The 57,671-nt window shown below is 73.9% G+C and carries 45 protein-coding genes and 1 pseudogene (1 of these 46 running past the window's edge); 28 read left to right on the top strand and 18 right to left on the bottom strand.

Annotated elements, in window-relative coordinates; all coding sequences use genetic code 11:
* Positions 1-75 carry the 5' portion of a PaaX family transcriptional regulator C-terminal domain-containing protein gene (locus AB0G52_RS21285; protein ID WP_361338087.1) on the bottom strand. The gene continues 681 nt to the left of window position 1, outside the view, so only the first 75 of its 756 coding nucleotides appear in the window; its start codon is at positions 73-75; its stop codon lies beyond the left edge, outside the window.
* A 72-nt stretch (positions 76-147) separates the two neighbouring features.
* On the opposite strand from AB0G52_RS21285, the gene AB0G52_RS21280 reads away from it, so the two are divergent.
* Positions 148-1,821: an acyl-CoA dehydrogenase family protein gene (locus tag AB0G52_RS21280; protein ID WP_361338085.1), complete on the top strand. Its 1,674-nt coding sequence runs from the start codon at positions 148-150 to the stop codon at positions 1,819-1,821.
* A 127-nt stretch (positions 1,822-1,948) separates the two neighbouring features.
* Entirely contained in the window at positions 1,949-3,925 is a 1,977-nt protein-coding gene (locus tag AB0G52_RS21275; protein ID WP_132887422.1) for a HEAT repeat domain-containing protein, read from the top strand.
* 25 nt (positions 3,926-3,950) lie between these two features.
* Here AB0G52_RS21275 and AB0G52_RS21270 read toward each other — a convergent pair whose 3' ends face one another.
* Complete coding sequence (locus tag AB0G52_RS21270) at positions 3,951-4,586, bottom strand: hypothetical protein (RefSeq protein ID WP_361337877.1); 636 nt, start codon at positions 4,584-4,586, stop codon at positions 3,951-3,953.
* Positions 4,587-4,868: 282 nt separating this feature from the next.
* Here AB0G52_RS21270 and AB0G52_RS21265 point away from each other — a divergent pair, with 282 nt between their 5' ends.
* Both AB0G52_RS21265 and AB0G52_RS21260 read left to right on the top strand, forming a co-directional pair.
* On the top strand, positions 4,869-5,954 hold the full coding sequence (locus AB0G52_RS21265; RefSeq protein ID WP_361337875.1) for a sialidase family protein: 1,086 nt from the start codon (positions 4,869-4,871) through the stop codon (positions 5,952-5,954).
* Positions 5,955-6,043: 89 nt separating this feature from the next.
* On the top strand, positions 6,044-6,793 hold the full coding sequence (locus AB0G52_RS21260; RefSeq protein ID WP_361337873.1) for an IclR family transcriptional regulator C-terminal domain-containing protein: 750 nt from the start codon (positions 6,044-6,046) through the stop codon (positions 6,791-6,793).
* Between the two features lie 15 nt (positions 6,794-6,808).
* On the opposite strand, the gene AB0G52_RS21255 is transcribed toward AB0G52_RS21260, so the two are convergent.
* Entirely contained in the window at positions 6,809-7,579 is a 771-nt protein-coding gene (locus AB0G52_RS21255) for an IclR family transcriptional regulator (protein ID WP_361337871.1), read from the bottom strand.
* Positions 7,580-7,748: 169 nt separating this feature from the next.
* Between AB0G52_RS21255 and AB0G52_RS21250 the strand changes: the two genes are divergently transcribed.
* The 5 genes from AB0G52_RS21250 to AB0G52_RS21230 all read left to right on the top strand — a co-directional run bounded on the left by AB0G52_RS21250 (position 7,749) and on the right by AB0G52_RS21230 (position 12,231).
* A complete protein-coding gene (locus AB0G52_RS21250) occupies positions 7,749-8,654 on the top strand; it encodes an ABC transporter substrate-binding protein (RefSeq protein WP_361337869.1) in 906 nt (301 codons plus the stop codon).
* On the top strand, positions 8,651-9,481 hold the full coding sequence (locus tag AB0G52_RS21245) for an amino acid ABC transporter permease (RefSeq protein WP_361337867.1): 831 nt from the start codon (positions 8,651-8,653) through the stop codon (positions 9,479-9,481). Before AB0G52_RS21250 ends, AB0G52_RS21245 begins: the two co-directional genes overlap by 4 nt.
* Positions 9,481-10,230 carry an amino acid ABC transporter ATP-binding protein gene (locus tag AB0G52_RS21240; protein ID WP_132887690.1) on the top strand — a complete coding sequence of 250 codons (750 nt, stop codon included), beginning with the start codon at positions 9,481-9,483 and terminating at the stop codon, positions 10,228-10,230. The genes AB0G52_RS21245 and AB0G52_RS21240 overlap by 1 nt, the downstream gene beginning before the upstream one ends.
* Positions 10,227-11,156, top strand: a complete 930-nt coding sequence (mmuM, locus tag AB0G52_RS21235; protein ID WP_361337866.1) for a homocysteine S-methyltransferase — start codon at positions 10,227-10,229, stop codon at positions 11,154-11,156. Before AB0G52_RS21240 ends, mmuM begins: the two co-directional genes overlap by 4 nt.
* 91 nt (positions 11,157-11,247) lie before the next feature.
* Positions 11,248-12,231, top strand: a complete 984-nt coding sequence (locus AB0G52_RS21230; RefSeq protein ID WP_132887688.1) for a 2-oxoglutarate and iron-dependent oxygenase domain-containing protein — start codon at positions 11,248-11,250, stop codon at positions 12,229-12,231.
* A gap of 31 nt (positions 12,232-12,262) precedes the next feature.
* On the opposite strand, the gene AB0G52_RS21225 is transcribed toward AB0G52_RS21230, so the two are convergent.
* Complete coding sequence (locus AB0G52_RS21225) at positions 12,263-12,940, bottom strand: uracil-DNA glycosylase (RefSeq protein ID WP_361337864.1); 678 nt, start codon at positions 12,938-12,940, stop codon at positions 12,263-12,265.
* A gap of 205 nt (positions 12,941-13,145) precedes the next feature.
* On the opposite strand from AB0G52_RS21225, the gene AB0G52_RS21220 reads away from it, so the two are divergent.
* The gene (locus tag AB0G52_RS21220; RefSeq protein WP_361337862.1) at positions 13,146-14,150 is read left to right on the top strand and encodes a BadF/BadG/BcrA/BcrD ATPase family protein; all 1,005 of its coding nucleotides are present in this window, start codon (positions 13,146-13,148) and stop codon (positions 14,148-14,150) included.
* Positions 14,151-14,292: 142 nt separating this feature from the next.
* Positions 14,293-15,216: a hypothetical protein gene (locus tag AB0G52_RS21215; RefSeq protein ID WP_361337860.1), complete on the top strand. Its 924-nt coding sequence runs from the start codon at positions 14,293-14,295 to the stop codon at positions 15,214-15,216.
* 143 nt (positions 15,217-15,359) lie between these two features.
* On the opposite strand, the gene AB0G52_RS21210 is transcribed toward AB0G52_RS21215, so the two are convergent.
* Both AB0G52_RS21210 and AB0G52_RS21205 read right to left on the bottom strand, forming a co-directional pair.
* The gene (locus AB0G52_RS21210) at positions 15,360-16,391 is read right to left on the bottom strand and encodes a lactonase family protein (protein WP_361337859.1); all 1,032 of its coding nucleotides are present in this window, start codon (positions 16,389-16,391) and stop codon (positions 15,360-15,362) included.
* A gap of 67 nt (positions 16,392-16,458) precedes the next feature.
* Positions 16,459-17,946 carry an FUSC family protein gene (locus AB0G52_RS21205; protein ID WP_132887411.1) on the bottom strand — a complete coding sequence of 496 codons (1,488 nt, stop codon included), beginning with the start codon at positions 17,944-17,946 and terminating at the stop codon, positions 16,459-16,461.
* A 214-nt stretch (positions 17,947-18,160) separates the two neighbouring features.
* Here AB0G52_RS21205 and AB0G52_RS21200 point away from each other — a divergent pair, with 214 nt between their 5' ends.
* Both AB0G52_RS21200 and AB0G52_RS21195 read left to right on the top strand, forming a co-directional pair.
* The gene (locus tag AB0G52_RS21200) at positions 18,161-18,637 is read left to right on the top strand and encodes an Lrp/AsnC family transcriptional regulator (RefSeq protein WP_358973378.1); all 477 of its coding nucleotides are present in this window, start codon (positions 18,161-18,163) and stop codon (positions 18,635-18,637) included.
* An 88-nt stretch (positions 18,638-18,725) separates the two neighbouring features.
* Positions 18,726-20,201, top strand: coding sequence for an MFS transporter (locus AB0G52_RS21195; protein WP_132887409.1), 1,476 nt, complete (start codon positions 18,726-18,728; stop codon positions 20,199-20,201).
* A gap of 30 nt (positions 20,202-20,231) precedes the next feature.
* Here AB0G52_RS21195 and AB0G52_RS21190 read toward each other — a convergent pair whose 3' ends face one another.
* Positions 20,232-21,014: a LysR family substrate-binding domain-containing protein gene (locus AB0G52_RS21190; RefSeq protein ID WP_361337856.1), complete on the bottom strand. Its 783-nt coding sequence runs from the start codon at positions 21,012-21,014 to the stop codon at positions 20,232-20,234.
* Between the two features lie 130 nt (positions 21,015-21,144).
* Between AB0G52_RS21190 and AB0G52_RS21185 the strand changes: the two genes are divergently transcribed.
* The 7 genes from AB0G52_RS21185 to AB0G52_RS21155 all read left to right on the top strand — a co-directional run bounded on the left by AB0G52_RS21185 (position 21,145) and on the right by AB0G52_RS21155 (position 34,983).
* Complete coding sequence (locus tag AB0G52_RS21185; RefSeq protein ID WP_132887407.1) at positions 21,145-21,537, top strand: DUF5997 family protein; 393 nt, start codon at positions 21,145-21,147, stop codon at positions 21,535-21,537.
* A gap of 174 nt (positions 21,538-21,711) precedes the next feature.
* Positions 21,712-22,566 carry a DUF4132 domain-containing protein gene (locus AB0G52_RS21180; protein WP_132887406.1) on the top strand — a complete coding sequence of 285 codons (855 nt, stop codon included), beginning with the start codon at positions 21,712-21,714 and terminating at the stop codon, positions 22,564-22,566.
* Positions 22,563-27,497 (top strand): hypothetical protein, encoded by a 4,935-nt coding sequence (locus AB0G52_RS21175; protein WP_361337854.1) that lies wholly within the window; start codon positions 22,563-22,565, stop codon positions 27,495-27,497. Before AB0G52_RS21180 ends, AB0G52_RS21175 begins: the two co-directional genes overlap by 4 nt.
* A 35-nt stretch (positions 27,498-27,532) precedes the next feature.
* Positions 27,533-28,696, top strand: coding sequence for an AAA family ATPase (locus tag AB0G52_RS21170; protein WP_132887687.1), 1,164 nt, complete (start codon positions 27,533-27,535; stop codon positions 28,694-28,696).
* A 4-nt stretch (positions 28,697-28,700) separates the two neighbouring features.
* Positions 28,701-32,243, top strand: coding sequence for a DUF5682 family protein (locus AB0G52_RS21165; protein ID WP_361337852.1), 3,543 nt, complete (start codon positions 28,701-28,703; stop codon positions 32,241-32,243).
* Entirely contained in the window at positions 32,240-34,006 is a 1,767-nt protein-coding gene (locus tag AB0G52_RS21160; protein WP_361337850.1) for a hypothetical protein, read from the top strand. The genes AB0G52_RS21165 and AB0G52_RS21160 overlap by 4 nt, the downstream gene beginning before the upstream one ends.
* A 173-nt stretch (positions 34,007-34,179) precedes the next feature.
* Complete coding sequence (locus AB0G52_RS21155; protein ID WP_361337848.1) at positions 34,180-34,983, top strand: LuxR C-terminal-related transcriptional regulator; 804 nt, start codon at positions 34,180-34,182, stop codon at positions 34,981-34,983.
* Positions 34,984-34,989: 6 nt separating this feature from the next.
* Here AB0G52_RS21155 and AB0G52_RS21150 read toward each other — a convergent pair whose 3' ends face one another.
* Positions 34,990-36,234: a DUF4241 domain-containing protein gene (locus AB0G52_RS21150; RefSeq protein WP_361337846.1), complete on the bottom strand. Its 1,245-nt coding sequence runs from the start codon at positions 36,232-36,234 to the stop codon at positions 34,990-34,992.
* A 227-nt stretch (positions 36,235-36,461) separates the two neighbouring features.
* On the opposite strand from AB0G52_RS21150, the gene AB0G52_RS21145 reads away from it, so the two are divergent.
* Together AB0G52_RS21145 and AB0G52_RS21140 are read left to right on the top strand one after the other, a co-directional pair.
* The gene (locus AB0G52_RS21145) at positions 36,462-37,076 is read left to right on the top strand and encodes a DUF1326 domain-containing protein (protein ID WP_132887400.1); all 615 of its coding nucleotides are present in this window, start codon (positions 36,462-36,464) and stop codon (positions 37,074-37,076) included.
* Positions 37,073-37,831, top strand: a complete 759-nt coding sequence (locus AB0G52_RS21140) for a DUF2182 domain-containing protein (RefSeq protein ID WP_361337844.1) — start codon at positions 37,073-37,075, stop codon at positions 37,829-37,831. Before AB0G52_RS21145 ends, AB0G52_RS21140 begins: the two co-directional genes overlap by 4 nt.
* 11 nt (positions 37,832-37,842) lie before the next feature.
* On the opposite strand, the gene AB0G52_RS21135 is transcribed toward AB0G52_RS21140, so the two are convergent.
* From AB0G52_RS21135 to AB0G52_RS21115, 5 genes are read right to left on the bottom strand one after another with little or no spacing between them, the layout of a single operon-like run.
* On the bottom strand, positions 37,843-39,000 hold the full coding sequence (locus AB0G52_RS21135; RefSeq protein ID WP_132887399.1) for an MFS transporter: 1,158 nt from the start codon (positions 38,998-39,000) through the stop codon (positions 37,843-37,845).
* Positions 39,001-39,005: 5 nt separating this feature from the next.
* On the bottom strand, positions 39,006-39,470 hold the full coding sequence (locus tag AB0G52_RS21130) for a GNAT family N-acetyltransferase (protein WP_132887685.1): 465 nt from the start codon (positions 39,468-39,470) through the stop codon (positions 39,006-39,008).
* A 59-nt stretch (positions 39,471-39,529) separates the two neighbouring features.
* Positions 39,530-40,708, bottom strand: a complete 1,179-nt coding sequence (locus tag AB0G52_RS21125; protein WP_361337842.1) for a type III PLP-dependent enzyme — start codon at positions 40,706-40,708, stop codon at positions 39,530-39,532.
* 8 nt (positions 40,709-40,716) lie between these two features.
* The gene (locus AB0G52_RS21120; RefSeq protein ID WP_361337840.1) at positions 40,717-42,024 is read right to left on the bottom strand and encodes a DUF6271 family protein; all 1,308 of its coding nucleotides are present in this window, start codon (positions 42,022-42,024) and stop codon (positions 40,717-40,719) included.
* The gene (locus tag AB0G52_RS21115) at positions 42,006-43,079 is read right to left on the bottom strand and encodes a phytanoyl-CoA dioxygenase family protein (protein ID WP_361337838.1); all 1,074 of its coding nucleotides are present in this window, start codon (positions 43,077-43,079) and stop codon (positions 42,006-42,008) included. The genes AB0G52_RS21120 and AB0G52_RS21115 overlap by 19 nt, the downstream gene beginning before the upstream one ends.
* A gap of 284 nt (positions 43,080-43,363) precedes the next feature.
* Here AB0G52_RS21115 and AB0G52_RS21110 point away from each other — a divergent pair, with 284 nt between their 5' ends.
* Positions 43,364-44,875, top strand: a complete 1,512-nt coding sequence (locus tag AB0G52_RS21110) for a glycoside hydrolase family 3 N-terminal domain-containing protein (protein ID WP_361337836.1) — start codon at positions 43,364-43,366, stop codon at positions 44,873-44,875.
* 316 nt (positions 44,876-45,191) lie between these two features.
* A pseudogene (locus AB0G52_RS21105) lies at positions 45,192-45,650 on the top strand (glycoside hydrolase family 76 protein); the annotation flags it as partial.
* A gap of 5 nt (positions 45,651-45,655) precedes the next feature.
* Here AB0G52_RS21105 and AB0G52_RS21100 read toward each other — a convergent pair.
* Positions 45,656-46,084, bottom strand: a complete 429-nt coding sequence (locus tag AB0G52_RS21100) for a secondary thiamine-phosphate synthase enzyme YjbQ (RefSeq protein WP_361337834.1) — start codon at positions 46,082-46,084, stop codon at positions 45,656-45,658.
* A gap of 92 nt (positions 46,085-46,176) precedes the next feature.
* Between AB0G52_RS21100 and AB0G52_RS21095 the strand changes: the two genes are divergently transcribed.
* Positions 46,177-47,253 (top strand): NAD(P)-binding domain-containing protein, encoded by a 1,077-nt coding sequence (locus tag AB0G52_RS21095; protein WP_361337832.1) that lies wholly within the window; start codon positions 46,177-46,179, stop codon positions 47,251-47,253.
* A 40-nt stretch (positions 47,254-47,293) separates the two neighbouring features.
* Here AB0G52_RS21095 and mltG read toward each other — a convergent pair whose 3' ends face one another.
* Positions 47,294-48,163 (bottom strand): endolytic transglycosylase MltG, encoded by an 870-nt coding sequence (gene mltG, locus AB0G52_RS21090; RefSeq protein WP_361337830.1) that lies wholly within the window; start codon positions 48,161-48,163, stop codon positions 47,294-47,296.
* Positions 48,164-48,231: 68 nt separating this feature from the next.
* Complete coding sequence (locus AB0G52_RS21085) at positions 48,232-50,043, bottom strand: ABC transporter ATP-binding protein (RefSeq protein WP_361337828.1); 1,812 nt, start codon at positions 50,041-50,043, stop codon at positions 48,232-48,234.
* Between the two features lie 96 nt (positions 50,044-50,139).
* Here AB0G52_RS21085 and AB0G52_RS21080 point away from each other — a divergent pair, with 96 nt between their 5' ends.
* Complete coding sequence (locus AB0G52_RS21080; RefSeq protein ID WP_361337826.1) at positions 50,140-50,592, top strand: MarR family transcriptional regulator; 453 nt, start codon at positions 50,140-50,142, stop codon at positions 50,590-50,592.
* 67 nt (positions 50,593-50,659) lie between these two features.
* On the opposite strand, the gene AB0G52_RS21075 is transcribed toward AB0G52_RS21080, so the two are convergent.
* Both AB0G52_RS21075 and AB0G52_RS21070 read right to left on the bottom strand, forming a co-directional pair.
* Complete coding sequence (locus tag AB0G52_RS21075) at positions 50,660-52,024, bottom strand: cation:dicarboxylase symporter family transporter (RefSeq protein ID WP_361337824.1); 1,365 nt, start codon at positions 52,022-52,024, stop codon at positions 50,660-50,662.
* Positions 52,025-52,192: 168 nt separating this feature from the next.
* Positions 52,193-53,791 carry a peptide-N4-asparagine amidase gene (locus AB0G52_RS21070; RefSeq protein WP_361337822.1) on the bottom strand — a complete coding sequence of 533 codons (1,599 nt, stop codon included), beginning with the start codon at positions 53,789-53,791 and terminating at the stop codon, positions 52,193-52,195.
* Between the two features lie 140 nt (positions 53,792-53,931).
* On the opposite strand from AB0G52_RS21070, the gene AB0G52_RS21065 reads away from it, so the two are divergent.
* Entirely contained in the window at positions 53,932-55,440 is a 1,509-nt protein-coding gene (locus AB0G52_RS21065) for a M1 family metallopeptidase (protein ID WP_361337820.1), read from the top strand.
* Between the two features lie 225 nt (positions 55,441-55,665).
* Positions 55,666-57,621 carry an N-acetylmuramoyl-L-alanine amidase gene (locus tag AB0G52_RS21060; protein ID WP_132887386.1) on the top strand — a complete coding sequence of 652 codons (1,956 nt, stop codon included), beginning with the start codon at positions 55,666-55,668 and terminating at the stop codon, positions 57,619-57,621.
* Positions 57,622-57,671: the final 50 nt, after the last annotated feature.

The raw sequence follows: 57,671 nt of genomic DNA, 5'->3' as shown, positions 1-57,671 counted from the left end.
GCTCAGCACGACCGACCGGGCGGACAGGGGCCGCGGGTCGACCTCGACGGGCTCGGCGGACACGTTCACGGACATGGTCACGTACTGTACGTGCGACTCCATGTTGCATCATTGCTACAGCCGCAGATGGAGTGCAACATGAGGGCCATGGACTCCACCGCCGCACTTCCGCAGCCACGGCCCACCGCCACCGCCGCCACCCACGACGTCACCAACCAGGCGCCGCCGCTCGCTCCCTACGACGCCTCGGACGACCCCGCGCTGCTCGAAGGAGTCCGCCGGGAGGGCGCCGGGTGGGCCGAGGAGGGGATCCGGCGGCTCGGGGCACGTGCCGGGAGCGCGGAGGCCCAGGAGTGGGGTGAGCTGGCCAACCGGTACGAGCCGGAGCTGCGCACCCACGACCGGTACGGCCACCGCATCGACGAGGTCGACTTCCACCCCGCCTGGCACCACCTGATGCGGGCGGCGGTGGCCGAGGGGCTGGCGGGGGCGGCCTGGGCGGACGACCGTCCCGGCGCCCACGTCGCACGGACCGCGGGCGGGCTGGTGTGGGGACACACCGAATCCGGCCATGGTTGTCCGACGTCCATGACCTACGCCGCCGTTCCCGCGCTGCGCGCGCAGCCGGAGCTGGCCAAGGTCTACGAACCGCTGCTGACCAGCAGGGTCTACGAGCCCGGGCTGCGGGTGCCGACGGACAAGCCCGGGTTGCTCGCGGGGATGGGCATGACCGAGAAGCAGGGCGGTTCGGACGTACGGACGAACACCACGACGGCCACCCCCACGTCCGAGCCCGGCGTCTACACGCTGCGCGGCCACAAGTGGTTCACCTCGGCCCCGATGTGCGACGTCTTCCTGGTGCTGGCGCAGGCGCCGGGCGGGCTGTCGTGCTTCCTGGTGCCGCGGGTGCTGCCCGACGGGAGCCGCAACCCGTTCCGCATCCAGCGGCTGAAGGACAAGCTGGGCAACCGGTCCAACGCCTCGTCGGAGCCCGAGTTCGACGGGACCGTGGCCTGGTCGGTCGGCCCGGAGGGGCGGGGGGTGAAGACCATCATCGAGATGGTCAACTGCACCCGGCTGGACTGCGTGATGAACTCGGCCACCCTGATGCGCAAGACGCTGGTGGAGGCCGGTCATCATGCCCGGCACCGCGTCGCGTTCGGCGCACGCCTCGTCGACCAGCCGCTCATGCGCAACGTCCTGGCCGACCTGGCGCTGGAGTCGGAGGCCGCGACCACGCTGACCCTGCGTCTCGCGGGGGCCGCGGACCGCGCCGTGCGCGGGGACGAGGAGGAGCGGGCCTTCCGCCGGATCGCGACCGCCGTCGGCAAGTACTGGGTCACCAAGCGCGGCCCGGCCTTCACGGCGGAGGCCCTGGAGTGCCTGGGCGGCAACGGGTACGTCGAGGACTCCGGCATGCCCCGGCACTACCGGGAGGCCCCGCTGCTGTCGATCTGGGAGGGCTCCGGGAACGTCAACGCGCTCGACGTGCTGCGGGCGCTCTCCCGCGAACCGGGCACCGCCGACGCCTTCTTCGGCGAACTCGCGCACGCCCGCGGGGCGGACGCCCGGCTGGACGCCGCGGTCGCCCGGCTGAAGGCCGGATCGGCGGGGACCGATCAGGCGGGCGCCCGCCGCCTGGTCGAGCGGATGGCGCTGACCCTGCAGGCCTCGCTGCTGGTCCGGTACGCCCCCGCGGCCGTCGCCGACGCGTTCTGCGCGACCCGGCTCGGCGGCGACTGGGGGTACGCGTTCGGCACCCTGCCCGCCGGGGCCGGAGTCGACCCGATCCTGGAGCGGGCGCTGCCCGGCGCGAACTGACCCCTTCCGGTGCGCCGGTGGCCGGTGAGCGCCGACGGATCGCACACAGTCGTCGTCCGATTCCGCATCGTTGTCAGTGCCGTGGTGCAGACTCCGGAACAGGTGGCACTCGCCTGGGGAGGACAACGTGTTCACGGGGATCGACGAGGTCGACTGGACCTCGCTGCGGCACGCCTACGGCAGCGCGGCGGACGTGCCCGGCCTGCTGCGCCGCCTGGCCTCGGCGGACGCGGCCGAACGGGAGGCCGCGCTCGACGGGTTGTACGGCTCGGTGCACCACCAGGGCAATGTGTACGACTCGACGCTCGCCTGTGTCCCTTTCCTGTGCGCGCTCGTCGCCCGCCCGGAGGTGCGGGACCGGGGCGCCGTAGTGGAACTGCTGGTCAGCATCGGCTCGCAGAGCGCCGGCAGCCGGGCCCGGGCCGCCGTACACGCGCGTGCCGAGGTGTTCGTGCCGCTCGCCGACGACCCGTGCCCCGGCGTGCGGCGGGCGGCGGCCGACGCGCTGGTCCGGTTCCTTGACGAACCGGCTCGGGTCCTGGAGGTGCTCGGCCGGCGGATCAGGTCCGAGAACGACGAACAGGTGCTGCGGGCGCTGGCCGAGGCCCTCGGCCTGTTCGTGCTGCGCCATCCGGCGCAGGCGGCCGGGGCGCTGGACCTGCTGGCCGCGCAGAGCGAGCCGCCCTACGCCCCGGGGACACGGCTCGCCGCACTCGGGCAGCTGGCGCTGCGCGCGCCGCAGCGGCTGCCCGCCGATCCGGTCCCGACCGCGGTCCGGCTCCTGCGGGAGCGGACCGCGCGCAGGTCGTCCGGTACGGACCGGACGGAGACGGACACGCTCGTGGGCCGGATACGGCGGCTGCGGCCGTCGGACGAGGAGGGTTCGTCCCTGCTGCGCACCCTGCACCGGGCCCTGGACGACCGGGTGGCCGACCGGATCGACCTGCTCGTCGGCCAGTTGAGCAGCCCGGGAGCGATGGACCGGTGCAACGGGGTGCGGATGTCGGCCGGACTGTTCCGTGCCTGGCGGGCGGACTTCACGGCTCCCGTCCGCCTGATCGGCGCTCAGCTGCGAGCCACGGAGGACCAGTTGCGGGACGCGGCCGTCTCGGTGCTCGCCGAGCTCTTCGGGCTGGCCGCGCCCGCGGCCGACGAGCTGCACACGCTGGTGACGGTGCGTCCCGACCTGTGGGTGCGGACCTGGGAGCGGGGCAGACCCTCACTGGGCGGCCCCCTCAAGGCCCTGGCCAGGAGCGGCGATCCGCGTGCGGTGCCGGCCCTGGCCCAGTTACTGGCCGGGCCGGTGGTGCCCGCCGGTCTGGGTTTCGAGGTGGTGCACCTGGGCCCGGCGGCCGCTCCGCTCGCCCCGGCGCTGCGGCACCGGCTCGGCCGTGTCCGGCTGGACGCGCCGGACGCCGCAGAGACGGCCGCCCCGCTGCTGGCGGCGGTGACCGCGCTGGCGGACGCCGCGGCGGTGCCCGAGGTGCTGCGGCTGCTGCGCGGCGCACCGGACGGGCTGGGGGCGCGGGAGGCCCTGGTCGGGCAGGCGGTGCGGGCGCTGGACGCGCTGGGGAGTGCCGCGCGGGCGGCGGTGCCGGTGCTGCGCGGGCTGCTCGGCACCCGGCACGCGGCGGGGGCGGCGGGGGCCCTGTGGGCGGCGGAGGGCGACGCTGACGCCGTGCTCCCGGTGCTGCTGCGGGAGTTGGCGGTCGGCGGTCGCGGTGTCCGGGCCGCTGCCGAGCAGGTGGGCCGGTTGGGCCCCGTCGCCCGGGACGCGCTGCCCACGCTGCGTGCGCTGGCCGCGTCCGGCCGGGTGTGGGAGCGGACGGGGGCGGCCTGGGCCCTGTGGCGGATCGACGGGGATCCGGAACCGGTGCTGCCGGTGTTCCGGGCCGCCTGGTCGGAGAACCCGTACACACGCCGCACGATCGCCGAGTGCCTGGCGGGCATGGGGCCGGCCGGGGCCCCGCTGCACGACCTGCTGACGGCCGAACTCGCCACGGCGCGGCGGCACACGGCACGGCCGGGTGGTTACGGAAGTCACGACATCGTCCAGGACGAGCAGCTGCTCGCCCACTGCCGGACGGCACTGACGAGCCCCTGACCGGGGCGTCGGTGGTGCGTGGGCGTCAGCCGGTCATCCGGCCCCACTGTGGTCCGAGCCGCGACCACTCGGCGTCCCAGCGGTCCATCCGGCGGCGCTCCAGCCGTCCCCGCGCCACCAGTCCGGCGACGAACGGCACGGCCGCCGCGCTCAGTCCGACCAGGCCGCCGATCAGCGCGGAGCGCAGGTGTGCCTCGGAGGCGGTGGCGGGCCGGGTGACGAGGTGGCCCTGGGGATCCGTCCAGACGGTCACCGGGGTGCCCGCCCTGCTGCCCGCCGGGACACGGGCCTGACCGGTGTGCACCGAGCCGTCGTCGACGCTCCAGCCCACTCTCGCCCACACCCGTTCACCGCCGGAGGCTCCGGACCCGGACCCGGACCCGGACCCGGACTCGGACCCAGTCCCGGACCCGGAGGCGGATCTGCCGGGGGCCTTCTCCACGACATGGGCCACGACCGGGTGCCATTCGCTGCGCTCGCGGGCCAGGCCGCCCTCGACCGACCGGGCCGCCGCCAGCCCGGCGAGCACCCCGGCGACGAGGGTGAGCAGCCAGGCGCCGAGCAGCACCCAGGCCTCCAGCGTGTCGGCGCGACGCTTCAGCGGATTGCGCCGCCAGCGCCACAGCCAGACCTTCGGACCACGGAACGCCTTCAAGGGCATCCTCCTCACGCGCGCACGGACAGCCCGGACCGCCCTCCCATACGGCAGAGGCCGCCCTGTTGCTCACGGCTGCTCACGGCGAACCTCCGTGTCGACGGTCGCACGACTGACCCCGCTCGCGCAGGCGTCTTCCGGAACGCGTTCCGACAACCCGTTCGACCCACCGACACGACGGCACTGACCTGCGACGACACGATCCCGCGGGGGACTGTCAGTGGTGGGGTGCACACTGGCCGACATCTGAGGACTGGCTGTGACGAAGACGTCATGGAGGTGATCGGCATGACCGAGGTACTGCTCGCCGTGGGCACCCGCAAGGGTCTCTTCCTGGGGCGGCGGCGAGGTGGCACCTGGGACTTCGACGAGAGTCCCTACTTCAACGCGCAGGCGATCTACTCGGTCGCCATCGACACCCGGGGCGGCAGCACCCGGTTGCTGGCGGGGGGCGACAGCGCGCACTGGGGGCCCTCGGTCTTCCACTCCGACGACCTGGGCCGCACCTGGACCGAACCGGCCCGGCCCGCCGTGCGGTTCCCCCAGGACACCGGCGCCTCCCTGGAGCGGGTGTGGCAGCTGCACCCGGCCGCCGCCGAGCCGGACGTGGTGTACGCGGGCACGGAACCGGCCGCGCTGTACCGGTCCGAGGACCGCGGGGAGAGCTTCGACCTGGTCCGGCCGCTGTGGGAGCACCCGACGCGGGACAAGTGGGTGCCGGGCGGTGGCGGTGAGGGCCTGCACACGGTGCTCACCGACCGCCGGGACCCAGGGGCGGTGACGGTCGCCGTCTCGACGGCGGGCGTGTTCCGCACCACCGACGGCGGTGCGAGCTGGGCGCCGTCCAACTCCGGTGTCTCCGCGGTGTTCCTGCCCGATCCCCACCCGGAGTTCGGACAGTGCGTGCACAAGATCGCCCAGGACGCGGGCAGCCCGGACCGGCTGTATCTGCAGAACCACTGGGGGGTGTACCGGAGCGACGACGCCGGCGCGCACTGGACCGACATCGGTGCGGGCCTGCCCTCCACCTTCGGGTTCGCGGCCGCCGCCCACCCGCACCGCGCCGGGACGGCGTACGTCTTCCCGATCAACGCGGACGCGGACCGGGTGCCCGCCCGCCGTCGCTGCCGGGTCTTCCGCACGGCCGACGCCGGCAGCACCTGGGAGCCGCTGTCGGCGGGGCTGCCCACCGACGACCACTACGGCACGGTCCTGCGCGACGCGCTCTGCACGGACGACGCGGACCCGGCCGGGGTGTACTTCGGCAATCGCAACGGCGAGGTGTTCGCGTCGGCCGACGACGGCGACAGCTGGCGGCAGTTGGCCTCCCATCTCCCCGACGTACTGTGCGTACGGGCTGCGGTGGTCGGCTGAGGCCGGCGGGCAGCGGGCCGCGGGAAGGAGGGGTTCCGACACGGGCCGCGGGTCCCGTACCCGGCGTGCGGATCTGTAGCATCCGGCGCATGGACGTGGCGACAGGCGCACTGCCCAGGGGACTCGGGCTGGTGGAACGGGTGGTCCGGGGGGAGCTGGACAGCCGGGGCGGTCCCGGGGTGGTCCGGCTGGCACAGGAGAGCGGGCTGGACAAGGGACAGGCGTCGCGACTGCTGCGGGATCTGGTCGGCACCGGGACGCTCGCCCGGGACGGGCACGAGTTCCGTGCCGGGGCCGACCTGCTGGCCGTCGCGGCGCAGGCCGGTCCCTGGGGGGTGGAGAGCCGGGCGCTGCTGCGGGAGCTGGTGGTCCGGTTCGGGGCGTGTGCGTACGTGGACGTGCTCTGTGGGGCGATGGTGCTCTCGGTGCGGGCCGAGCTGGCGGCCTGGGCCGAGTTCTCCTGGGCGCGCGCGGGACGGCTGACACCGGTGTGGTGCACCGGGGCGGGCCGGGCGCTGCTCTTCGACCACTCGCGTGAGGAGGTCGCCCGGCTCCTCGGCGGCGAGGACTTCATCGGGGCGGGCGGCCCCTACGCGCCGCGGACCGTGGACGACCTGCTGGCGCGGGTCGCCGCGGACGCCGGGCGCGGGGTCGCGGTCTGCGAGAGCGAGTACGACGAGGACGTCCTCGAGGTGGCCGCCCCGGTGCGCGACGCGCACGGGGACGTGGTGGCGGCGGTGAGTGCGGTCGTGCCGCACGCGGCGGCCAGGGACGACCGGGTCGAGATGGTCGCCGCCATCGGTGACGCGGCGACGCGGCTGGCCGCCCTGCTCCGCTGAGCCGGAACCGGACGATCAGGCCTCGTCCGTCGAGCGCAGGGCGGCGGTCAGCCAGGCGCTCCAGCGGACCACCGACTCCGCGCAGGCCGCCGTCGCCGGCTCGAGACGACGGCGCGGGCCGACGACCTGCACGGCGGCGACGATCTCCCCGCGGAAGTCCCTGACCGGAGCGGCGAGCGAGTACAGACCGGGCTCGGCCTCCTGGTCGACGATCGAGTAGCCCCGCTCGCGGGCCGCGGCCAGCCGGGCCAGGAAGTCGTCCAGATCGGCCGGGGTGTTGGGTCCGTGCCGGACGAACGCGGTGCGGGCGAGGACGGCGGCGACCTCCCCGGGGCCCGCGTCGAACAGCAGCGCCTGTCCGGCGTCGCTGCAGTAGGCGGGATAGGCGCGGCCCACCCACGAGACGAACGAGGACAGTGCCGGCGGCATCGATTCGAGGATCGTCACCGAACTGGCGCCCCGCAGGACCCCGAGGTACGCGCACTCCCCCGTGTCGGCGGCGACGCCCTCCAGTGCGGTGCGGCCGTCCCGGCGCAGGCGTGCCTCGGTGATCTGCTGGGCGCGCGCGGACAGCTCCCAGGCGACGGAGTAGCGCAGCGAGGCGGGGTCACGGCGCAGGAACCGGGCCATCTCCAGGCTCCGCAGGATCCGGGAGACCTGGCTGCGTTCGCGGCCCAGCAGCGCTGCGACCTCGGCTGCGGTGTGCCCGCGCGGGTCCTGCGCCGGGTGCTGGGCGAACAGGCGCAGTACGGCCAGGCCGCGTTTCAGGCTGCTGTCGGTGGTCATCGCGGGCCGAGCATAGCGCCGGGGCGTGGCGGTACCGCGGGCGATCATTGCGCGGACATTGCAGGTTCATTGCAAGGTACGTGCATGATGAACAACTGGACTTGTCTATTTCGCATCGACGGATAGTCTCCCGTCATCCCTCGCATTTCAGGCTCATCAGGAGTTCGCCTTGTCCGCTCTGCGCCCGCTCGTCCTCCTCGGCTCCGCGACGCTGCTCCTGGCGGGCTGCGCCGACCCCTCGGAGCCGGCCGGCGCCTCCGCCGGCACGGCGTCGGGCACCTCCGCCGCGTCCGCCGCACCGATCACGAGGAACGCCGCGCTCGCCGCCAAGGTCCCGGCCGCGCTGCGGACCAGCGGGATCACGGTCGCCAGTGACGTCAGCTATCCGCCGATGGACTTCTTCGCCTCCGACAACAAGACGGTCGTCGGCGCCGAGGCCGATCTCGACAAGGCCCTCGGCACCGTCCTCGGCGTCAAGGTCACCATCGTGAACGTGCCCTTCGACTCGATCCTGCCGGGGCTGCAGTCGGGCAAGTACCAGCTCGGCGTCTCCTCCTTCACGGACACCGCCGAGCGGGAGAAGGTCGTCGACTTCGTCACCTACTTCGACGCGGGCACGTCCCTGCTGGTCCCGGCCGGGAACCCCAAGGCGCTCAAGCCCGGGGGCGACTCGCTGTGCGGCCGTGCCGTCGCCGTGGCGAAGGGGTCGACGCAGGCGCTCGTGGACCTGCCGGCCCGCGCCAGGACCTGCAAGACCCCGATCAAGGTCAGCACCTTCCCGGACGGCACCGGTGTGAACCTCGCGCTCACCAGCGGCCGCGCCGACGCCGCCCTGGCCGACTCGCCGGTCGCCGCGTACGCGGCCAAGCAGTCCGGCGGCAAGCTGGAGGTCACCGGGGACTCGTACGGCAACGCGCCCTTCGGCATCGCCGTGCCGAAGAACAGTGAGCTGACCGGGCTGCTCAAATCGGCCCTGGAGGACCTCAAGGCGAGCGGCGGTTACCAGCAGGTCCTCGCCAAGTGGGGCCTCGCGTCCGGCGCACTGGACTCGTTCAAGATCAACGCGGCCTCATGACCGAGGAGTTGCCGCTCTACCGCCGCCGCAGGCCGGGCCGGTGGGCGTTGACCCTCGTGGTCGTGCTCCTGGCCGCGAGCCTGGTCCAGTCGCTGATCACCAACCCGCGCTTCGGCTGGCACACGGTCGGCGCCTGGCTGTTCAGCCGGACCGTGATGACGGGCCTGCTGACCACCTTGGAGCTCACCGCCGCGGCCATGGCGATCGGGCTCGTGCTCGGCATCGCGCTCGCGCTCATGCGACTGTCGGACAACCCTGTCGCGTGGGCCGTGAGCTGGGCGTACATCTGGCTCTTCCGGGGCACCCCGCTCCTGGTCCAGCTGCTGTTCTGGGGCTTCATATCCGCCCTGTACCCGACGCTGTCGTTGCACCTGCCCTTCCTGCCGGCGATCGGCGGCGTCCGCGCGAACTCCGTCGTCACGACCTTCGCCGCGGCCCTGCTGGGTCTCGGCCTGAACGAGGCCGCCTATCTCGCCGAGATCATCCGCGCCGGGATCGTCTCGGTCGACCCCGGGCAACTGGAGGCGGCGGACGCGCTGGGCCTGTCCCGGGCCAGGACGCTGCGCCGGATCGTCCTGCCCCAGGCGATGCGGGTGATCATCCCGCCGGTCGGCAACGAGACCATCTCCATGCTCAAGACGACCTCCCTGGTGAGCGTGCTGGCCTACGCGGAACTGCTGTACTCCGTGCAGATCGTGTACGCCCGCACCTACCAGACGATCCCGCTGCTCATCGTCGCCAGCATCTGGTACCTGGCCGTCACGACCCTGCTCAACATCGGCCAGCACTACCTGGAACGGCACTTCGCGAAGGGCGGCAGCCGATGATGATCGAGGCCACCGGCGTCCGCAAGTCCTTCGCGGGGCGGGAGGTGCTGCGCGGGGTCGACCTCTCCGTACCGCGCGGGACGGTCACCTGCGTGATCGGGCCCTCGGGGTCGGGGAAGTCCACCTTCCTGCGGTGCGTGAACCGTCTGGAGCGGCCCGACGGCGGCCGGATCCTGGTGGACGGCGAACCGATCGGGTACGAGCCGTACCGGGACGGGCTGCGCGAGCTGCGCCGCCGCGACCTGGCCCGGCAGCGCCGTGACATCGGCATGGTCTTCCAGCGCTTCCACCTCTTCCCGCACCTGACGGCCCTCGCCAACGTCGTCGAGGGACCGGTGGGCGCGGGCCGCCCCCGCGCCGAGGCGACCGGCGAGGCGCTGGCGCTGCTGGACCGGGTCGGTCTCGCCGACCGGCGGGACGCCTACCCCGCCCAGCTCTCCGGCGGCCAGCAGCAACGGGTCGCCATCGCCCGCGCCCTGGCCATGCGGCCGAAGCTCATGCTGTTCGACGAGCCGACCTCCGCCCTCGACCCGGAACTGGTCGGCGAGGTCCTTGACGTCATGCGCGGCCTCGCCGCCGACGGCATGACGATGCTCGTCGTCACCCACGAACTGGGCTTCGCCCGCGAGGTCGCCGACGAGGTCGTCTTCTTCGACGACGGCCGGATCCTGGAGTCCGGAGCGCCCACCCGCGTCCTGACCGCCCCCGAACACCCCCGAACCCGCGACTTCGTGACGAGAGTGCTGTGACGACCTTCCGTGACGCCCTGGCCGCCGGACCCCTCGTCCTGGACGGCGGCATGTCCAACGAACTGGAGGCCCAGGGCCACGACCTGAGCGGCACCCTCTGGTCCGCCCGCCTGCTCCGCGACGACCCCGGCGCGATCGCGGCCGTCCACCGCGCCTACTTCGCGGCGGGCGCACACGTCGCCATCACGGCCGGCTACCAGGCCACCTACGACGGATTCGCCCGGCTGGGCATCTCCCGCGCCGAGACCACGGCACTGCTGAAACGCAGCGTGTCCCTGGCCCGCGAGGCCGCCGAGGCCGCCGAGGCCACCGAGGCCTCCCTGGGCGAGACCCCGCAGAAGCGCTGGGTGGCCGCGTCCGTGGGGCCGTACGGCGCGATGCTGGCCGACGGCTCGGAGTACCGGGGTGACTACGGCCTCAGCGTGGCCGAGCTGACCCGTTTCCACCGCCCCAGGCTGGAGGCGCTGGCCGAGGCCGCCCCCGACGTCTTCGCCGTCGAGACCATCCCGGACCTGCGGGAGGCCGAGGCCGTGCTGACCGCCCTGGACGGCCTGGGCATCCCGGCGTGGCTGTCGTACAGCATCCGCGGGACGACCACCAGCGCGGGTCAGCCCCTGACCGAGGCCTTCGCCCTGGCCCGGAGCTGCGACGCCGTCGTCGCCACGGGGGTGAACTGCGCCCCCGCCGCCGACGCGACCGCCGCACTGGCCCTGGTCACCGGAGTACCCGGCGTCGTCTACCCGAACGGTGGCGGCGTCTGGGACGCCGCCACCCGGAGCTGGCTGGGCGCCCAGGACGAGATCGCGGACCTGGCACCGGCCTGGCTGCGCGCCGGAGCATCGCTCGTCGGCGGCTGCTGCCGGGTCGGCCCCGCCGAGATCGCGGAACTGGCCGCCCGCCTCGGCCCTTCGACGGCCGACCACTGAGCGCCCCCAAGGCCCGACCGACCACCGACCACACAGGCGCACTCCGTACCCGCACCACTCGCAAGGAACGCCCGCCATGTCCCAGCCCGACATGTCCCAGCCCGACACCCTCCCGGTCATCGACCTCTCCGCCCCCGACCGTGACGCGCTCCACCGGGCCGCTCGCGACGTCGGCTTCTTCCAGCTGGTCGGACACGGCGTCACGGCCGCCGAACAGGCCCGGCTGCTCGGTACCGCCCGTGACTTCTTCGCCCTGCCCGAGGCCGACCGGCACGCGATCGACAACCTCAACTCGCCCCACTTCCGCGGCTACACGAGGATCGGCAACGAGCACACGCAGGGGCGCCGCGACTGGCGCGACCAGCTGGACATCAGCAACGAACTGCCCGCCCGCGTGCCGGCCCCGGGCGAGCCGCCCTACTGGTGGCTGGAGGGGCCGAACCAGTGGCCCGCCGCCCTGCCGGTGCTGCGGGAGGTCGCCCTGGAGTGGATGGCCCGGCTCAGCGCGGTCGCCCACCGGCTGCTGCACGAATTGCTCGCCGCCGTCGGCGGCCCCGAGGACTTCTACGACGACGCCTTCTCCGGCCACCCGCGCAACCACCTGAAGCTGGTCCGCTACCCGGGGCGGGCCCCCGAGGGGGACGACCAGGGTGTGGGCGTCCACAAGGACTACGGCTTCCTGACCCTGCTCCTGACCGACGAGGTGCCAGGACTCCAGGTGGAGGCGCCGGACGGGCAGGGCTTCATCGACGTGCCGTACCTGCCGGGGGCCTTCGTGGTGAACCTGGGCGAGTTGCTGGAGGTCGCGACGAACGGCTACCTGAAGGCGACGAACCACCGTGTCGTCTCGCCTCCGGGGGCCCGCGAGCGCTTCTCCGCGCCGTTCTTCTACAACCCCCGGCTGGACGCCCGCATCGCCCCGCTCCCCTTCCCCGGCGCCGCGGACGCGCGGGGCGTGACGGAGGACCCGGACAACCCGCTGTTCGCGGAGTTCGGCTGGAACGAGCTCAAGGGCTGGGTCCGCGCCCACCCGGCCGTGGTGCGCAAGCACCACCCGGAGCTGACGGTCGTGTGACAGCCCACGGTCCACGGCCCACGCCCACGGCTCATGGCAGGCGCCACTCCACCGGCTGTGCCCCCTGCCGCGCCAGCAGGTCGTTCGCCCGGCTGAACGGGCGCGAGCCGAAGAAGCCCCGGTCCGCCGACATCGGGGAGGGATGGGCGGACTCGATCGCCGGGAGGTCCCCGAGCAGCGGCCGCAGGTTGCGCGCGTCGCGCCCCCAGAGGATGGACACCAGCGGCTTGCCGCGCCCCGCCAGCGCCCGGATCGCCTGCTCGGTGACCTCTTCCCAGCCCTTGCCCCGGTGCGCACCAGGACTGCGGGGGGCGGTCGTCAGCGCCCTGTTGAGCAACAGCACGCCCTGCCGGGTCCACGGCGTCAGATCACCGTTGGACGGCCTGGGCAGCCCCAGGTCGGTGTTCATCTCCCGGAAGATGTTCTCCAGGCTCCCCGGCAGCGAACGCACTTCCGGCGCCACCGCGAAACTCAGCCCGATGGCCATCCCCGGTGTGGGATAGGGATCCTGGCCGACGATCAGGACGCGCACGTCGTCGAAGGGCTGCTGGAACGCCCGCAGGACGTTCGCCCCGGACGGGAGGTACGTGCGGCCGGCCGCTATCTCCGCCCGCAGGAAGTCCCCCATCGCGGCGATCCGTCCGGCCACCGGGTCCAGGGCCTTCGCCCAGCCGGCCTCTACAAGTTCGTGCAACGGTCGTGGTGCCACAGCGCGTCACCCTACTGGCACGCACCGGTGGCACGCACATGCGGAGCGCCTCCGCCCCCGGACGCCGCCCGCGGGGTTACTCTTCCTCCCCGTCGAACCGGTCGCCCCGGCGCGGCAACTCGCGCCGCCCGTAGCGGAGATGGAGGGGAGAGCCCGTGCCGCCAGTGAACCTCCAAGGGCCGGACACCGGCCGACGGGTGGCCCGGTGCCGGCCGTGAGCGGCGCCCGGCCCGAGGGAGGGCTCTGCGGGTTCCTCGCGGTCGACTCCGGTGGCTCCGGGCTGCGGGCCGTCGTCGGTGCCCCGGGGCGGGAGCCGTCGGCGCCGCGGGAGTCGCGGGTTCCGGCGCGGACGGGGGCCCGGGGCATCGACCCGGAGCATCTGCTGGAGCAACTCCTGCCCATGGCACGGGCGGCGGCCGCCGAGTACGGCCTGGACCGGGTGACCGCGGTGGTCGTGGGCGCCGCCGGGCTGGCCACCCTCGGGGACGCCCTGCGGGCCGAACTGCCCGGCGCACTGGCCCGGGAGCTCGGCGTGCGGACGGTCGCGCTGGCCGCCGACGCGGTGACGGCGTACGTCGGCGCCCTCGGTCCGCGCCCGGGCGCGGTGGTCGCCGCGGGCACCGGTCTGATCGCGATCGGCACCGATCTGGACGGCTGGCGGCGGGCGGACGGCTGGGGTCACCTGCTCGGCGACTGCGGCGGCGGAGCCTGGATCGGCCGGGCCGGGCTGGAAGCGGCGCTGCGCGCCTTCGACGGGCGCCGCGGCGGCTCGGCCGCGCTGCGGGCCCGCGCCGAGGAGCGGTTCGGGCCGCTGCCCGGCCTGCCCGGCCTGCTCTACCCGCGCACCGACCGGCCCGCCGTACTGGCCTCCTTCGCGCCGCAGGTCGCGCACTGCGCGGCGGACGACCCGGTCGCGGCCGGGATCCTGCGGGCGGCGGCCCGGCACCTGGCCGAGTCGGCGGCCGCCGTGTGCCCCACGGCCGGCGCGCCCCTGGTCGCCGTCACCGGCGGCCTGTTGCGACTCGGGGACCCCCTGCTCGTACCGCTCGCCGCGGAGTTGGCCGGACTGCTGCCGCACGCCCGGCGGGTTCCCGCGGAGGGCGATCCGCTGCAGGGAGCGGTACGCGTCGCGAGTGACCTGGTCACCGGGCGGCTCACCCTGCCGGGTGATGATCGGCTGTTCTCCGTGGTCGACACAAAAGCGGATTGATCCGACTGTGACCTGAACTGTCCGGCAGATGGCGGGATCACGGCCGAATCATGCGTAACTCATCAGACAAAACCGGACGGATACCGCTCACCTGCACCCTCCCCGAACAGGGGAGCCCAGATTGCCAGTAACATGCGGCGCCATGAGCTCCCCCACTGGGCCCGCCGGCCTGCCAGTACGAATGCCGCGCCCCCGCCAGCCCGGACGGCACCGCCGTCCCGAGCCGCTGGTCGCTCCCCAGGACGCGCCCGCGCTCGTCCTCGCGGTGCCCGGTACGCCCAGCGCGGCCACACGCGGCCTCGCCGAGGAGGTCGTGAGCATCGCCCGCTCCGAGCTGCCCGGCCTGGACGCCCGGATCGGGTACCTGGACGGGGACGACGCGGAGTTCCCCACCCTGCAGTCGGTGCTCGCCCGTGCCTCCGAGGAGCGCACCGCTCGGTACGAGCAGGCCGTCGCGGCCGGCGTCGAGGGCATAAAGGCGCCGGACGGCCCGGTCGCCGTCGTCGTGCCGCTGCTGGCCGGTCCGGACGGTTCGCTGCTGCGCCAGGTCCGCCAGGCCGTGATGGAGAGCCGGGTCGCCGCGGACCTGACCGATGTGCTCGGTCCGCACCCGCTGCTCGCCGAGGCCCTGCACGTACGCCTGTCCGAGGCCGGTCTGGCCCGCGCCGACCGGGCCCGGCTGTTCACCGTGGCGACGGCCGCGGACGGCATCATCCTGGCGTCGGTGGGCGGCGACGAGGCGGTGCAGGCAGCCGGGATCACCGGCATGCTGCTCGCCGCGCGCCTCGCCGTGCCGGTGATGGCCGCCGCGCTGGACGAGGAGGGCTCCATCGCCTCGGTCGCCGAGCAGCTGCGCGATTCCGGTTCGCAGCAGCTGGCGCTCGCGCCGTATCTGATCGGCCCCGAGATCGACGCGGCGCTGCTGGCCGCCGCCGCGGAGGAGGCCGGTTGCGCCGCCGCCGAGCCGCTGGGGGCGTACCCGGCGATCGGCAAGCTGGCGCTGGCCAAGTACACGACGGCGCTGGGGATCGCTCCCCAGCAGCCGCAGGGGGCGCCGGTTCGCTGAGCCGACACACGCCGACGGCACCCTTTCCTGGAGAGGGTGCCGTCGGCCGTTTTTCCGGGGGGTGCGGCCGGTCCCCGGGCCGCGGGCCGGCGGGAGCCGGTCGCGCAGTTCCCCGCGCCCCCGACGGAGCGCTGCAGGCGACCTCAGTCGAAGATGACGCAGGACGGTGCCGGGATCTCCACCTGGCCGTCGTAGCGCGGCACGCCCGTCTCCTCGTCGACGGTGAACCAGGTGATGTTCCCCGAGCGTTCGTTCGCCGCGTACAGGTGGCCGTCGGACTCGGCGAGCGCCCGGGGCCAGTGGCCCCCGCAGGGGACCGTCGCCGTCAGGCGCAGGTGGTCCCCCTCGACCGCGAACGTCGTCAGGACGTCCTCGCCGCGGGTCGCCGTCCACAGGAAGCGGCCGTCGGGCGAGACCGCGATACCGGACGGGTAGGCGTCCCCGGCGGGCGCGCCGGGCAGGACCGGCGTCTCGCTGAGCGGCCGCAGTGACCCGCCGGCGGCGTCCCACCGGCAGACGGTGACGGTCGGGGTGAGTTCGTTGACGACGTAGGCGTACCGGCCGTCGGGACGGAAGGCCAGGTGGCGGGGGCCCGAGCCGGGGCGCAGCGCGAACTCGCGGTGCAGCACGGGAACGCCGTCCACCACGGTGCAGACGCGGACCGAGTCGGTTCCCAGGTCGACGCTGACCGCCCAGCGGCCGCTGGGGTCGGGCTGCACCTGATGGGCGTGCGGGGCGCGCTGGCGCCGCTCGTGCGGGCCGGAGCCGGTGTGCTGGAGCACCCCGGAGGCGGCGCCGGCGAGCGTGCCGTCGGGACGGACCGGGACGGCGCTGACGCTGCCCGAGCCGTAGTTGGCGGTCAGCACGTGTCCGCCGAAGACGCTGAGGTGCGCGGGGCCGCTGGCGTCGACCGGCACCGGCGGCCCGGCGAGGCGCGGCTTGTCGTCGTGGACGTGGTAGGCGGCCACCGCGCCGTCCGCGGTCTCGCTGACCGCGTACAGGGTGCGCCCGCCCGGGGCGAGGGCGAGGTACGACGGGTCGGGCACGCCGTCGACGCTCTCCAGGAGGGCCAGGGCGCCGCTGTGCGGGTGGACGGCGGCCGTGACGACCCCGGGTCCGCCCGCCGCCGTGAACGACCCGATGAACGCCCTGCGCCGCCTGCCGCCGTCTGCCACCGCTGTCCCCTCTCGATGCGTTCTGCCGACGGTAGCAGTTCGCGGTCTAGACCAAGGGTGGGGCGCGTCAGGCGCCGACCAGGGGGGAGCCCGGGGGCGTCCGCAGGGGCTCGGCGAGGTCGGCCAGCGCCCGTTCCAGGCCGTGCAGGTGGGCGAGGGCGGGTTCCGTGGGCGGCTCGGCGGGGGCGGTGATGTGCTCCGAGCCCCTGGTGAGGGCTTCCACGGCGGCCTCGACCCGCCAGCAGGCGGCGGCGAGCCGGGCGTCGTGGGAGGCCTCCGGGTCACCGGCGACGGCGACCAGGCCGCGGACCTCCCTCGCGCAGTCGTCCAGGAGCGCGAGGACCCGGCGGGCGCGGCGCTTGCGCTCGGACATCGGGTTGAGCGGGTGCACGAGCGGGGCGACCGAGAGCCGTACCCGGCCGAGCAGCTGTTCCAGTTCGGCCACCCGGGGCGCCGGGTCCGCGGCGGAGGCGCCGGCGAGCCGGGCGGCGGCCTCGGCCGTGCAGTCGTGCACGCAGCGCAGGGCGCGCCTGATCCAGGCGTCGGTGGTGAGGTGGGTGGTGACCGGCAGCACGAACAGCACGGCGAGTACGGCGCCGAGTGCGCCCACCGCGGTCTCGGCCAGGCGCAGCGCCAGCAGGTCCGGGGTGAGGACGCCGAGCAGGCCGTAGAGCAGCGCGGCGAGGAACGTCACCCACAGCATCATCCACGTGTAGGAGACGGCGGCCGTGTAGAAGACGCCGAAGACGGCGACGGCGACCAGTACGGCGGTGGGGACCGGGGCGCCGTGCACGGGGGCGGCGGCCAACAGGCCCAGGGCGATGCCGATGACCGTACCGAGGACCCGGCGGAAGCCCCGTACCAGCGTCTCGCCGCGGGAGGCGGTGTTGACGAAGATCCACCAGGTGGCGCCCACCGCCCAGTACCAGCGCTGACCGGACACCAGCTGGCCGACGACCAGCGCGAAACCCGCGCCCGCGGTCGCCTGCACGGCCTGCCGGGTGGTCACCCGGGCCAGGCCGGTGCCGGCGGGCGGGGCAGGCACGGGTGCCGTGGGCAGTCGGCGTTCGTAGCACCACAGGCCGAAGCGGACGGCGGCGGCGCAGAGCACGGACAGCAGGACGGCGGCGGCCAGGTCCGGCAGCTGGACCAGGGTGGCATGCAGGAACTGGGCCACGAAGTAGGTCATGAAGGCGAACACGCCGAGGCTGTGACCGCGCGGCCCCCAGCGACGCGCGTACACACCGGCGCCGACCACGGCGAGGAAGACCAGGTCCCGGGCGACCGGTACGCCGTGCAGTGCGGCCGCGGCCGTGAGGACCGGCAGGCCCACGACGGGCAGCAGCGCCGTGGTGACGGCCTGCCCCCGCACGGTGGGGTCCGTGACCGTGAACAGGGCGAGCAGGGCGGCGAGACCGCCGGCGACGGCGCCTGTGAGCGATTGGCCGGCCAGGGCGCAGACCACGACGGCGAGCCCGATGCCGAGCACGGCCCGCGCGGCGAAGCGCAGTCGCACCCGCCCCGGGTCAGGAGCCGTGAACACCCTCTTCAGCACTGATTCCCCTCCCACGGGCGGCATGGAAATGGCGCCGCGGGGATCCGCAGCGCCATCGACACGAACATGAGAGCACCGTGGGGGCAGCTGGCTCAAGTGAGGCCGAATTCACTGTGCCATCGGTCCAGTTCGGAGGCGGACGCCGACGGACCCGCGAGGCCATTGGCCCAGCTCGCGGCGAACGCGACGTGAGCCATTGGTACAGTCGTAGGCGATGACCGTGGACGAGCTGGACACCCGCATTCTTCGACTGCTGCTGGAGCAGCCGCGTACCAGTGTGCGCGAGTACGCCCGGATCCTCGGTGTCGCCCGGGGCACCCTGCAGGCCCGGCTGGACCGGCTGGAGCGGGACGGTGTGATCACCGGGACCGGGCCCGTGCTCTCCCCCGCCGCGCTCGGCCATCCGGTGCTGGCGTTCGTGCACATCGAGGTCACCCAGGGACATCTGGACGACGTGGGGGAGGCGCTGGCCGCCGTGCCGGAGATCGTGGAGGCGTTCTCGATCACGGGCGGCGGGGATCTGCTGACCCGCGTGGTGGCGCGGGACAACGCGCACCTGGAGGACGTGATCCAGAAGTTGATCAGCCTGCCGGGCGTGGTGCGCACCCGGACCGAGGTGGCGCTGCGCGAACGCGTCCCGCACCGGCTGCTGCCGCTGGTGGAGTCGATCGGCCGGGCGGCGCGGGGATGACGGCGTCCTGACCGGCGTCGCACCGAGGGGCTGACCCGTTCGCTCCGCCGGTCGTGCGACGACCCGAATGACTGCATAGCGTGTCCGTATGACCACGACCTGGGCAGCACCACAGCAGCCGGCCACCGAAGACCGGCGCTGGAAGGCGCTCGGGGTCTGTCTGACGGCGGGCTTCATCTCGCTGCTCGACACCTCGATCGTGAACGTCGCCCTGCCCTCCATGGAACACGGGCTGGGTGCCACGGATGCCGCCCAGGCCTGGGTGGTCTCCGGATACGCCCTCACCTTCGGGCTGGCCCTGGTACCCGCGGGCCGGCTCGGTGACATGCGCGGCCGCCGCCAGGCGTTCCTCATCGGCCTCGCGGTCTTCACCGTGGCGTCGGCGGCCTGCGGACTCGCGACGAGCCCGGACTCGCTGGTGGCGTTCCGGCTGATCCAGGGCGCGGCGGCGGGCATGGTCGCCCCGCAGACGTCGGGGCTGATCCAGCAGATGTTCCAGGGCAGCGAACGGGCCAGGGCCTTCGGGCTGCTCGGCACTGTCATCGGGGTGTCGACGGCGGTGGGCCCGCTGGCCGGCGGTGTGATCATCGACGCCGTCGGCACCGACGACGGCTGGCGCTGGGTGTTCTTCGTCAACCTGCCCATCGGTGTGGTCGCGCTGGCCGCGGGGCTGCGGCTGCTGCCGCGGTTCCCCGCCGTCGGCAAGCGGGAGGAGTTCGACCCGGTCGGGGTGCTGCTCCTCGGCTCCGGTGTGCTCGCGCTGATGCTGCCGCTGGTGCAGGAGCAGCAGTGGACCGGGCGGCAGAAGTGGGCGCTGCTGCCGCTGGGCGCGCTGCTGCTGGGCCTGTTCTGGACGTGGGAGCGGCGCCAGGGCCGGCTCGGCCGGGCACCGCTGGTCGATCTGCGCCTGTTCTCGTTGCGGTCCTTCACCCTCGGCGCGCTGATCAGCCTGACCTACTTCGCGGGCTTCACCACGGTCTTCTTCGTGCTCGCCCTGTTCCTGCAGAACGCGGCGGGATACAGCGCGCTGGCCGCCGGCGTCACGGTGCTGCCGTTCGCGGCGTCCTCCGCGGTCGGCGCCGCGCTCGGCGGCCGGATGGTGGTACGGCACGGACGCAAGCTGGTCGTCCTCGGCCTCAGCGGGGCGGCGCTCGGGCTGCTCGGTATCGTCGCGGTGGTGCGGACCGTGCCGTTGGACAGCCTGGGGTGGGCGGCCGTGCTGCCGATGATCGTCGGCGGGATCGGCTCCGGCGTCACGGTCTCCCCCAACACCACGCTCACGCTCATGCGGGTCCCGGTGCAGCGGGCCGGCGCCGCCGGCGGGGTGCTGCAGACCGGCCAGCGCGTCGGCTCGGCGGCCGGGATCGCCGTGGTGGGGTCCGTGTACTTCGCGCATCTGGCCAACCACGGGTCGGCCGTCGAGGCGCTCCAGTACGGCCTGCTGACGTCCGTGGGACTCATCCTGCTGGCGCTCTGCCTGGCGGTCGCCGACCTGCGGGAACGGACGAAGGCACCGCAGGGCCTGGAACCGCGGGCCCTGGCGCCGCAGGGCCTGGAACCGTAGGAGCGGACCGGGCCCGCGGCCCGCCCCTGGTCATGACCGGCGGCGGGGCTTCGCGCGTTTCGCGGGCTTGGCGGGCTGGGCGCGCTTGGCTCCCGTGCCGCGCGACCGCGGCGTTCCGCGGCCGGCCTGCGCCGCCTTGGCCTGCGCGGGCTTCTGCGACCGCCCGGCCCGCTCCGGCTTCTGCTCCTTCTCCGGCGCCTGCTGCCGGCCCCGGCTGCTGTTGACCGTGCGGCCGCGGACGATGCCGATGAAGTCGTCGACCAGGTCGGTGGTGGCCTCCTCCGGCCAGGACAGCGCCACGGTCGACCGGGGGCCGTCGGTGAGCGGCCGGTAGGTGAGGTCGCGACGGTGGTACAGCCGGGCCAGGGACTGGGGTACCACGAGCAGGCCCACGCCGGCGGCGACCAGTTCGACGGCGTCCTCGGTGGTGGCGGGGCGCTCGAAGGCCGGCTCGCCGGGCGGGGCGTCCCAGTCGAACACGTCGTCCAGGGGGTGGCAGAGGACCTCGTCGGCGAGGTCGGCGACGGTGACCTCCTCGGCCGCGGTGATCACGTGGTCCTTGGGGGCGACGACCACGGTGGTCTCGGTGTAGAGGGGGATCGCGCTGAAGAACGTGCGGTCCACGGGGAGCCGTACGAAACCGGCGTCCGCGTCGCCCGCGCGCAGCAGGCCGGCCACCTCGGCGGCGGGGACCTGGTGGAGCGTGAGGGGGACGTCGGGCAGGCGCTCGCTCCAGATCCGGACCCATTTGGCGGGCGTCACGCCGGGGACGTACGCGAGCCGGAACGACGGTGTTTCCTCCGAGCCTGTCACCAGGCAAGGTTAACCGGCCGCGGTCGGGGGCGGTGGACGGCCCGGCACCGGAGCGGTCGGCCACGCGTGGTCGCGAGCGGGCCGGCACGCGTGGTCGGCGCTCGTATCCCCGGCCGATACCCTTGACCTCATGAGTTCGCACCAGACCGCCCAGACGATGAAGCCCGCGACCGCGGCGAAAAAGCTGGGCGTGTACCTGCCCGCCACGCCCGCCGCCTTCCAGGAGGGCGTCGTCACGCGCGCCGAGCTGGACGAGCTCCAGGCGAACCCGCCGCAGTGGCTGCTCGACCTGCGGGCCGACGGGCCGCACCCGCGTCCGGTGGTCGCGGCCAAGCTGGGCGTGTCCATCGCGGGTCTGGCACGCGGCGGGGTGACGGAGGCGCTGACCACCGTGCAGATCGAGGAGCTCAAGCGCGAGCTGCCCGAGTGGCTGCGCAAGGAGCGCGCCACCCAGGCCGAGGTCCGCAAGGAGGGCGCCCGGCTGAAGAGCCTGAAGCGCGAGAAGGAGGCGGGGCGGGGCTGATCCCGGCCGCCCGTTCGGCTCTCTCCCACGGCCCCGTCCGAGGCACGCCCGCCTCGGACGGGGCCGTTGCCGTGCGGACCTGCGTTTCGCGTCCGTCGTGGACCGCGGAGCGCGTTGTCAGTGGTGCCCCTTACAGTTCCCAGCACTTGATCACTGCGGTGCGGGGAGGCACGCATGGGGTGGGTGACGGCCGGGGACTACGAGGTGGCCCTGGACGACGGGAAGGTGGTCTGCCGCAACGCGGCGGGGCGGCGGCTGAAGTCCGTGCCGGCGAAGCTGGCGGACGATCCGGCCGTCCTGGGGCTGCGGCAGCTCACCGAGTGGCTGGAGCGGCACGAACGGCAGTGCCTGGCCGACGTGGAGCGGTGGATGACCCGCTCGCTGCCGGTGCCGCTGGCCGTCCTGACCCGGGTCTGGCCGGACCCCGCCTGGCGGGCGGCGCTGCGCGACCTGGTCGTCACCGACGCCGACGGCGAGGTGGCCGGATTCCTGCGGGACGCCGACGCCGAGCGCGGGCTCGGCCTGGTCGACCTCGACGGCGACACCGTGCGCATCGCCCCCGACCTGGTCCGGCTGCCGCACCCGGTGCTGCTCGACGACCTCGCGGAGCTGCGGGAGTTCGCCGTGGAGCTGGGCGTCGAGCAGCGGGCGCAGCAGCTGTTCCGGGAGGTCTGGCACCGCCCGGCGACGCTGGACGCGCAGGCCACCCAGGTCGACGAGTACGCGGGCGGCGTCTTCAAGGAACTGCGGTTCCTGCACGGCAGAGCCACCCAGCTGGGGTACCGCGTGCGCGGCGGGTACGCGGTGTGCTCGGTGCTGGAGGCGGGCCGCGGGGTGGAGGCCCGGGTCTGGGTCGGTGACTTCGACGGCTACTACGAGACCGAGACCGGCCCGCTGGCGTGGACGGATCCGGCGGGCCGGACGCTGAAGCTGGGTCAGGTCGGCCCGGTCGCCTGGTCGGAGGGCATGCGGATGGCGGCGGCGCTGTACGCGGGACGGGACGTCGAGGACGAGGAGCGGGCGGCATGAGCAGGTACGACGAGACCACCGCGGCCGCGCTGCTCGACGCCGGCGCGATCCTGCCCGCGGGCACGACCCGGCGCGAGGACGCCGACGTCCTGACCGCCCGCACGTACACCCATCCCGCACTGGACGACCGCCCGGTGGTGCGGCTGGTGCCGGGCACCCTCGGCGAGGCCGAGGACCTGGCCCTGGAGTTCCTCGGCCTGGCCCGGGAACCGGAGGCGCCCGAGGTGGGCCAGGTGCGCCGGGAGACCCTCGGCTTCCCCGCCTGGGCCCTGGTCCACGACCCGGCCAACGGCCATCACGCCCTCGCCCTGGTCAAGGACGTGGAGCGGCTGGCCCGGCAGGCCAAGTCCAAGCCGGGCAACGCGAAGGAGGGCTTCGAGGCGCTCGGCGAACGCCTGGGCCGTGCGGTCCCGCACTTCCTGCCCACGTTCTACGAGCAGGCCGCGCGGGTCTTCCTCCAGCACGAGAACACCACCTACGCGGCCGCCTTCTTCGGCAAGGCCAGGGAGGCGGAGCGGGTGCACGCCCTCGCGGTGGACGAGGAGCGGCAGCGGGCGGTGTTCCTGGAGTTCGCGTTCGCCGGGGCGCTCACCGTGAAGGCCCTCAAGGAGTACGTGCGGGACCTGGCCCGGCGACTCGAACCGGCCGTCGCCTGGGCCCAGTTCCGGCAGCTGACGGTGGAGCGCTGCGCGGCCGGGATGCCGCCGTACGCCTCGCTGCCGCAGGACGCGCGCGGGCTGATCAAGGCGGCCGGTACGGACCGGGTCACCGAGGAGTGCGCGCTCGTCGCCGACCTGCTGGCGTCCCCGGCCGCCGTGCGGGCGCCCGCCTCGTTCTGGAACGCCTACCGAGCCGTGCTGCCGGTCCTGACGGAGCGGCGGCCCGAGATCCGGCTACGGCTGCTGGAGATCATGCCGGCCGGGCTGGGCGGCGAGGTCGCGGACGACGAGTTCTGGCTGGCGCTGCTCGCGGAATGCGGGGCCGACCTGCTGCTCACCGAGGAGGGCGGGGAGGTGGACGCGGCGGACTGGCTGACCCGGTGGGCGCAGCACCGCAAGCACGGGGCGGCGTACGCGCACCGCTCCCCGGCGACGCTGGCGCTGGTCGAGCGGATGGCACCGCGGCTGCGTGCGGCCGGCCGGCCCGTCGACCTGTTCACCGGGCGCTGGCGGGCCGGCGCCGACCTCGATCTGCTGGACCTGTGCGTGGCGGAGGGCATCGCGCTGACCGTGCCCGGCGCCGACGAGGAGGTGCACCTGCCGCTCGGCTTCTGGCTGGGCGACGAGCGGCCCGGACAGCGCGACCTGCAGGCCGTCGCGGCCGAACCCGGTCATCGCCGGCTGCTGGCCCGGGCCGTCGAGGGGCTCGGCCGCGGCCAGGGCAAGGACCTGGCCAAGGCCGCCGCGCATCCGGTGCTCGGCGGCATACTGCGCCAGTGGCTGGAGGAGGCCACCGCGGAGTTCGCCTCCGCGGCCGGACTGCCGGCCGTCGAGAAGGGGCTGGAGCGACTGCGCCCCTTCCGGACCGTGATGCAGGAGAGCCCGCCCGCAGTCCGCCTGCTCACCGGGTACGACATCGTCCCGGTCCTCGGCCGCACGCTGCGCGCCGGCATTCTGGACGAGCTGGGCTGGTCCGCCCTGGACGAGGCGCTGGAGCTGCTGGACAGCGAGATCCGCAAGGACCGGGACAACTCCCTGGCGGTGACCGAGGCCTGGCCCGCGCTGATCCTGGCGCGCGGGCACCGGGCGGTCGTGGTCGGACCCGAGGGGGTGCTGCTCACGCACGAACTGCGGCTGCCCACCGACCTGGACCGCTGGCAGCGGCCTCGGTTCCGGTACGCCGACGGCGAGTTGCTGGTGCTGTGGCGCGACGGCTCGAAGCAGTACGGCTACTGGTCGAGCCGCCCGGCCGACGTGTTCCCGGTCGGCGGCGAGCAGCTCCCCGGCTGGTGGTCCGGCATGGACGCGGCCCACGCGTCGATCCCGCTGCCCGGAGGCGGCCGCGCCACGGGCGGCCGGACCCTGCACGCCGGGGACACCGTCCTGCCGCCGAGCCGCCCGGTGATCGGCGACGGCTTCACCTGCTGGCGGCAGGGCAGGCAGGGCCGGCAGTCGGTGTGGCTGGAGTACGACCCGGCGACCGGCGAGCACGGACGGGCGTCGCTGCCCGCGCTGCTGGCGTCCGCGGTCCAGGAGGACGCCTCGCTGCGACACGGCTCCTGCGAGGTGCTGCCGCTGCAACCCGGCCTTGAGCAGAGCCCGTTCGGCACCGACGGCACGGTGCTCGGGCGGTGGGTGAGCACCCGGGGCGAGGGCGCCGAGGCCCGCACGACCGCCGGTACGCCGGACGGACGGACGGCGACCCTGCGTACGGGGCACGACGGCCGGGTGCCGTTGGGGGCGCTGCGGCTGCCGGGCGGGGCGGAGCCGATCGCCGCGCAGACGTACCAGAGCGTCTCCCTGCACGCGGACGACGGCACGGAGCTGGGCCGGGCGTCCTTCGGTGAGTCCGGCGGGGCGTACGCGGCGGGGACGCGGCTGGTGCCGCCGGTCCCGTTCTGGCACGCGCTGCGTCCCCGCGACGAACGCGGCTCCGCCGTGCTGCGCGCCCTGTCCGACGACTCGGCGGCCGAGCTGATGCGGACGACGGCGACCGCACTGGACGAACGGCAGGAGGCGCTGACCCGGGCCGGTCAGGACGAGAAGGCCAGGGCCGCGGTGCCCGCCGCCGACGAGGTCGCCCTGACCGCGGTGGCGGCGGCACTGCCCGAACTGACCGACCGGCGGCTGCTCGCCGGGGTCGCCTCCCTCGTCCGAGCGGCACTGCGGGCCCGCGAGACGGCCACGAAACTCGCCACACCGCCGCAGGAGGTGGCGCGGCAGCCCCGGCAGCGGACCGAGGGCATGTTCGCCGACTACAGTCCCGAGCACGGCGGGGACCGCGCGCTGCGCGAGGCCGCCGCCGGACTCGTGACCCTGGAGAACGCGTGGTACGCCGGTTTCGCCACGTTGCGCCAGATCCGCTCGGTGAACCACGTGCTGTCCGGAAAGCCCGCCGACGGCACACCGCTCGCGCACCGCGACCGGCACGCCGTCGGCGACGGCTGGCTGAGCGACGAGCACACCGTCCCCCGCATCGGCGCGGTGTGGCCGCCGGTCCTGGGCGCCCTGCGGCCACTCGCCTACCGGGCCGCCTCGCCCGCGCTCTCCGACGTCCAGCGCGAGCCGCTGCTCCTGCTGTTCGAGGCGCTGACCGAGGGACCGCTCCCCGGGCTCGGGAACACCCTGCGCGAGGTCGTGCTGGGCGAACCGCACGACGATCAGCAGCGGGCGGGCCAGGTGCTGCGCCGGGACGGCCGTACGGTGGTCGTGCTCGGCTGCCAGAGCGTGGACCCGCAGCGGGGCCGGGTCGAGTGGCTGGCCCTCGACCACGATCCGTCCGGGGTGTTCGGCGCCGTGGGTCACTTCACCCTGGTCGAGGAGACCCGGTACACCCCGGGGATACCGGCCCGGCGGCTCGCCGAACTCACCCGGCTGGTCCGGGACAAGGGCTCAGCGCCCTGGCGGCCCGAGGCCCCCGGCGAACTGGTGGCCGCGACGGACGGCGGCCTCGGCCCGCTCCAGGCCGCCGTGCTGGTGGCCGGGCAGCCGCAGGCGCCCGCCGCCGAGGAGCTCGCCGTCATCGGCCTCAAACCCCGGCAACGGGCCTTCGGCACCGAACTGCTGAACTCGCTCGGCCAGGACGAACAGCGGGCACTGCTCGGTGCCCTGCTTCCCGAGGACCCCGCCGAGCTGTGGACGACCGGCCCGTGCACGGCTGCCGCGGGCCGGCTGTGGGCCGAGCGGCTCGGCACCCTGGTCCGCCTGCCGGAGGACCTCAGCACCGATCTCGCCGGCATGGGAATCGCTCACGCGGAGAGCGTGCTCAACCCTTCGCGGGTCCCCTGGCTCGCCCGAACCACGGTGTTCCGGCCCGACGCGGACGGCGACCTGACGCCCGCCGACCCGTCGGCGGTGCCCAGCTCGCACGCGCTGACGGGAGCCGTGGAGAGCCTGGCCGCGCTCGCGTACGTGCTGCCGTACGGACATCCGCTGCGGACCGGGCTGCCGGCCGGGCTGGCCGCGCTGCGCCGTCGCCTGTCCGACCCCGAACTGCTGCTGGACCTGGGCCTGGACTGGACCGAGAAGAACGGTCCGGCCTCCGTGCAGCTGCGCAAGGTGTACGGCCTGCTCGAGACCGGTGGCGGCGACGCGCACGGGGTGACGCGGGTCGGCGAGGCGCTGGTGCTGCTCCCCTGGTACGCGCAGACGGAGCACGTCCAGCTCCGGCCGGCCGCGCTGAGCGGCCCGGACGACTCCGTCCTCGGGCTCCTGGAGGGCCTGGTCGGCCCGGGGCGCTGGTCCGGCCTGCGGGCCGTCCGCACGCTCCTCGGCGGCGAACTCGCCCGTGCCGTCGCGGCGGAGGGGCCCGCGGGACACCCGCAGGACCCCACGGTCACCGTGCCTGCGCTGGTCGCCGAGGTCGCCGCGGCCCACGGCCTGGGCGAGGACGCGGCGGCGCTCTACCTCCAGCTGCTCGCGCTGCCCGACCCGACCGACCGCAACTGCGCGCGCTGGGGCGGCTGGAAGCCCGCCCGGGCGAAGAAGGCGCGGGCCGAACTCGCGGCGACCGCTCTGGTGGTCGAGGCGAAGCGGCCCCGCGCCGGCCGCACCCTGTTCCTGCCCTGCGGCTGGCGTGACCTCGCGGCTCCGGCCCTGCCGGTGGAGACCTGGAAGGAGGCCCTCTACCCGGTCTCCGACGGCGAACGCACCCTGCCGCTGGTCCCGGTGCCGGAGCTGTTCGCCCGCGCCTGGGAACGCGTACGGGCCGGGGACCCGCCCGCGTACGAGCAGCTGACGACCCGGGCGACCCGCGGAGGCCGCCGCCGATGACCACGATCCGCTCCACCACCGAGGACGCCCCGCAGATGACCGCCACCACCGCTCCCCTCCGCCAGATCGTCCCGCCCGAGGACCGGTACGCCACCGAACTGGCCTTCCTCGCCGCGTACGACTCCGGGCCGCGCCCCCCCGCGTGGCGGCTCACGCCCCGGGCCGTCGTCACCTTCGTCATGGGCAGCGGCGGGCGGGCGCTGCGGCTGCCCGACGACGCCGAGGTGCCGCAGGGGGTGCCGCGCCGGCTGGTCGTGGCGGACAAGTTCGTCGGCGACCGCGCCCTCGTAGAACGCTGTGTGGTGACCCTCGCCGGTGAGCGGGGGCTGCTGCTGGTCGGCGAGCCGGGCACGGCCAAGTCGATGCTGTCCGAGCTGCTGTCGGCCGCGGTGTGCGGCACCAGCGGTCTGGTCGTGCAGGGCACCGCGGGCACGACCGAGGACCAGCTCAAGTACGGCTGGAACTACGCCCTGCTGCTCGCGCAGGGACCCAGCAGGCAGGCCCTCGTCCCGTCCCCGGTGCTCACCGCGATGACCAGGGGTGCCGTCGCGCGCGTGGAGGAGGTCACGCGGTGTCTGCCGGAAGTCCAGGACTCCCTGGTGTCGCTGCTGTCCGAGCGGCGCATCGCGGTGCCCGAACTCGCGGGCACCGAGGACGCGTTGGCGCACGCGGCGCCGGGCTTCACCCTCATCGCCACGGCCAACCTGCGGGACCGGGGTGTCTCGGAGATGTCGGCCGCACTCAAGCGGCGCTTCAACTTCGAGACCGTGGGCCCCATCCCGGACCTGGACGCCGAGACCGCGCTGGTGCGGGGCCAGGCCAAGGCGTCCGTGGAGCGGGCCGGGGCCCCCTTCCAGGTCGACGACGCGGTCCTGGAGGCCCTGGTCACCGCGTTCCGTGACCTGCGCGAGGGACGGTCGGCCGAGGGGTGGGAGGTGGAGCGCCCGTCCACGGTGATGAGCACGGCGGAGGCGGTGTCGGTGGCGGGCGCGCTGGCCCTGGCCGCGGCCTACTTCCCCGGCGACCGGGACGTCCTCGGCCTGCTGCCGGGCCATCTCCTGGGGGTCGTGCGCAAGGACGACCCCGCCGACGCGGCCCGGCTGCGCGGTTATTGGGACGGCCCGGTCCGACGCCGTGCGGAACAGGGCTCGGCGACCTGGCGCACCCTGTGGGACCTGCGCACGGTCCTGGAGGCGTGACGCCGTGTCCGAACCGCCCGAGAACGTCGCGTCCGGCTCATGTGAGGACGTAGCGTTCGACTCCCCCGAATCGGCGCTCGCTGCCCTCACCGATCCCGCGGGGCCCTACCTGATCGGTGTGCGGCACCACGCGCCGTCGCTGGCCGCGGCCGTCCCGGCGCTGCTGGGCGAGGCGAAGCCGGACGTCGTGCTCGTGGAGTTGCCGGCCGAGTTGCAGGAGTGGCTGCCTTGGCTCGCCCACGAGGAGACCCGGGCCCCGGTGGCGCTCGCCGCGGCACCGGCCGACGGCAGCGGCGGCCCGGCCTTCTACCCGTTCGCGGACTTCTCCCCGGAGCTCGCGGCGGTGCGGTGGGCCGCGCGGTACGCGGTACCGGTGGTGGCCTGCGACCTGCCACTGGCGGACCGCGGCCGGCTGGAGCGGGAGTCCACGGCGGCGCGGGGGCCGGGGGGCCTGTCGGCCGCCCTGCGTTCCCGGCTCACGGGCCGCCCGGGGGACGACCTCTGGGACCGGCTGGTGGAGACGACCGCGCCCGGTTCGGCACCGGAGGCACTGCGCAGGGCGGCGCTGCTGACGGGGTGGGCGCTGCGGGCGGAGTCGGCCGTGTCGGAGGTGGATCTGCACCGGGAGGAGTGGATGCGCGCACGGCTGGCGGAGGCGTCGAAGAACGGGGAGCGGGTGGCCATGGTGGTCGGCGCCTTCCACACACCGGCACTGACACGCCCCTACGGGGGCGCGGGGCCGCATTCGATGCCCGGCTGCCGCCGCGTGGGCACGACCGGCCCCCACCGGCCCGCCCGCGAATGGACCACCTCTCTCATCCCCTACACCTACGCCCTCCTGGACGAGCGCTCCGGCTACCCCGCCGGTATCCGCGACCCCGAGTGGCAGCACATGGTCCTCCAAGCGGGCGGTGAACCGGCCGTGCTGGAGGACGCGTTGACCCGCGCCGCGGTCCGGATCTGCGCCGCCCTCCGCGACCAGGGCCACCCCTCGGGCCCGGCGGACGCACAGGAGATCACCCGCCTCGCCGGAGACCTCGCCCGGCTGCGCGGCCTCCCCGCCGCGGGCCGTGGCGAGCTGGTCGAGGCGGTCCAGACGGTGCTGGCCCAGGGCGAGCCGTACGGCCGGGGCCGAGCCGTCGCGCGAGCGATGGAGACGGTACTGATCGGCAACCGCACCGGCCGCCCCGCGCCCGCCGCACCGCGCAGCGGCCTCCTCCCGGCGGTGGAGGCCGAGATCGGCGTCCTCGGTCTGCCCGGTCCGGCCGACGGCGGCCCCGGAGCACCCCGGGACCTCCGCCTCGACCCGCTCCGCTCGGACCTCGACCGCCGCCGCGAACTGCTGCTGCGCCGACTGACGTTGTGCTCGGTGCCGTACGCCGAGCAACGGCCGGTGACCGGTACCGGCGGCGCCGACGCCCTCACCTCCCGCTGGGAGGTCCGCTGGACACCGGCCACCGCCGCGATGCTGGCGGCCGCGGGGATCCGCGGGGTGACCCTCGCCCAGGCGGCCGAGGGCCTGTTGCGCGAGCGCGCCCGCACCGAGCGGGACGCCGGCGGGCCCACGGCGGCACAGGTGCTGGACGGTCTGGAGCAGGCGGCGCACTGCGGTCTGCCCGACCTCGTGGCGGAGCGGCTCGGTGACACCGCCGAGGTACTGCCCGACGCCGGTACGCTCCCCGAACTCCTCACCGGGCTGGCCCTGCTGGACCGGCTGCGGGCCGGCCACATCGCCGGTCTCGACGCGGACCGGGACCGTACGGAAAGGGCAGCCGCGGTGGCCGAGCTGCTGACCGCCGCGGCGGTACGCCAGGTGGACGGACTCACCGGTTCCGAGGATCCGGCCGACGCCCACGCCCTGCTCGAACTCGCGCAGCGCGCCGACGCGTTGGGCGGCGTCCGGCTCACCGATGCCCTGGCCCGGCTCGCCGCCGACGGTTCGCCGTTGATGCGGGGCGCCGCCGGGGCCGTCCGGGTACTGCTCGGCCAGGAGGAGCCGGAGGCGTTCGGCGGCCGGGTCGCTTCCTGGGTCGACGGTGCGGTCGACCCCGGCTCCCGGGCCGCGCTCACCGCCCGGTTGACAGGGCTGCTGACGGCGGCCGGGCGGCTGCTGGAGGCGGCGGCACCGACCTTGGAGCCCCTGGTCGACCGGGTGTCGCAGCTGTCCGACCGGGACTTCCTCGACCGGCTTCCGGCCCTGCGCGGCGGTTTCGACACCCTGAGCCCGGCCGACCGGGAGCGCCTGCTGACCGGTGTGGAGGGGCGCCTCGGCACCGACCGCGTCGCCGACACCGGGGCGCTCGATCCGGTTGCCCTGGCCACCTGGACCGGCGCGGACCTCGCGGCCCGCGACACCCTGCGGGTGCTCGGCCTGCTCCCCTCGCCCCGGGATCACGCGGAGCCGGAGGCCGACGGCTCCAGGACCTCCCTGGCCCCGGAGGAGCACCGGCTGTCGCCCGTCGACCGCTGGCGTCTGCTCCTGGGCCGCCGAAGCGACCGACTTCCCCCGTCGGCCGGTGCGCTGGCCACCGCACTCGACGAGCTGTACGGCGGCGGGCGCGGGGAGGGCAGCCGGGGCGGACTCGGCGGCGCGGGCGGTGGGCGTGAGGCGCCGTATCCCGGGGTGCGGGAGTGGTCGCAGGAGCTGGCGGCGCTGTTCGGGCCCGGCATCCGGGAGGAGGTGCTGGCGGCGGCCGCCGCGACGGGGCGCCAGGACGTGCTGGCCGAGCTGGATCCGGACACGGTGCGGCCTTCCGTGGACCTGCTGCGCTCGGTGCTGCGGCATGCCGGCGGGCTGCCCGAGGCCCGGCTCGCGGCACTGCGTCCGCTGGTGCGGCGGCTGGTGGACGCGCTGACCCGGGAGCTGGCGACGCGGCTGCGTCCGGCGTTGCACGGCACCGCGCTGCCGCGTCCCGGCCGGCGCCCCGGCGGCGGCCTCGACCTGCCGCGCACCCTGCGGGCCAACCTGGCCGGCGCCCGCCGCGCACCGGACGGCACGGTGCGGGTGATCCCGGAGCACCCCGTGTTCAGGACCAGGGCCCGGCGGGCCGCCGACTGGCGGCTGATCCTGGTCACCGACGTGTCGGGGTCCATGGAGGCCTCGACGGTCTGGGCCGCGCTCACCGCCTCGGTGCTGGCCGGTGTGCCGACGCTGTCCACCCACTTCCTGGCGTTCTCCACCGAGGTCATCGACCTCACCGACCATGTCGCCGACCCGCTGTCGCTGCTGCTGGAGGTGAGCGTCGGCGGCGGCACCCATATCGCGGCCGGGCTGCGGCACGCGCGGGAGCTGGTGACGGTGCCGTCCCGCACGCTCGTGGTCGTGGTCAGCGACTTCGAGGAGGGCCATCCGGTCGGTGGACTGCTCGCGGAGGTGCGGGCGCTGGTCGGCGCGGGGTGCCAGGTGCTGGGGTGCGCGAGCCTGGACGACTCGGGCCGTCCGCGCTATTCCACCGGGGTCGCGGGGCAGCTGGTCGCCGCGGGGATGCCGGTGGCCGCTCTCAGCCCGCTCGAACTCGCCCGCTGGGTAGGGGAGAAGATCGCATGAGTACCGAACTGCCCGCGGTGGCGCCGGACGTGACCGCGGAACTGGTCGCGGCCCTTTCGCCCCGGCTGCGCAAGCGGCTGGACGCGGGCGTCGCCAAGCTGGCGGGCCGCGCCGTCGTCCGGGACGGTGACACCGTGCGCATCTCCGTCGACGACGAGGGGTCCGTGCTCGAACTGCACGCACCGGGTGGTGTGGTGACCGACGCGGCGGCGGTGCGCTGTGGCTGTCTGCTGGCCCCGGACTGCCTGCACCGGGCGGCGGCGGCCTCGGCGGCACCGGTGGGCGATGCTTCCGGGACCGTGGAGACGCCGGCCGAGGGGTCCGATGGGAGACGGGCACCCGGGCCGACCGCTGCCGAGACTCCCGGCCCGGCCCACGACCCTGCCCCTGCCCCTGCCCCGGAAGGGGAGGAAGCCGCCACCCCCTCTCAGCTCACCGCCGCGCAGGCCCTTCTCGCCGCCGCCGCTGCCGTGCTCGACGCCGGTACGGACGGTTCCGGCGCCGTGGTGCAGGCGGAGTTGTTGCGTGCCGCCCACACCGCGCGGCTCGCCGGTCTGCCCCGGGCGGCCTCGGCCGCGGTGTCCGTGGTCACCGCGTTGCGCGCGGCGCGGGCGGCCGACCCGGCGTTCCGGCTCGCCGACCTGGTCACCGCCCTGTCGGAGACCCTGTACGTGGCCCACCGGGTGCCGTCCGCGACCGGCGGGGAGCTGACGGAGCTGCGCGGCAGCGTACGCCGTCCCTACACCCCGGACGGTTCGCTGCGCCTGTACGGCCTGTTCTCCGAACCCGTGCTCACCGCGAGCGGTTACGCGGGGGCCGTGACCTGGACCGCGGACGCCGCGGGCCGGCTGTGCAGCGTCTCCGACGTGGCACCGGGCGGCGCGGGGCGGGCGGTGGGCGCCGCCGACCGTGCCGTACGGGTCGGTGACACGGCGTTGACGCACCGCGCGTTGTCACGGGCGGGGCTGGCGGTCTCCGGGGCGACTCTGTCTCCGACCGGGCGACTGGGCGCGGGCAAGGGCGTACGGGCCGTGCGGGCGTCCGGCGTGGACTGGCGGGCCGAGCCGCTGGACGGGTTGTGGGCGGTACCGGTTGCCGAGCAGGTCGGGCGCGCCCTCGGCGGCGGGCACGACCTGCTGTTCCTTGAGGTGACGCTGGTCGGTCCGGTGCGGGAGACCACGGGTGACTGCCTGCTGGCCGACTGCGGCGGGGTGCCGCTGCGGCTGACGGTCGCACACGACCATCCGGCGCTCCCGTACCGCGACAACCTGCGGTTGCTGGCCGCCGCCCGCGGCAGCCGGCTCCGGGTGATCGCACGGCTCGCACCGGCTCCGCACGCCCGCGCCCAGTTGCTCGCGAGCGAACACCCCACGCTCGCCGGACAGCGGGTCGACCTGGGTCTCGACCGGCTACAACTGGCGGACGTGCCCGCTCCGCTGCCGGCCGGCACGGCGTCCCCGCCCGAGGAGGCCCCCCTCCACCTGCTGCGCCGCAGGGTCGCCCAGGCGGCCTCGGGGGGCCGGCGCGTGCTGGCCTTCCCCGGGGACTCCGCGGCGGACTCCCGCCGTCTGCGGCGGCACGGTCTCGCCACGGCCGGCGACGTCCTCGACGAACTGCTCGCCGCGGCGGCGGAACGCTCGCGTGATGTCTTCGGCCGCCTGCTCCCGGCGGACACCGGCCGCTTCGCGCGGACCTGGCTCGCCGCGGCGCGCTACACCGACGAGGTGGAGCGGGTGCTGTGCACCGCCGCGTGGGGCGGTTGAGCGGACAGGGCGACCGGGCCGGGCGACCGGTCGCGGGCCGCCGCTCCCCCGTGCCGGCGGCCCGCTCGACCGGAGTCGCCCGCTCCGGCGTCGGTGTCCGGTTGAAGCATGCGGCAGCCGGCCGGTGCGGGGGTATGCGTAAAACTGCGTAGGGAACGGGCAGAGAGGACGACGTGTCACACGGGCTGGACAGGGCCTACGAACGCCTCACCGAACTGGCCGTGGCCGCACTGCACGAACGTGAACCCGAGCGGCTCTGGCCACTGCTCGCCGACGCCCTGACCGGCCTGTGCGGCGGCGAGACGCTGATCTACAAGCTGGACGACTGGAGCGAGGGCAGGGGGACGCTCGGTGTACCGCCGGCCGCCGCCCTGGAGGTGGAGCGCCTCGGCGACGAGGCGGTGGCGGTGCTGCGCTCGGGCTATCCGTTCGCCCGGCACTACGCGGCCGGTCCCGCCCGGACCCCGGTCACGGCCCGTCGGCTCGCGGGCCGCGACTGGACGGCGAGCGCGACCGCGCGGGTGCTCGGTGACGCCCTGGACCTGAACCAGGTGCTGGGGCTGCCGTTGCCGGGGACGGTCGCCCCGATCACGGGCTGCCTGGTCTTCCGCTCCGGTGCGGACTTCACCGACGACCACCTGCGCGTCGCCGAGCGGGCGCAACCGCTGCTGGCCGCCGTCGAGCAGCAGCGCCGGCTGCTGGAAGAGTGGCGGCGGCTGGCCGCAGGGCCGGCCGAGCACGCGGCGGACTGCGCGCTGACGCCGCGGGAACTCACCGTGCTCCTCCTGCTCTCCGACGCGCTGACCGCCGACGCGATGGGCCGCCGGCTGGGCATCTCGGTGCGCACCGTGCACAAGCACGTCGAGAACATCTACCGCAAGCTCGGCACCCGCGACCGCATCAGCACGGTGCTGCACGCCCAGCGGCTGGGGCTGGTGCCGGCGCCGGAGCGGTCGCCGGTCGACGGGTCCCCGTAAGAGCGGTCAGGTCCTGGACCGCACCGGCCGGAAGTCCGACAGCCGGCCGGTGATCACCACGACGGAGACGAGCGCGCCGGAGGCGGCCCGGCCCAGCCAGACCGGCCAGGCGCCGTCGCCCTCGGTGTGGAAGCTCACCAGGTCGCCGCCCGTCGTGTCGTCGGCGATGCGCAGGCTGCCGGTCCTGACGTCCTGTACTCCGTCGTCCGTTCCCTCGTCGAAGCAGCGGCGGAACGCGTCGGCCAGTGTCTCCCAGGCCGTGGCGTCGGCGAAGGCGCCCTGGGCAGCGTCGGTCGGGAAGCCGTAGGCCTCCCGGTCCGGCAACAGCCGGGGATCCTCCTTCTCACCCAGCCCCAACTCCCAAGTGACCGCGGGTGCTTCGGAGATCAGCAGCCGTACCAGGGGTTCTTCCGTCACCGGGAAGCGTTCGCCTTCGTACTCGCCCTCACCGACGAGCACCGCCGTCTGGAGGGGGTACTCGCCGGGCGGTATCCGCTCGGTGAGTTCCCTGGGGGCGCCCCGGTACAGAGGATCGGCGACCACCAGCCGGCCACTGGGCACCCTGACCGTGGTGATGTCCTCGACCCGGTCGACGGTCAGCTCGCCCCAGTTGTCGGTGTCGAACCGGTTGCCCGGCCGGAGGAGTTCCTGGACGTCGAACTCCGGGTGGTACGGGCGGGGCGCGCGCCACAGGGCGGCCGGCAGTGCCTGTCCTTCCCCGGACCCGGCCGGTTCGGGCTCCACGGCCTCGTAGGGGTCGTGCTGATCGCCGGCCTCGTCGACGCCGAAGGCCTCCCGGGGTATCCACCACTGTGCCTCCGGCAGGTCGGACCACCCGTGCCGGGCGGGACCGGCCTCACCCTGTTCCTCGACGATGTGCTCGGCGCGGCCGCCGGGGGTCAGGATCAGCGTGGTCCGCCAGGCGTCGCGGGCGCGGTCCGGCTGGTCCGGTGCGGAGTACCGGCGCTCCACGACCCGCCGTACGAAAAGGCGGTCCGGTTCGAGCAGCCGCAGGTCGAACTCGCGGGTGCGGCGCCCCGCCTCGTCGTACATCCAGTGCCCGACGTGGTGGTCGGCCCAGGCGACGAGGTACACCGAGACGGGTTCGGCGCGTCCCGGTTCCCGGTGGATCACCACGTACGGCTCCCCCGCGCGGTCCCGCAGCCGGGCGGCCGCCGCCGTGAGCGGCCGGTACGCGCGACGCGTCCCGGCGTCCCAGCCCTGCGCGTACGAGATGTCCACCGTGCTCATGTCCCCCACCCGATCCGTCCCGGTCCGCCTCGCGACCGCCCTGGCCGAAAGCGGCCCCGAACCGCCTTGGAAAAACGGTACCGACCACCACTGACAACCGGCGCGGGCCGCGGATCTGCGCGACCGGGGTCGCCGGGAATAGCCTGGAGGAGCGGCACCGGGACGGACGGGGCCTCCCGATGCATTCCCTTTGCCGAGGGGGACGTGGAAGAGGGAGGCCGAGAGCCATGCCCTGGAATCTGAACGGCACGTACCTGGAGAGCTGCAACTGTGACACGGTGTGCCCCTGCACCACCTCGGGCCTCACCGCCCCGGCCGACCACGAGCGCTGCCAGGTGACCTTCGCGTTCCACGTGGACCGCGGGAACGTGGACGGGGTGGATGTCGCGGGCCGCAGTGTGGCCGTCTTCATCGACGCGCCGCGGGTGATGGCCGAGGGCGGCTGGCAGGTGGCGATGTACCTCGACGCAGCGGCCGACGAGGCTCAGGCGGAGGCGCTGGGCAAGGTCTTCTCCGGTCGGGCCGGCGGACCGATGGCGGCGCTCACCCCGCTGATCGGCGAGGTCCTCGGCGTGCAGCGGGTGCCCATCGACTACCGCGACGACGGCCGCCGCCACGCCGCGCGGGTGGGTGACGCCATCGACATCGAGATCGAGGACCAGGTCGCCCCGCAGTTCGGCGAGGACGGGCCCGTCATGGGGCTGACCGGCGTCTTCCATCCGGTGAGCAGCACCCTGACGGTCGCCCGGTCCACCCGGGCCACCGGCGACGGGGTGTTCGGCCGCTCCTGGGACTTCTCCGGCGGGAACGGACACTCGGCGCCCTTCACGTGGTCCGCGTGACCGGCCGACCGGCCGCCGTCCGCCCACGGACGAGCCCCGCCGCACTGCTGCTGGTCGCCGCGGCGGCCGCCTGGCTCTGGATGGTGGCCCGCTGGGGCGGTATGCCGGCGATGCCCGGGACCATGGGTCTGGGTCTGCCCGCCTTCCTGGCCGTGTGGACGCTGATGACGGCCGCGATGATGCTGCCCGCCACGGCTCCCGTCGCCGCGCTGTACGCACGCACCCTCGTCGGGCACCGGGCACCGCGGATGGCCGTCTTCACGGTCGCCTACCTGCTCGTCTGGGCCGCGGCCGGGCTGCCGGCGTACGGGCTGGCCGCCGGCCTGGACCGGGCGGCCGCGCTTCCCGCGGTGGCGGGGACGGCGGTGGCCGCGGCCGTGTTCACGGTCAACGGTGTCTACCAGCTCACGCCGCTCAAGGACCGCTGCCTGGCGAAGTGCCGCTCGCCGGTCGGGCTGATGCTGCGCTACGCCTCCCATCCGGGGCGCTCGCGGGATCTGCGGGCGGGAGTCCATCACGGTGCGTTCTGTCTGGGCTGCTGCTGGTCGCTGATGGTGCTGCTGGCGGCGTTCGGCGCGATGAACCTGTGGGCCATGGCGGTGCTCACCGCCGTGATCACCGCGGAGAAGCTGGCTCCCGCCGGCCGTCTGGTGGCCCGTGCCGTGGGCGTCGCCTCGCTCGCCCTGTCCGGCGCCGTGTTCTGGGTTCCGGCACTGGCTCCGGGCCTCACCGGTGGCGGTACGGCCGGGATGTAGGACGCGCCCCCTCAGCCGCTCGCCGGCGTCCACTGGATCCGCGTACTGCACAGGGAGACGAGGACGGCGGCCGTCGCGACGACCCCGAGGCCCCAGACCAGGCTGCTCGAACTCGCCACGAAGCCGATGAGCGGTGGCCCGGCCAGCAGTCCCGTCGTGCCCATGGCGGCGACCAGGGACAGCGCCTCCGCACCCTGTTTCGCCGCGGCCACGTAGACGCACGGGGTCACGGCCGCACACCCCAGTCCCACGCAGGCGAACCCGACGAGGGCGGCCGCCGCTCCCCCGGTCACCAGGGCGAAGGCGAGCCCGACGGCGGCCAGGGCGCTGCCCAGCAGCACGACGCGGCCGTCGCCCCAGCGGCTGCGCCAGCCGTCCGCGAAGAGGCGGGCCAGCACCATCATTCCGGAGAACACGGCGATACCCATCGGCGCCAGTTCCGCCGACGCCTTGGCGACGTCCCTGAGGTAGAGGGCGGACCAGTCGTTCATGGCGCCCTCGGTCACCGTGCCGAAGGCCATGGCGCAGCACATCCAGAGCGTCATGCGGGACGGCAGGCTCCGTCCGGCCCGGCTCCCGCGCGGCTTCTGCGGTGCGGGTGTCCCGTCCGGGAGCAGACCGGGCCGCGCCAGGGCGGCGAGCAGGACGAGCACCACGGCCGCCACCGCGAAGTGCGCCGTGACGGAGGAGGTGGCCGCGTTCATGCCGGAGGCGAGCAGCGCGGCGAGCAGGGAGCCGGCGCTGAAGGTCGCGTGCAGCCTCGCCATGGCGTTGCGTCCGTAGCGGGTCTCCAGGGCCGTTCCCTGCGCGTTCATGGCCACGTTCAGGCATCCCACGCACACCCCGTCGGCCACCATGACCAGCAGGGCGGCCGGGTAGTCGGGCGCGAGGGCGAGTCCCAGGAGCAGCAGGGTCAGGCAGAGGGCCGACAACAGGGACAGCCGGGCCGAGCCCAGCCGCCGCATGAGCACCGGCACCAGGGGGAAGGACGCCACGGCGCCGATGCCTGCGGCCATCAGCAGCACCCCCACCTCGGCCGCGGTCAGCTTGAGGTCCGCCTTGACCGCGGGGATCCGCGACGCCCAGGTGGCGTACTGGAAACCGAGGGAGCAGAACAGTGCGGCGATGGCGGACCGGCTGCGCCGGAAGGGATCCTGGACGGGGAACACGCGCTTCAACTCGTTTCGTCACTCGGGGCATGTACGCGGGACATGTACACGGCGTCCGCGCCGTATCCGCCCGGAGCGACCCCCGGGTGGGCGGTGAAGCCGCGTGCCGACCAGAACCGCTCGCTGCGGCCCACGGCGATCAGCGAGATCCGCTCGAACCCGCGGGCACGGGCGGTCAGCAGCAGGTGGTCGAGGAGCCGCTGTCCCAGTCCCCTGCCGCGCAGCCGCTCCGCGACGACGATGTCGTGCAGGTGCAGGTTGGTGCGGTGCCGGTGCGCGGGGGTCGCGGGCTCTTCGGTCCGTTCGAGGGGCGGGTACGCGAAGGGCGGGTACGGCAGGGCCAGCAGGTATCCGGCCGGCCGCGCGCCGACGTCCAGGACGAAACAGGTGTCCGGTGACGCGTCCGCCCTGGACCGTAGGGCCGCCCGTCCCTCCGTGAGGCCGAGTCGCGTGTAGGCCCGGGCCTCCATCGCGGCGATGACGTCCCAGTCGGCGTCGGCGATGGGGCGGATGCGTACGCCGTCGCCGCTCACGCGCGCGCTCCGCCGACGCAGGTGTACGGGAGGGGGGCGAAGCCGTTGAAGCCCTGGGTCGTGTAGCCGATCGCGTAGGCGCCGCTGGACAGCACCCACACGGGGTCGCCGGACGCCAGTTCCCGGGGGACCTGGACGAGGGCGTGTCCCTGGGGGTAGGCGTCGTCGCTGTCGCAGGTGGGGCCCGCCACCACGGCGGGGACGTGTGCGCCGCCGTGGTGGGTCGGGAAGCGGAGCGGGTACTGCAGCGCGTCCATCTCGTAGAGGCCGTTGAACTTGCCGCAGCTCAGGTAGAGCCAGTACTGGTGCTCGCCGTCCGGGCGGCGCCGCTCGGCCAGGCGGGCCACGTGGGCCCGGACGGCCCCGTGGTCGGCGACGAGGTGGCGCCCCGGCTCCATCACGAACGCGAGGTGTTCGCCGTGGACCTTCCGCAGGTGCCGCATTCCCTCACGGACGACGGCGAAGATCTTGTCCAGCGGCGGGTCCAGGGGCCGGCCGTACCGGTCGAGGTATCCCATGGCCGGCAGACCACCGCCGAGGTTGACGTGGTCCAGGACGATCCCGCGCCGGGCCAGGGCGGTCAGGACGTCCGCGAGACACTCGACGGCGTGGTGCCAGGCGTCCGCCGTCATCTGCTGGGAGCCGACGTGCACGGACAGTCCGGAGGGGGTCAGGCCCATCCCGCGGGCGGCCTCAAGGATCCGCACCGCGTCCGCGGGCGGGCAGCCGAACTTGTGGCTCAGTCCCCACAGGGCCCCCTCCCCGCTCGTCGCCAGCCTGCAGAACACGCGGGCGCCGGGGGCGTGGGCCGCGATGGCCGCCAGGTCCTCGACGCTGTCGGTCACGAAGTCCCGGACGCCGAGGCGGTGGGCTTCGGCGATGTCCCGGTCGGACTTGACGGTGTTGCCGTAGTGCGTCCTTTCGACCGGTACCCCGGCGCGCAGCGCCTGGCGCAGTTCGCGGGGGCTCGCCCCGTCGATCCCGGCGCCCTTCTGGGCGAGTCGGGTGAGCACCTCGTCCACCGGGCAGGCCTTCATGGCGAACCGGACGGCCACGCCCGGCAGTTCGGCCCGGAGCGTGTCGTAGCGGCTCTCGATGCCGGCCAGGTCGTAGAAGATCCGGTCCTCGGTGGCGCCCGCCAGTGCGGCGAGCAGCGGTGCGGACTCGTACGTCATCGTCGCCCTCACCGCCGCCGCGGTACGGGCGTGCGCGCGGCGGCCCGTACCAGCGGCTCCCACGCCTCGGTCAGCAGGGCGAAGTCCTCGATGTCACCGCGCGCCTCGTCGAGGAGGCGTTCGCGGTGCTGCGCCAGGAGGTCGGCGAACTCGGCGTAGCGGCCGCCCAGTGCCCGGTAGGAGGCGTCGAGGACGTCGAGCCGTCGGACGTTCTCGCTCCGGTCGAGCCCCGCGCTCCGCCTGGCGAGCCGGGCCACCGCGGACGCGCGCACCTGCCCCGCACCGTCGAGCAGCGACGCGCCTGACCGTGCCATGTGGTCGTAGACGTCGTGGAAGTAGAGCATCGAGAGCAGGAACTTGACGAAGCGCAGCTGGTACGCGGTGAACCCGGGGCCGGTGCGGCGTTCGCCGGTGTAGAAGTTGACGATGTTCCGGTTGTGCAGGACGCCCGGCAGTGCGGCGTCGTGGACCAGGTGGATCAGGAAGTAGTCGCTGCCGATCGTGTCGGTGGCGGGCGGCAGGGGCACCTGTTCGTGCACGCCGTGGAAGGCGATGTTGCACATGTCCACGCGCATGGGGTCGACCAGGGTGAGGGTGGAGTGGTCCGTGGTGAAGGCATCCGTGCCGGCGCCCCGGAAGGACTCGTCGACGAGTTGTCGCTTCTGTTCGCCGGACCAGTGCGGCGGCGCCCACAGGCCGACCATGTCGTGGTAGACGGCGGGGTCGGTGCGGAGTATCTCGCCGAGGTCCACGGACAGTTCGCCGACGAAGGAGCTGCCGACCATCGCGACCCGCCGGTCCATGTGGTCGGCGGCCAGGGCGGTTTCGGTGACGTGGCGGGCGGCGTCGGCGGCGCGTCTGCCGAGTGTCAGCAGTTCGTGGTGGACGGGGTAGACGGTCTCGCCGTCCACCACCTGGTACCGGCTGTCGGAGTCCCTGCGGTGGACGGACTCGCAGCCGAGCGCGGCGGCCAGCAGGAAGGCGCGGTTGGTGCAGGCGCCGTAGGAGAGGCCGGCCGGGAGCATCAGGTCCAGCAGGAGGTCGGGCTTCATGGCGCCGGAGCGCTCGATCGCGCGCCGCAGGAAGTCCCGCTGCCGCGCCTCGTCGAGGTGGTGTACGACGATCCGCGGATCCGGCGCCATCCGGCGCACGGCCTCGGCGTGCTGTGCGTGGGCCGGTCCGGCGCAGGAGTCCAGGATCAGCAGGTGCACCTCGGCGTCGAAGTGCCGTACGGCGTAGGCCGCTTCGTCGGCGACGGCGGTGATCGTGGCCGCGCAGGGCCTGTTGGTCGGCAGGGTCAGGCAGATGCGGCGCATGTCTCTTCTCCGGCCGGCGGTGTCGTCGCGTCGAGGTCCGCCCCGGTCCAGGACGTGAGGCCCAGCAGCCTGGCGCCGAGTTCGTCGAGCCTGGCGCGGCCGTACCGCAGGGACTCGTGCCGGGTGGCGTCGCCCAGCAGCGTCCCGTTCCAGTCGGGCGTGGCGAGCGTGCGCCACGACTCGACGCGGGAGCGCCGGAGCGTCTCGTGGGTCTCCAGCGCCGGCATCATCGACAGGTACTGGACCGCGCGCACCTCGCGGTCGGCGGTGTTCGGTGCGACGCCGTGCGCCAGCAGGCCGTTGAAGATCAGCAGGTCGCCGGCGGCCATGTCCGGGCGCACCACGGGGAACTCGGAGCGGTCGATCCTGGGCCGGATCGGGTCGCGGTCGGCCGGCTGGAACACCTTCCACTGGTCGAACCGCTTGAACAGCTCCGGGCAGCACTGGAAGCCGCCGAGTTCCGGCGTGGTGTCGGTCAGGGCGATGATCCCCTGGACCCGCTGCGGCAGTACGCCGAGCGTGGTGTCGACGTCCCAGTGGAGTTCGATGTCGAATCCCTCGTCGGTGCGCGGGATCAGGGCGCGGTCACGGTTCTTGATGTTGGGCGGGTTGAGGTTGAGCCGGTCGAGGGTCACCCACAGTTCTTCGCAGTCCCAGACGTCGACGAACGCGTCGTAGACCCGCCGGGTCTGGCGGTTGTCCCAGATGAGCTGGTGCTGGTAGGCCTCGACGAAGCCGTAGATGTGCAGTTCCCGGTCGAGGTCGGAGCGGTACGCACGCTCCTCGTACCAGGTCTCGGGTCGCTCGGGGTCGAGTCCCTGGAACTCCCAGGCGAAGTCCAGCAGTCGGCGGGCCGCCGCGGCGGGGACGGCCTGCTTGACCACCACGTAGCCGTAGGTCTGCCAGAAGGCGAAGTCCTCTTCGGACAGGACGCGCAGGGGGCGGGTCTTCTTCAGGTCCCGCAGGGGTGTCGGGGCGAAGTAGGTCTCGCCGTCCGAGCTGAAGTAGGGGGTGTCCGAGGGGGCTCGATGGAGATAACGGTCAGTCGTGGGCATACGGTGCTCCACACCTCGTTCTCGGGGACCGGCGACCCCAAACGGGTCGCCGACTGCGCGGCGTGAGGGGCGGGCACCGTTCCGGCAGGGTCACTGCACCACGGGCCACACCAGCCCCTCTTCGAACTCGCGTGCAACCAACTTGGACTAGACCAACTGGCCCTGTCAAACACCCCAGTTGAGGGCGCCTTTTCGCCAACGCGGCTCGATCCGGGCCTACTTGACACGTGCGGCTAGCCTGAGCGAAAACCCATTGGTCTGTACCAACAGAAGGGGCATGCGCGATGGTCTCCAGCAAGCACAGCCAGGAGTTGCGCCGGCTCGCACGCTCCGTCCTCCAGCCGGGCTTCGTTGGCACCGAGGCCCCCGACTGGGTGCTGCGTGAGATCGGCGCCGGGCTCGCCTCGGTCGTGCTCTTCTCCCGCAACATCGTCACGCCCCGGCAGGTCGCCCGACTCACCGGTCGACTCCGCGCGGAGAATCCCGAGTTGATCATCGCCATCGACGAGGAGGCCGGCGACGTCACCCGCATCGAGTCGGCCACCGGCTCCACCCGGCCGGGCAACTTCGCACTCGGAACCGTCGACGACACCGAGCTGACCGAGGCGGTCGCCGCCGACCTGGGACGGCAGCTGCACGCGGCCGGTGTGAGCCTCGACTACGCACCGAGTGCCGACGTGAACTCCAATCCCGACAACCCGATCATCGGGGTCAGGTCCTTCGGCGTCGACGCCACGGTGGTGGCGCGGCACACCGGGGCCTGGATCCGGGGACTCCAGTCGGCCGGTGTCGCCGCCTGCGCGAAGCACTTCCCCGGCCACGGCGACGTGGCCGTCGACTCCCACCACGGCCTGCCCGTCTACGACGCCGACCGCGCGCGGATCGCCGAGCAGGCCCTGCCACCGTTCAGCGCCGCACTCGACGCGGGCGTCCGCGCGGTGATGAGCGGCCACCTGCTGGTCCCCGCCTACGACCCCGAACTGCCCGCCACCCTGAGCCGGCGCATCCTGGACGAACTGCTGCGTCAGGAGCTCGGGTTCGAGGGAGTCGTCGTCACCGACGCCATCGAGATGGGTGCCGTGGCAGGCCCCTACGGGATCGGCGGGGCCACGGTCAGGGCCGTCGCCGCAGGTGCCGACGCCGTCTGTGTCGGCGGCGAGAACGCCCAGGAGGCCACCGCAATCCAGCTGGTGGACGCCCTGGTGGACGCCGTCCGCTCGGGTGAGCTGCCGGCCGAGCGGCTCGCGGAGGCGAGCGCGCGGGTCCGGGAGTTCGCAACCTGGTCCGCGGCGCTCAGTCCGGCCGGTGCCACCGCCTGGGGTGCCGGCGGCATCGGCTTCGCCGCGGCCCGCCGCGCCATCCGCCTGACCGGGGCCGTGCGCCAGGTCCTGCCGCTGGTCACCGCGCCGCACGTGGTGGAACTGGCGCCCAGCACCAACCTGGCCATCGGCGCGGAGACCCCGTGGGGCGTGGCCGCCCCGCTGGGGGAACGGCTGCCCGGTACCACGTCCGCCCGGGTGTGCCACGAGGACCTGCGCACCGGCGCCACCGCGCTGGAGGCGCGGGCGCTGGCACCCGCGTCGGGACGGCCGCTGGTCGTGGTGGTCCGCGACGCCGCCCGGCACGCCTGGATGGCACGGGCCCTCACGGAACTGGTCGCCGCCCGGCCCGACGCGATCGTGGTGGAGATGGGCCTGCCGGGCACCGTGGTCCCCTCGGCCGCCCAGATCTTCACCCACGGCGCCACGGCCGCCTCCGGAATCGCCGCCGCCGAGGTGCTCGCGGGTGCCCTTTAGTGCAGACCTGAGTGCAACGTCCTTACCCCCGAGCCGCGTTGACGCCTCCCCGGCACTTGCCTACGTTCCGAGAGCGCTCCCACCCCGCCCCTCGAAGCAGCGAGGTTCCATGCCCCCCGTACCGAGGCCGCGAGGCCGTCTCCAGCGCCGGCCGGCCGCGGCACTCGCCCTGGCGCTGTTCACCGTCCTCGTGCCGGTCACGCCCCCCGCGGCGGCCGCCGGCACCTCGGCGACGGCAGCGGTGTGCAACAGGTACTGCGACGCCCGGGACCCCGCGCTCTCCCCAGACGACCGGGCACCGGTCACCGCGAGCGTCCACCTGGTCAACGACGGTGTCGACCTGTCCACCTGCGGCAACAACGGGGGCACCGTCTGGTCGTACAACCAGGGCGTGCTGCTCGGCGCGCTCACCGAGCTGTACCGGGCCACCGGCGACGGCGGACTGCTCACCCGCGCACGGGAGATCGCCGACGCCGCCACCACGACCCCGCTGCTCCACACCTCCGGCGGCATCCTGCGCGACCCGTGCGAGAGCGGTGACTGCGGAGCCGACGGGCCGTCCTTCAAGGGTGCCGACGTGCGCGGCCTGGGCAGGCTCGACTCGGTGCTGCCGGACCACCCGTACACCGCGTACCTCGAACGCCAGGCGGACAGCGCCCACGCGAACGACCGCAACGCCCTCGACCAGTACGGGCTGCGCTGGTACGGGCCGCTCGACCAGGTGGACGCCGCACGCCAGCAGAGCGCCCTCGACCTGCTCGACGCGGCGCCCTGACGGAGTCAGGAACCCGCCAGGAAGGAAATCCGCACCTTCCGCTCGGGATTGTCCCGGTTCGTGTCGACCAGGCACACCGACTGCCAGGTGCCCAGTTCCAGACGGCCGTCGATCACCGGGAGGGTGGCGTGCGGCGGCACGATCGCCGGGAGGACGTGGTCGCGGCCGTGGCCCGGGCTGCCGTGCCGGTGCTGCCAGCGGTCGTCCGCGGGGAGCAGGGTGTGCAGCGCGGCCAGCAGGTCGTCGTCACTGCCGGCGCCGGTCTCGAGGACCGCGATGCCGGCCGTGGCGTGCGGGACGAAGATGTTCAGCAGTCCGTCGCGGCCGTCCGCCGCCTCGCGGAGGAAGGCCTCGCAGTCGGCGGTCAGGTCGACGACCCGCTCCCGCGAACCGGTGGCGACGTTGAGTACTCGTGTGGTGAAGGCATCCGACATGCCTCCATCCTGACCCATCCGCCGGCCCGCCCGGCCGAGCGGCCGTGCGGCCGTGCGGGAAGATCCGCGCCCACCCCCTGGTTGGCAGGAGCGTGAACAACGTGCGCGAGGTCGATGTGGTCGTCATCGGCGCCGGTCAGGCCGGTCTGTCCAGCGCCTATCATCTGCGGCGCACCGGCTTCGCGCCGGACCGTGACTTCGTGGTCCTGGACCGCTCCCCCGCCCCGGGCGGCGCCTGGCAGTTCCGGTGGCCGTCGCTGACGTACGGCAAGGTGCACGGGATGCACGCGCTGCCGGGCAAGGAGCTGACCGGAGCCGATCCCGCGCGGCCGTCCGCGGAGGTCGTCGGCGCGTACTTCGCCGACTACGAGCGCACCTTCGACCTTCGGGTACGACGGCCCGTCGACGTCCGCGCGGTACGGGAGGGCGAGGACGGGCGACTGCTCGTGGAGACCGGCGCCGGGAACTGGTCCACGCGGGCGCTGATCAACGCCACCGGCACCTGGGAACGGCCGTTCTGGCCCCGGTATCCGGGCCAGGAGACCTTCCGCGGGCGCCAGGTGCACACCGCGCAGTACGCCGGGCCCGAGGAGTTCGCCGGCAAGCGGGTGGTGGTCGTCGGCGGCGGCGCCTCCGGCACCCAGCACCTGCTGGAGCTCGCCCCGTACGCGGCGGCCACCACCTGGGTCACCCGGCGTCCGCCGGTGTTCCGCGAGGGGCCCTTCGACGAGGGCGCGGGCCGGGCCGCGGTGGCGCTGGTGGAGGAGCGGGTACGGCAGGGGCTGCCGCCGCGGAGTGTGGTCTCGGTCACCGGGCTGGCGCTCAACGACGCGATCCGGCAGGGCCTGCGGGACGGCGTCCTCGACCGGCAGCCGATGTTCGACCGCATCACCCCGGACGGGGTGGACTGGGACGACGGCCGGCACGTGGACGCCGACGTCATCCTGTGGGCCACCGGTTTCCGGGCCGCCCTCGACCACCTGGCGCCGCTGCGGCTGCGCGAGGCGGGCGGCGGGATCCGGGTCGAGGGGACCCGGGCGGTCGCCGACCCGCGTGTCCACCTCGTCGGTTACGGACCGTCGGCCAGCACCATCGGCGCCAACCGCGCGGGCCGCGAGGCCGTCCGGGACATCAGGCGGCTGCTGGCCGGGGAACCGGTCGCGGCCTGACGCGCGGGCGGCGGCTCACTCCTGACGCGCGGGCGGCGGCTCAGTGCGGCCCGCCGGAGGCGGACGGCTGCCGCGCCCGGCCGCGCAGAGCGTTGAACTCGGCGACGTTGCGCTGGTGTTCCGCGTAGTCGGCGGTGAACCTCGTGTCGCCCGGTTTGACCGTGACGAAGTACAGCCAGTCGCCGGGTGTGGGGTTCAGGGCGGCCCGCATGGCGTCCTCGCCCGGGTTGTCGATCGGTGTGGGCGGCAGACCCATGCGCTGGTAGGAGTTGTACGGGCTGTCGCTGCGGGTGTCCGCCACGGTGGTGTCGAGGGTCCTGCGGTCGAGGCCGTAGTTGAGGGTGGCGTCCATCTGGAGCGGCATCCCGCGCTGCAGCCGGTTGAAGACGACCCGGGCCACCTTCCCCATGTCGGCCTTGTTCGCGGCCTCCGCCTGGACGATGCTGGCGACGGTCACCGCCTGGTAGACGTTCATCGCGTCGCGCTGGGCGCCCGCCGCGAGAGGCGCTTTGTCGAACCGCCGGTGGGCGGTGTCGACCATGGACCGCAGCACGGACTGCGGGGTCGCGTCCCGCGTCACCGGGTAACTGGCCGGGAAGAGGTAACCCTCCGGGTTGCCCTCCGCCTCGCCGGGCAGATTCAGTCCCGCGCTGCCGACGGACTGCCTGGTGGTGCCGGCGGGCAGGGCGAGGGCCTTGTCGACGGCGTCGTACACCTGGGAGGCGCGCCAGCCCTCCGGGACGACCAGGGTCGTGGGCCTGTCCGCCGCGCCGTGCAGGGTCAGCAGCGGCACCACCACGGCCGCGCCGGCCGCGACGAGACCGGCCGCGAGGAGGGTGAGCCTGCCCCGGGGCGTCAGCCGGATCGCGTTCCGTCGGCGCGGCTTGCATGCCGGAGAGTTCATCTGCATGCGGGCACATTAGCCCGCAGACACCCTCAAACCCGGCATATCTTCTGCTTGTCGGCGGAGCCCCGTCCTCACGCCGCGGGCTGCCCCGCCGTCTCCAGTCGGGCGTCCCGGCGCACCAGGGCCGCGTACCGCCCGTCGAGTTCCAGCAGTTCCTCGTGCGTGCCGCGTTCGGCCACCCGTCCGGAGTCGAGGACCATGATCTGGTCGGCGTCCCGGACCGTGGACAGCCGGTGGGCGATGGTGATCGTCGTGCGGTTGGCCGACAGCGCGTCGATGGCGTCCTGGACCGCGCGTTCGGTGCGGGTGTCCAGAGCGCTGGTCGCCTCGTCGAGGATCAGGATCGGCGGGTCGCGCAGGATGGTGCGGGCGATGGCCAGCCGCTGCTTCTCACCGCCGGAGAAGCGGTGACCGCGCTCGCCCACGACCGTGTCGTAGCCGTCGGACAGGGCGGCGATGTGCTCGTGTATCTGCGCCGCACGGGCCGCCGCGTGCAGTTCCTCGTCGGTGGCGTCCGGCTTGGCGAAGCGCAGGTTGTCGGCGACCGAGGCGTGGAAGAGGTACGTCTCCTGGGAGACGACGCCGACCGCGCGGGCGAGGGTGTCGAAGTCGAGGTCACGGACGTCGACCCCGTCGAGGGTGACCCGCCCGCCGGTGACGTCGTAGAGCCGCGGGACCAGGTAGCCGAGCGTGGACTTGCCGGCGCCCGTCGGTCCGACGACGGCCAGGCTGCCGCCGGCCGGGACGGTGACGTCGATGCCGTCGAGGACGGGGCCGCCCTTGTCGTCGTAGCGGAACTCGACCTTCTCGAAGCGGACCTCGCCCTTCACCCGGTCGAGGTGGACGGGCTCGGCCCGCTCGGTGATGTCGATCGGCAGGTCGAGGTACTCGAAGATGCGCTGGAAGAGCGCGAGGGAGGTCTGGATCTGCACTCCGGTCGCCAGCAGGCTGACGGCCGGGCGGAACAGGCCCTGCTGGAGGGAGACGAAGGCGACGATGGTACCGAGCGAGATCTGCGGGCCGCCCGTCCGCAGCGCCATCCCCGCCGCCCAGTAGATGACGGCCGGCATCGCGGCCATCACGATCGTGATCACGGCCATCCGCCAGCGGCCCGCCATGTTCGACCGCACCTCCAGGTCGACGAGCTGCTCGGACTCGTCCGCGAAGGAGGCGGTGAGCGAGTCGGCACGGCCCATGGTGCGGCCCAGCAGGATGCCGCTGACGGACAGCGACTCGGTGACCGTGGCGGCCATCGCGGCCATCTGCTTCTGGCGCTGGGTGGTGATCTTCTTGCGTTCGTTGCCGACCCGGCGGCTGATCCACACGAAGACCGGGAGCAGCACCAGGGACACGACGGTGAGCCGCCAGTCGAGGGCGATCATCGCGACGACGGTGGCCACCACGCCGGTCAGGTTCGAGACCAGGGACGTGGCGGTGGAGGTGACGGTGGCCTGCATGCCGCCGATGTCGTTGGCGATGCGGGACTGCACCTCGCCGGTGCGGGTGCGGGTGAAGAAGGCGAGCGACATGCGCTGGAGCCGGCCGTACACGGCGGTGCGCAGGTCGTGCATGACGCGCTGGCCGACGGTGGTGGATATCAGCGTCTGGAGGACGCCGAAGACGCTGGTGAGGACGGCACTGAGGATCATGCCCAGCGCGAGCAGGCTGAGCAGTCCGGTGCGGCCCTGCGGGATCGCGGTGTCGAGGATCGCCTTCAGCAGGAAGGGCGTGGCGACCGACACCAGGGAGGCGGCGCCGACCAGCAGGCCGACGACGGCGAGGCGCCCGCGGTAGGGGCGGAAGAGGGCGAGGATGCGGCGCACCTGGCGGGGTTGCCCGGCCGGAGTGCCGTCGGGGGTCCAGTTGATCTCGTCTCGGGGCATGGCTCCTACGGATGGGGTGCGGTGAGTGCGGACTCACGGAGGATAGCTCACTGTTACCTATACTCACAATGAACATGGTCCTGATATTGTTCCCGTATGAGCATCCCCGATCCCGACGGCCCGCTCGCCGAACAGCTGCTGCGCCTCACGCGCCGCGTGTGGCGCATCCAGAAGCACCACCTCCAGGCGCGCGATCTGGGTGTCACGCCGGCCCAGTCCCGACTGCTGCGCACCCTCGCGCACTACGACGCGCCCCCGCGCATGGCCGATCTCGCCGAGCGCCTCGAAGTGGTGCCGCGCGCGGTGACGACGCTGGTCGACGGTCTGGAGGCGAGCGGACAGGTGCGCCGGGTGCCGGATCCGACGAACCGCCGGGTGACCCGGATCGAGATCACGGACGCCGGGCACGCGACCCTGAGCGAGCTGCACGCGGCCCGGAAGGCCGCGGCGGCGGAGATCCTGGCACCGCTGTCGCCGGAGCAGCGGGAGGCGCTGGGCGGGCTGCTGGACACGCTGGTCGACCAGCCGGTGGCGGCCAAGCACTGCTGAGGCGCGCCCAGGCGGCTCCCTCCCCGGAAGGTCCGGGAGGGAGCCGCCCGGGGCGCGGGGCCGTCGGTCAGCTGTCGAGCACCGGTTCCTTGACCGGCGCCTGCTCCGGCTCCGGCTCCCGGTCCGGGTCCCTGGCCGGCTCCACCGCACCGCCCAGCACCTTCTGCGCCCGCTCGACGTCCAGCGCGCCCTCCCAGCGGGAGACGGCGAAGACCGCGACGCAGTTGCCGAGCAGGTTGGTGACGACACGCATCGAGTCCATGATGCGGTCGACGCCGAGCAGCAGGGCGACGGCGCCGGCCGGGATCGCCCCGAGCGAGGAGGCGGTCGCGGACAGCGCGAGGAAGGCCGAGCCGGGGATGCCGGCCATGCCCTTGCTGGTGAGCATCAGCACCAGGACGACGGTGATCTGCTGCCCCGGGCTCAGGTCGACGCCGACGGCCTGGGCGATGAACAGGGTGCCGATGGACAGGTAGAGCGAGGCGCCGTCGAGGTTGAAGGAGTAGCCGGTGGGCAGCACCAGGCCGACCGCGTCGTCCCGCGCGCCCGCCTGGCGCAGCTTCTGCATCACGCGCGGCAGCACGGACTCCGTGGAGGCGGTGCCGAGCGCGAGCAGCAGCTCGGCCCGGATGTAGCGGACGAACCGCCAGAGGCTGAGCCCCGTCAGCGCCTTGAGGGCGACGGCGAGCAGGGCGACGAAGAGCGCGGCGGCCGCGTAGCACAGGACGATCAGCTTGGCGTAGGTCTCGATCACACCGAGTCCGTACTGGCCGATCAGGACGGCCATCGCACCGAAGACGGCGATCGGGGCGAGGCGCATCACGAATCCGACGATCGCGAAGATGACCTCCTGGGCCTGCTCGACGGCAGGCAGCACCTGCGGCACCCTGGTGTGCCCGAGGTGCAGCAGGGCCGCGCCCACCAGACACGCCAGCACGAGCACCTGGAGCAGCGAGTTCTCGGCGAAGGCACCCATGAAACTGGTCGGCAGGGCGTTGAGGACGAACTCCGTCGTGGAGGGCAGCGACCCGCCGCCCGTCTTCGCGTCGACCGCCTTGGCGCTCAGCGTGGCCGGATCGACGTGCATGCCGGAGCCGGGCTGGACGACGTTGGCGGCGACGAGTCCGATGACCAGCGCGAGCGTGCTCGCCACCTCGAACCAGATCAGCGCCTTGAGCCCGATCCGGCCGAAGGCCTTCAGATCACCGGCCTTGGCGATGCCGACGACGACCACGCAGAACACCAGCGGGGAGATGATCGTCTCGATGAGCCGGGTGAAACCGTCGCCGAGCGGCTGGAGGTCCGCGGCGAAGCCGGGCCACAGCCTCCCGACGACGATTCCGAGCACGAGCGCGCAGGCGACCTGCGCGAAGAGAGAGGTACGCAGCGTGCGTGCGACGCGTCGCGGCAGGGACGGTACGGACTGCGGCACGGGCACTCCTTGTGGGGGTGTCGACTCGCGGAAGCCGAGCGGGACTTCTGCGATACGGAAAGCGACTTCCGTGCCGATCACTCTGAAGGCCTTCGTTCTCCCGTCCGAAACCGCGGTGTGTCAACCTTGTAAATCCCGTGCCGAGTGACGCATCGCACACCACTCGGTTCAGCAGCCGGTGTGATCCTCCGTCAGCACCCCCTGGGCGGTGGCCAGCGAACGGTCGTAGCACCCGTCCGGCCCGTACCGCCGGTAGCGCTCGCCGGACGTCCCGACGGCGTGCCGCTGGTCGCGGGGGACGTCCAGGAGGTAGGAGGCGTCACCGCGGTAGGAGTCGTCCGACCACGACCAGACGCCCCCGGGCCCGGCGACCGCCGCCCGGTCGCCGAGGGCGAGTTCGGTGCGCAGTCGGTGGTCCGTGCCGACGGTGACGGCGCCGTTCATGGTGTAGGTCAGCCGGGTGCGCGTCGTCCGCGGCCCGCCGCCCGCCCGCACGGTGACGCTCTGGTCGTCCGTCCAGGTGGCGTCGAGGGCGTCGGTCGTCTCGCCGTCGTTCCAGCGGTGCACGGAGGTGTTGGCGAGCGTCCGGCTGACGGTGGTGGTCACCCGGCCGTGCGAGGTGTCGACGTATCCGGAGACCGTGAGCCGGTGCCCGGCGTCGGTGTCGACCCGGTACTCCCCCGTACCCGGCGTGTACACCGAGGAGTTGACGGGCTCGGAGGCGGTGGTCCCGGTGAGCCCGCCGGTCACCCGGGCGCGGTGGGGGTCCTGCCAGACCAGCACGTTCACCGGGGTGCTCCAGCCGGCCCGGCCCTCGGGCACGCCGGCGACCGAGACCCCGACCCGGTGCGGGCGGCCGTCGTTCAGGAGTCCGGCGAACGGGGTCAGGTCGTATTCGATCGGCTTGACGTCGAAGGCCCGGGGGGCCGGGACGACGTACCAGAGGTAGGGGTTGGACCAGCCGCCGGTCCACACGTTCGGGAACGGCGCGGCGATTCCGGCCGGCCGGCCGTCGACCTCGATCCGCACCTCCCGGTAGGGCCCCTGGTCCGCCTTGCAGGAGTACGACGCCGGATCGGCCACCGTCAGGTACCAGAACTCCTCGCAGCCGCCGCCGGACCCGGTGGCGTACACCTCGGCGACGACGCGTTCGCTGTTGCGCGGGGTGGTGAGGGTGGTGCCGCCGTCGGCGAGGGTGAGCACCCTGTCGGGCGGTGCGGTCCCCGGGCGTCCGGCGTAGAAGGTGAGGGTGACCTTGACGTCGATGACGCCGGTGTAGGTGTCGTCGACGACGTTGCCGATGAGCATCTCGACGTCCTGGGCGCCGCGGAAGGTGTCGCTGTAGCGGGTGACGTCCTTCTCCACGTGCCACTCGATGCCGTCCGGGGAGGGCTCGGGGGTGGAGGTGCGCAGCACCTCGACGCCGCCGACGTGCAGATAGCCGAGCCGGTCGTACTGACGGCCCTTCACCTTGCCGTCCAGCCGCAGCACCACCTTGCTCCAGCGGTCGCCGCACCCCCGCGGGGGCGTGTACGTGCCCCGGTACGGCGTGAAGTCGCGGAACTGCGCCTTTGCCAGCGTGACCCGGCAGGACCTGGTGTGCTCGGGCACGGAGACCGGCGGAGCGGCGGTGACCGGGTCGTGCCAGTCGGTGCCGAACTCGGCGGGCACGTCGGCCGCGCGGGCGGCGGGGGCACCCGTGCCGAGCAGCGCGCTCGCCAGGAGGCTTACTCCGGCAATCATGGACATGACGATCCGTCTTCTCATGCCGGTGTTCTACGGGGAGTCGCGGGCCGACCGCAACGGGCGGACCGGCCGACGGTCAGACGCCACCGCGCCCCCCACCCGGAGCGCACCCTTTATGGACATATAGTGCTATGACCTGACTCTGGTGCCACAGTGCTGCCATGCAGATCACGACCGCTCGTGTCCGCCGCGCGGCCCTGGCCCTCGCCCTCGGCGGGGCCGTCGCCCTCACCTGCGACACCGTTCTCGCCGACCTCCCGCGCGAGGGCCACCGCTCCCCCCGTCCCGGCCCCTCCGGCCTGTCCCCCGCCCCGGGCGCCCCCGGCATCGGCGACCCCCTCATGCCGCTGGACGGCAACGGCGGTTACACCGTCCGGCGTTACACGCTCGACCTCGACTGGCGGGCACCCGGGACGCCCTTCCCGGCCGGCACCACCATCGCCGCCACCGCCACCCAGGACCTGTCCCGCTTCGACCTGGACTTCGCCGGCAACACCCTGCACCGGGTCACCGTCGACGGCGCACCGGCCACCGCCGTACGCGACGGGGACGAACTCGTCGTCACACCCGCGCACCCGATCCCGCACGGCGGCGCCTTCACCGTCCGCGTCACCTACACCGCGGACCCCACCGGACGGCGGCAGCGCAGCGACGCGATCCGGGAGTACGGCTGGGTGCCCACCCCCGACGGCACCCTGATCTACGCTCAGCCCGACGGCGCCAAGCTGGTCTTCCCGGTGAACGACCACCCCAGCCTGCGCGCCCCGGTCACCTTCCGCATCACCACCCCGCCGGGTCTGCGAGCGGTGGCCAACGGCCGGCTCGTCGACCGCACCGGGCAGCCGGGCGGACGGGTGCGGTGGACGTACGACTCCGAGGAACCGATCGCCGCCCAGCTGGTCCAGGTGGCCATCGGGAAGTTCACGTTCGCCGACGGCAGGGGCCCGCACGGGCTGCCCCTGCGGGACGTGGTGCCGGACGGCCTGGTCGCGGACACCGGGGCCGCCCGCTCGCGCACCCCGGACCACCTCGCCTGGCTGGAACGGCGACTCGGCCCGTACCCGTTCCACCGCTACGGCGTACTCGTCGGCGACACCGACCTGCCGGTGGCCCTGGAGACGCAGTCGCTGTCCGTCGTGCCGAAGGACGACCTGCTGGGCGACCCGGTCGACGCCGAACGCAACCTCGTCCACGAACTGACCCACCATTGGACGGGTGACAGCGTCGCCATCCGGCGCTGGTCGGACCTGTGGCTGAGTGAGGGTCATGCCCGGTACTACGAACGGCTGTACTCCGCCGAGCACGGCGGAACCCGCATGGCGGACGCCATGCGGGCCGCGTACGAGCAGCACGACCAGTGGCGTCACGACGACGGCGCGCCCGCCGAGCCCACGGAGCCGACGCTCTTCAAGGTGATGCGGTACGACGGCTCGGCGCTGGTGCTGTACGCCCTGCGGGAGAAGGTCGGTGACGAGACGTTCGACCGGATCGAGCGCGCCTGGGTGACCAGGTACCGGGGCCGCGCCGCCGGCACCCGGGACTTCGTCGCGCTCGCCTCGGAGGTCGCGGGCGAGGACCTGACGCCCTTTCTGACCCCTTGGCTGTACGGCCCGGTCACTCCCGCGATGCCCGGTCACCCCGACTGGCACGTGGACCCGGTCGAGGACTGACAGGACGAGCGCGGGGCCCCGCCCCCGGCCCGCGTCCGGATGCCGGGGCGGTGCCCGCCGACCGGGTGGCCTCTGGCGGAGCGCTGGTCCACCCGGTTGACGTTCGGCGCGCCGTGCCGCGCCGGGCACGGAAACGTACGAGGGGTGACATGACGGCGACTCCTCTGCCCTGGTTGCGACGAGCGTGGTTGGAGACCCTCAGCAAGCGGTTGGAGACCCTCTGGTATGAGAAGAACTGTCGCTCCACGTGTGCCCGGCGCCCTGCGGACCTGCCGTCTGACGGCCTGCCTGATCGCGGCCGCGCTGCTGCCACCCCTGCTGATCCTCCCGGCCTCCGGCGCCGACGACTCCGAGGACCAGCGCCTGCAGAACGCCTTCACGGACGCGGCGCGCGAGTTCCACGTGCCGCGCAGTGTGCTCATGAGCGTCTCGTACATGCAGTCGCGCTGGGACGCCCACCCGGGCACCCCGAGCGTCGCGGGCGGCTACGGGCCGATGCACCTGACGGCCGCCGACCACGGCGGCGCCCCCGCTCCGGCGCCGGGAGCGCAGGCCCCGGGCGGCCGATCCGACGACCCGCTCGCGGGGACGGCGTTCACCGCCGTCGGCCACGCCGTGCAGCCCGCGAGCCTGGAACGCGCCGCACGGCTGATCCGGGTACCGGCCGGACAGCTGCGGACGGACGCCGTCGCCAACGTGCGCGGCGGCGCGGCGCTGCTGGCTGCCGCGCAACGGCATCTCGGCAAGCCGCTCAGTACCCGCCCCGAGGACTGGTGGCAGGCGGTGGAACGTTTCCCCGGTACCCGTGACGTGACCTCGGCGGCCACCTACGCGAACGACGTCTTCGGCCTGATCCGCCGGGGCGCGCACCGGACCACCGCCGAGGGGCAGGAGGTCACCCTGCCCGCCTCCCCCGGCGTCAGACCGCATGCCGGCCCGCCGGCGGCACCGCGGCCGAAGAACGTCGAGTGCCCGCCCGAGCTGTCCTGCGACTGGCTCGCCGCGCCCTACGAGGAGATCGACGACGACGGCGACTACGGCAACCACGACCTCGCCGACCGGCCGCGGGACCAGCGGATCGAGTACATCGTCATCCACGACACCGAGTCGACGCTGCCGAACATGTTCAGGACCGTGCAGGATCCGACCGAGGCCTCCTGGCACTACTCCGTCCGCTCCAGCGACGGCCACATCACCCAGCACGTCAGGACGAAGGACGAGGCCTGGCACTCCGGCAGCAAGTTCGTGAACGCCCGCTCCATCGGCGTCGAGCACGAGGGCTTCCTCACCCATCCCGGGACCTGGTACACGGAGCAGATGTACCGTTCCTCGGCGCGCCTGGTCCGCTTCCTGGCGAAGAAGTACGGCATCCCCATGGACCGGCAGCACATCTTCGGTCATGACAACGTGCCGGCGCCGACCGCCGACTCCATCCCCGAGATGCACGAGGACCCCGGCCCCTTCTGGGACTGGCGGCACTACTTCGACCTGCTCGGCGCCCCGCTGAAGGCGACGGCCGGACCGGACAGCCCGATGGTGATGATCCTGCCGGACTACGCCACCCACAAGCCCCGTTACACGGGGTGCGAGGGCGACGGCAAGCGGTGCCAGCCACACGGCTCCAGCGCCGTACGGCTGTACACCCGGCCGGACGAGAGCGCCCCGCTGATCCAGGACCCCGGCCGCAGGCCGGACGGCGAGGACTCCACGGAGGACGTCAGCGATCTCGGGTCACGCGTCTCCACCGGCCAGACGTTCGCCGTCGCCGACCGCAGCGGCGAGTGGACGGCGATCTGGTACCAGGGCGGCAAGGCGTGGTTCAAGAACCCCGCCGCGCACCCGACGGCCGTCGGCGCGAGCGGCCGCATGGTGACCCCGAAGGAGGGGCTGGCCGAGATCCCGGCGTTCGGGCGCGCCCTCCCGGAGGCGGACGCCTACCCGGAGGGGGTCGAGGAGGAGGAAGAGGCGCCGCTGCCCTACACCATCCGGGCGGGCCAGCGGTACGTGACCCAGTCCGGCGTAGGCGGCTCCTACGTCGACAGGTCGACTTTCTCCGACGTACCCCAACCGGTGGTGCTGGGCCACGAGAGGTACTACGAGATCCAGTTGGGCCACCGACTCGCCTACGTCAGGGCGAACGACGTGGACCTCCTGGACACACACGGCACGCCGTCCCACTAGGACGGCACCGAGGTGCAGCCGTGGGACGCCGCCCGGCCCCTGCCGGGCGG

The organism is Streptomyces sp. NPDC021562 (assembly GCF_040640875.1).
Lineage (GTDB): Bacteria > Actinomycetota > Actinomycetes > Streptomycetales > Streptomycetaceae > Streptomyces.
Note: the sequence above shows the minus strand (reverse complement) of the source record. Positions and strands in the feature narration are given on the sequence as shown.

Bases quoted from the DNA above. Each gene is read 5' to 3' on its own strand.
- AB0G52_RS21120 (WP_361337840.1), bottom strand. From the start codon at position 42,024: ATGCGCCGCATCTGCCTGACCCTGCCGACCAACAGGCCCTGCGCGGCC.
- AB0G52_RS21100 (WP_361337834.1), bottom strand. From the start codon at position 46,084: ATGTCGGATGCCTTCACCACACGAGTACTCAACGTCGCCACCGGTTCG.
- AB0G52_RS21255 (WP_361337871.1), bottom strand. From the start codon at position 7,579: ATGACCACCGACAGCAGCCTGAAACGCGGCCTGGCCGTACTGCGCCTG.
- AB0G52_RS21230 (WP_132887688.1), top strand. From the start codon at position 11,248: ATGTCCCAGCCCGACACCCTCCCGGTCATCGACCTCTCCGCCCCCGAC.
- AB0G52_RS21195 (WP_132887409.1), top strand. From the start codon at position 18,726: ATGACCACGACCTGGGCAGCACCACAGCAGCCGGCCACCGAAGACCGG.
- AB0G52_RS21085 (WP_361337828.1), bottom strand. From the start codon at position 50,043: ATGCCCCGAGACGAGATCAACTGGACCCCCGACGGCACTCCGGCCGGG.
- AB0G52_RS21160 (WP_361337850.1), top strand. From the start codon at position 32,240: ATGAGTACCGAACTGCCCGCGGTGGCGCCGGACGTGACCGCGGAACTG.
- AB0G52_RS21215 (WP_361337860.1), top strand. From the start codon at position 14,293: ATGAGCTCCCCCACTGGGCCCGCCGGCCTGCCAGTACGAATGCCGCGC.
- AB0G52_RS21270 (WP_361337877.1), bottom strand. From the start codon at position 4,586: ATGCCCTTGAAGGCGTTCCGTGGTCCGAAGGTCTGGCTGTGGCGCTGG.
- AB0G52_RS21080 (WP_361337826.1), top strand. From the start codon at position 50,140: ATGAGCATCCCCGATCCCGACGGCCCGCTCGCCGAACAGCTGCTGCGC.
- AB0G52_RS21175 (WP_361337854.1), top strand. From the start codon at position 22,563: ATGAGCAGGTACGACGAGACCACCGCGGCCGCGCTGCTCGACGCCGGC.
- AB0G52_RS21125 (WP_361337842.1), bottom strand. From the start codon at position 40,708: ATGACGTACGAGTCCGCACCGCTGCTCGCCGCACTGGCGGGCGCCACC.
- AB0G52_RS21260 (WP_361337873.1), top strand. From the start codon at position 6,044: ATGGACGTGGCGACAGGCGCACTGCCCAGGGGACTCGGGCTGGTGGAA.
- AB0G52_RS21185 (WP_132887407.1), top strand. From the start codon at position 21,145: ATGAGTTCGCACCAGACCGCCCAGACGATGAAGCCCGCGACCGCGGCG.
- AB0G52_RS21145 (WP_132887400.1), top strand. From the start codon at position 36,462: ATGCCCTGGAATCTGAACGGCACGTACCTGGAGAGCTGCAACTGTGAC.
- AB0G52_RS21115 (WP_361337838.1), bottom strand. From the start codon at position 43,079: ATGCCCACGACTGACCGTTATCTCCATCGAGCCCCCTCGGACACCCCC.
- AB0G52_RS21180 (WP_132887406.1), top strand. From the start codon at position 21,712: ATGGGGTGGGTGACGGCCGGGGACTACGAGGTGGCCCTGGACGACGGG.
- AB0G52_RS21130 (WP_132887685.1), bottom strand. From the start codon at position 39,470: ATGGAGGCCCGGGCCTACACGCGACTCGGCCTCACGGAGGGACGGGCG.
- AB0G52_RS21110 (WP_361337836.1), top strand. From the start codon at position 43,364: ATGGTCTCCAGCAAGCACAGCCAGGAGTTGCGCCGGCTCGCACGCTCC.
- mltG (WP_361337830.1), bottom strand. From the start codon at position 48,163: ATGCAGATGAACTCTCCGGCATGCAAGCCGCGCCGACGGAACGCGATC.
- AB0G52_RS21060 (WP_132887386.1), top strand. From the start codon at position 55,666: ATGAGAAGAACTGTCGCTCCACGTGTGCCCGGCGCCCTGCGGACCTGC.
- AB0G52_RS21200 (WP_358973378.1), top strand. From the start codon at position 18,161: ATGACCGTGGACGAGCTGGACACCCGCATTCTTCGACTGCTGCTGGAG.
- AB0G52_RS21240 (WP_132887690.1), top strand. From the start codon at position 9,481: ATGATCGAGGCCACCGGCGTCCGCAAGTCCTTCGCGGGGCGGGAGGTG.
- AB0G52_RS21265 (WP_361337875.1), top strand. From the start codon at position 4,869: ATGACCGAGGTACTGCTCGCCGTGGGCACCCGCAAGGGTCTCTTCCTG.
- AB0G52_RS21245 (WP_361337867.1), top strand. From the start codon at position 8,651: ATGACCGAGGAGTTGCCGCTCTACCGCCGCCGCAGGCCGGGCCGGTGG.
- AB0G52_RS21150 (WP_361337846.1), bottom strand. From the start codon at position 36,234: ATGAGCACGGTGGACATCTCGTACGCGCAGGGCTGGGACGCCGGGACG.
- AB0G52_RS21070 (WP_361337822.1), bottom strand. From the start codon at position 53,791: ATGAGAAGACGGATCGTCATGTCCATGATTGCCGGAGTAAGCCTCCTG.
- AB0G52_RS21065 (WP_361337820.1), top strand. From the start codon at position 53,932: ATGCAGATCACGACCGCTCGTGTCCGCCGCGCGGCCCTGGCCCTCGCC.
- AB0G52_RS21280 (WP_361338085.1), top strand. From the start codon at position 148: ATGGACTCCACCGCCGCACTTCCGCAGCCACGGCCCACCGCCACCGCC.
- AB0G52_RS21170 (WP_132887687.1), top strand. From the start codon at position 27,533: ATGACCGCCACCACCGCTCCCCTCCGCCAGATCGTCCCGCCCGAGGAC.